General features: G+C 54.7%; 52 protein-coding genes and 1 pseudogene. 40 read left to right on the top strand and 13 right to left on the bottom strand.

Annotated elements, in window-relative coordinates; all coding sequences use genetic code 11:
* Nucleotides 1-51 precede the first annotated feature (51 nt).
* Nucleotides 52-528 (top strand): annotated as a pseudogene (locus EH55_RS02050) (IS256 family transposase); the annotation flags it as partial.
* 373 nt (nt 529-901) lie between these two features.
* Here the strand turns inward: EH55_RS02050 and EH55_RS14825 are convergent.
* From EH55_RS14825 to EH55_RS02065, 3 genes are all read right to left on the bottom strand, one after another.
* The gene (locus EH55_RS14825) at nt 902-1,288 is read right to left on the bottom strand and encodes a (deoxy)nucleoside triphosphate pyrophosphohydrolase (RefSeq protein WP_037974393.1); all 387 of its coding nucleotides are present in this window, start codon (nt 1,286-1,288) and stop codon (nt 902-904) included.
* Nucleotides 1,289-1,356: 68 nt separating this feature from the next.
* Nucleotides 1,357-2,172: a radical SAM protein gene (locus EH55_RS02060; protein ID WP_037974394.1), complete on the bottom strand. Its 816-nt coding sequence runs from the start codon at nt 2,170-2,172 to the stop codon at nt 1,357-1,359.
* 10 nt (nt 2,173-2,182) lie between these two features.
* Entirely contained in the window at nt 2,183-2,611 is a 429-nt protein-coding gene (locus EH55_RS02065; RefSeq protein ID WP_051682557.1) for an ATP-binding cassette domain-containing protein, read from the bottom strand.
* A 151-nt stretch (nt 2,612-2,762) separates the two neighbouring features.
* Between EH55_RS02065 and EH55_RS02070 the strand changes: the two genes are divergently transcribed.
* A complete protein-coding gene (locus tag EH55_RS02070) occupies nt 2,763-3,641 on the top strand; it encodes a DMT family transporter (protein WP_037974395.1) in 879 nt (292 codons plus the stop codon).
* Nucleotides 3,642-3,726: 85 nt separating this feature from the next.
* On the opposite strand, the gene EH55_RS02075 is transcribed toward EH55_RS02070, so the two are convergent.
* From EH55_RS02075 to modA, 3 genes are all read right to left on the bottom strand, one after another.
* Entirely contained in the window at nt 3,727-4,800 is a 1,074-nt protein-coding gene (locus tag EH55_RS02075; RefSeq protein ID WP_037974396.1) for a sulfate/molybdate ABC transporter ATP-binding protein, read from the bottom strand.
* 3 nt (nt 4,801-4,803) lie between these two features.
* Nucleotides 4,804-5,514: a molybdate ABC transporter permease subunit gene (gene modB / locus EH55_RS02080; protein WP_037974397.1), complete on the bottom strand. Its 711-nt coding sequence runs from the start codon at nt 5,512-5,514 to the stop codon at nt 4,804-4,806.
* Nucleotides 5,515-5,676: 162 nt separating this feature from the next.
* Entirely contained in the window at nt 5,677-6,447 is a 771-nt protein-coding gene (gene modA, locus EH55_RS02085; protein WP_037974398.1) for a molybdate ABC transporter substrate-binding protein, read from the bottom strand.
* 289 nt (nt 6,448-6,736) lie between these two features.
* Between modA and EH55_RS02090 the strand changes: the two genes are divergently transcribed.
* Complete coding sequence (locus tag EH55_RS02090) at nt 6,737-8,089, top strand: glutamine synthetase family protein (RefSeq protein WP_037974399.1); 1,353 nt, start codon at nt 6,737-6,739, stop codon at nt 8,087-8,089.
* Between the two features lie 81 nt (nt 8,090-8,170).
* Here the strand turns inward: EH55_RS02090 and EH55_RS02095 are convergent, their stop codons facing one another.
* Complete coding sequence (locus EH55_RS02095) at nt 8,171-9,118, bottom strand: M14 family metallopeptidase (protein ID WP_037974400.1); 948 nt, start codon at nt 9,116-9,118, stop codon at nt 8,171-8,173.
* A gap of 363 nt (nt 9,119-9,481) precedes the next feature.
* Nucleotides 9,482-10,456, bottom strand: coding sequence for an ornithine cyclodeaminase family protein (locus EH55_RS02100; protein ID WP_037974401.1), 975 nt, complete (start codon nt 10,454-10,456; stop codon nt 9,482-9,484).
* A gap of 308 nt (nt 10,457-10,764) precedes the next feature.
* Here EH55_RS02100 and EH55_RS02105 point away from each other — a divergent pair, with 308 nt between their 5' ends.
* The 15 genes from EH55_RS02105 to EH55_RS02175 all read left to right on the top strand — a co-directional run bounded on the left by EH55_RS02105 (nt 10,765) and on the right by EH55_RS02175 (nt 27,021).
* Nucleotides 10,765-11,868: a M24 family metallopeptidase gene (locus tag EH55_RS02105; protein WP_037974402.1), complete on the top strand. Its 1,104-nt coding sequence runs from the start codon at nt 10,765-10,767 to the stop codon at nt 11,866-11,868.
* Nucleotides 11,869-12,041: 173 nt separating this feature from the next.
* Nucleotides 12,042-12,677 carry a GntR family transcriptional regulator gene (locus tag EH55_RS13260; RefSeq protein WP_051682558.1) on the top strand — a complete coding sequence of 212 codons (636 nt, stop codon included), beginning with the start codon at nt 12,042-12,044 and terminating at the stop codon, nt 12,675-12,677.
* A gap of 201 nt (nt 12,678-12,878) precedes the next feature.
* Entirely contained in the window at nt 12,879-13,580 is a 702-nt protein-coding gene (locus EH55_RS02115; protein WP_037974403.1) for a DUF2848 family protein, read from the top strand.
* Between the two features lie 37 nt (nt 13,581-13,617).
* A complete protein-coding gene (locus tag EH55_RS02120) occupies nt 13,618-14,019 on the top strand; it encodes a cupin domain-containing protein (RefSeq protein ID WP_037974404.1) in 402 nt (133 codons plus the stop codon).
* 91 nt (nt 14,020-14,110) lie between these two features.
* Complete coding sequence (locus EH55_RS02125) at nt 14,111-15,331, top strand: 4Fe-4S dicluster-binding protein (RefSeq protein WP_037974405.1); 1,221 nt, start codon at nt 14,111-14,113, stop codon at nt 15,329-15,331.
* Between the two features lie 10 nt (nt 15,332-15,341).
* Nucleotides 15,342-16,127 (top strand): selenium-dependent molybdenum cofactor biosynthesis protein YqeB, encoded by a 786-nt coding sequence (gene yqeB / locus EH55_RS02130; RefSeq protein WP_037974406.1) that lies wholly within the window; start codon nt 15,342-15,344, stop codon nt 16,125-16,127.
* A gap of 34 nt (nt 16,128-16,161) precedes the next feature.
* Complete coding sequence (locus EH55_RS02135) at nt 16,162-16,641, top strand: (2Fe-2S)-binding protein (protein WP_037974407.1); 480 nt, start codon at nt 16,162-16,164, stop codon at nt 16,639-16,641.
* Nucleotides 16,641-18,977 carry a xanthine dehydrogenase family protein molybdopterin-binding subunit gene (locus EH55_RS02140; RefSeq protein WP_037974408.1) on the top strand — a complete coding sequence of 779 codons (2,337 nt, stop codon included), beginning with the start codon at nt 16,641-16,643 and terminating at the stop codon, nt 18,975-18,977. Before EH55_RS02135 ends, EH55_RS02140 begins: the two co-directional genes overlap by 1 nt.
* Before the next feature lie 16 nt (nt 18,978-18,993).
* On the top strand, nt 18,994-19,845 hold the full coding sequence (locus EH55_RS02145) for an FAD binding domain-containing protein (RefSeq protein ID WP_051682559.1): 852 nt from the start codon (nt 18,994-18,996) through the stop codon (nt 19,843-19,845).
* A 155-nt stretch (nt 19,846-20,000) separates the two neighbouring features.
* Nucleotides 20,001-21,233, top strand: coding sequence for a benzoate/H(+) symporter BenE family transporter (locus tag EH55_RS02150; RefSeq protein ID WP_037974409.1), 1,233 nt, complete (start codon nt 20,001-20,003; stop codon nt 21,231-21,233).
* Nucleotides 21,234-21,327: 94 nt separating this feature from the next.
* The gene (locus tag EH55_RS02155) at nt 21,328-22,107 is read left to right on the top strand and encodes a carbon-nitrogen family hydrolase (RefSeq protein WP_037974410.1); all 780 of its coding nucleotides are present in this window, start codon (nt 21,328-21,330) and stop codon (nt 22,105-22,107) included.
* Between the two features lie 485 nt (nt 22,108-22,592).
* Complete coding sequence (locus EH55_RS02160) at nt 22,593-23,810, top strand: MFS transporter (RefSeq protein WP_256261502.1); 1,218 nt, start codon at nt 22,593-22,595, stop codon at nt 23,808-23,810.
* 269 nt (nt 23,811-24,079) lie between these two features.
* On the top strand, nt 24,080-25,330 hold the full coding sequence (locus tag EH55_RS13265; protein ID WP_051682560.1) for an MFS transporter: 1,251 nt from the start codon (nt 24,080-24,082) through the stop codon (nt 25,328-25,330).
* A 247-nt stretch (nt 25,331-25,577) separates the two neighbouring features.
* Nucleotides 25,578-26,450, top strand: a complete 873-nt coding sequence (locus tag EH55_RS02170) for a fumarate hydratase (protein WP_037974412.1) — start codon at nt 25,578-25,580, stop codon at nt 26,448-26,450.
* Nucleotides 26,443-27,021 carry a FumA C-terminus/TtdB family hydratase beta subunit gene (locus EH55_RS02175; RefSeq protein WP_037974413.1) on the top strand — a complete coding sequence of 193 codons (579 nt, stop codon included), beginning with the start codon at nt 26,443-26,445 and terminating at the stop codon, nt 27,019-27,021. The genes EH55_RS02170 and EH55_RS02175 overlap by 8 nt, the downstream gene beginning before the upstream one ends.
* A gap of 112 nt (nt 27,022-27,133) precedes the next feature.
* On the opposite strand, the gene EH55_RS02180 is transcribed toward EH55_RS02175, so the two are convergent.
* Nucleotides 27,134-27,739, bottom strand: a complete 606-nt coding sequence (locus EH55_RS02180) for a helix-turn-helix domain-containing protein (protein WP_037974414.1) — start codon at nt 27,737-27,739, stop codon at nt 27,134-27,136.
* Between the two features lie 271 nt (nt 27,740-28,010).
* Between EH55_RS02180 and EH55_RS02185 the strand changes: the two genes are divergently transcribed.
* The 17 genes from EH55_RS02185 to EH55_RS02260 all read left to right on the top strand — a co-directional run bounded on the left by EH55_RS02185 (nt 28,011) and on the right by EH55_RS02260 (nt 48,270).
* Entirely contained in the window at nt 28,011-29,258 is a 1,248-nt protein-coding gene (locus EH55_RS02185) for an NAD/NADP-dependent octopine/nopaline dehydrogenase family protein (RefSeq protein ID WP_081839400.1), read from the top strand.
* A gap of 75 nt (nt 29,259-29,333) precedes the next feature.
* Nucleotides 29,334-31,724 carry a glycyl radical protein gene (locus EH55_RS02190; protein ID WP_037974415.1) on the top strand — a complete coding sequence of 797 codons (2,391 nt, stop codon included), beginning with the start codon at nt 29,334-29,336 and terminating at the stop codon, nt 31,722-31,724.
* Between the two features lie 73 nt (nt 31,725-31,797).
* A complete protein-coding gene (locus tag EH55_RS02195; RefSeq protein WP_037974577.1) occupies nt 31,798-32,592 on the top strand; it encodes a glycyl-radical enzyme activating protein in 795 nt (264 codons plus the stop codon).
* A 63-nt stretch (nt 32,593-32,655) separates the two neighbouring features.
* Entirely contained in the window at nt 32,656-33,570 is a 915-nt protein-coding gene (locus EH55_RS02200) for a sugar phosphate isomerase/epimerase family protein (protein ID WP_037974416.1), read from the top strand.
* 65 nt (nt 33,571-33,635) lie between these two features.
* Complete coding sequence (gene pruA, locus EH55_RS02205) at nt 33,636-35,261, top strand: L-glutamate gamma-semialdehyde dehydrogenase (RefSeq protein WP_037974417.1); 1,626 nt, start codon at nt 33,636-33,638, stop codon at nt 35,259-35,261.
* Between the two features lie 685 nt (nt 35,262-35,946).
* Nucleotides 35,947-37,569 carry a BCCT family transporter gene (locus EH55_RS02210; protein WP_051682561.1) on the top strand — a complete coding sequence of 541 codons (1,623 nt, stop codon included), beginning with the start codon at nt 35,947-35,949 and terminating at the stop codon, nt 37,567-37,569.
* 409 nt (nt 37,570-37,978) lie between these two features.
* The gene (locus EH55_RS14365) at nt 37,979-38,140 is read left to right on the top strand and encodes a hypothetical protein (RefSeq protein WP_160170717.1); all 162 of its coding nucleotides are present in this window, start codon (nt 37,979-37,981) and stop codon (nt 38,138-38,140) included.
* A complete protein-coding gene (dctP, locus tag EH55_RS02215; RefSeq protein ID WP_037974418.1) occupies nt 38,127-39,140 on the top strand; it encodes a TRAP transporter substrate-binding protein DctP in 1,014 nt (337 codons plus the stop codon). Before EH55_RS14365 ends, dctP begins: the two co-directional genes overlap by 14 nt.
* Nucleotides 39,141-39,220: 80 nt before the next feature.
* On the top strand, nt 39,221-39,754 hold the full coding sequence (locus EH55_RS02220) for a TRAP transporter small permease (RefSeq protein ID WP_070110046.1): 534 nt from the start codon (nt 39,221-39,223) through the stop codon (nt 39,752-39,754).
* Nucleotides 39,755-39,783: 29 nt separating this feature from the next.
* Nucleotides 39,784-41,088 (top strand): TRAP transporter large permease, encoded by a 1,305-nt coding sequence (locus EH55_RS02225; protein ID WP_037974420.1) that lies wholly within the window; start codon nt 39,784-39,786, stop codon nt 41,086-41,088.
* Nucleotides 41,089-41,245: 157 nt separating this feature from the next.
* The gene (locus EH55_RS02230) at nt 41,246-41,434 is read left to right on the top strand and encodes a fumarate hydratase C-terminal domain-containing protein (RefSeq protein ID WP_081839401.1); all 189 of its coding nucleotides are present in this window, start codon (nt 41,246-41,248) and stop codon (nt 41,432-41,434) included.
* Nucleotides 41,435-41,853: 419 nt separating this feature from the next.
* Nucleotides 41,854-42,807 (top strand): TAXI family TRAP transporter solute-binding subunit, encoded by a 954-nt coding sequence (locus tag EH55_RS02235; protein WP_037974422.1) that lies wholly within the window; start codon nt 41,854-41,856, stop codon nt 42,805-42,807.
* A gap of 386 nt (nt 42,808-43,193) precedes the next feature.
* Complete coding sequence (locus EH55_RS02240) at nt 43,194-44,141, top strand: TAXI family TRAP transporter solute-binding subunit (RefSeq protein WP_037974423.1); 948 nt, start codon at nt 43,194-43,196, stop codon at nt 44,139-44,141.
* 81 nt (nt 44,142-44,222) lie between these two features.
* The gene (locus EH55_RS02245; protein WP_037974424.1) at nt 44,223-46,196 is read left to right on the top strand and encodes a TRAP transporter permease; all 1,974 of its coding nucleotides are present in this window, start codon (nt 44,223-44,225) and stop codon (nt 46,194-46,196) included.
* Between the two features lie 254 nt (nt 46,197-46,450).
* On the top strand, nt 46,451-46,945 hold the full coding sequence (locus tag EH55_RS02250; RefSeq protein ID WP_037974425.1) for an AbrB family transcriptional regulator: 495 nt from the start codon (nt 46,451-46,453) through the stop codon (nt 46,943-46,945).
* 7 nt (nt 46,946-46,952) lie between these two features.
* Nucleotides 46,953-47,855, top strand: coding sequence for a lysophospholipid acyltransferase family protein (locus EH55_RS02255; protein ID WP_037974426.1), 903 nt, complete (start codon nt 46,953-46,955; stop codon nt 47,853-47,855).
* Complete coding sequence (locus tag EH55_RS02260; protein WP_037974427.1) at nt 47,839-48,270, top strand: RuvC family protein; 432 nt, start codon at nt 47,839-47,841, stop codon at nt 48,268-48,270. Before EH55_RS02255 ends, EH55_RS02260 begins: the two co-directional genes overlap by 17 nt.
* On the opposite strand, the gene EH55_RS02265 is transcribed toward EH55_RS02260, so the two are convergent.
* A complete protein-coding gene (locus EH55_RS02265) occupies nt 48,250-48,792 on the bottom strand; it encodes an SDR family oxidoreductase (protein ID WP_037974428.1) in 543 nt (180 codons plus the stop codon). The genes EH55_RS02260 and EH55_RS02265 overlap by 21 nt on opposite strands.
* Nucleotides 48,767-49,105: a YerC/YecD family TrpR-related protein gene (locus tag EH55_RS02270; protein WP_051682562.1), complete on the bottom strand. Its 339-nt coding sequence runs from the start codon at nt 49,103-49,105 to the stop codon at nt 48,767-48,769. The genes EH55_RS02265 and EH55_RS02270 overlap by 26 nt, the downstream gene beginning before the upstream one ends.
* A gap of 230 nt (nt 49,106-49,335) precedes the next feature.
* On the opposite strand from EH55_RS02270, the gene proS reads away from it, so the two are divergent.
* Together proS and EH55_RS02280 are read left to right on the top strand one after the other, a co-directional pair.
* Nucleotides 49,336-50,778 carry a proline--tRNA ligase gene (gene proS, locus EH55_RS02275; protein WP_037974429.1) on the top strand — a complete coding sequence of 481 codons (1,443 nt, stop codon included), beginning with the start codon at nt 49,336-49,338 and terminating at the stop codon, nt 50,776-50,778.
* A 181-nt stretch (nt 50,779-50,959) separates the two neighbouring features.
* Nucleotides 50,960-52,078: a DNA adenine methylase gene (locus EH55_RS02280; protein WP_037974430.1), complete on the top strand. Its 1,119-nt coding sequence runs from the start codon at nt 50,960-50,962 to the stop codon at nt 52,076-52,078.
* Between the two features lie 12 nt (nt 52,079-52,090).
* On the opposite strand, the gene mnmE is transcribed toward EH55_RS02280, so the two are convergent.
* Nucleotides 52,091-53,452 carry a tRNA uridine-5-carboxymethylaminomethyl(34) synthesis GTPase MnmE gene (mnmE, locus tag EH55_RS02285; RefSeq protein ID WP_037974431.1) on the bottom strand — a complete coding sequence of 454 codons (1,362 nt, stop codon included), beginning with the start codon at nt 53,450-53,452 and terminating at the stop codon, nt 52,091-52,093.
* 109 nt (nt 53,453-53,561) lie between these two features.
* Nucleotides 53,562-54,767, bottom strand: coding sequence for an aminotransferase-like domain-containing protein (locus EH55_RS02290; protein ID WP_037974432.1), 1,206 nt, complete (start codon nt 54,765-54,767; stop codon nt 53,562-53,564).
* Between the two features lie 271 nt (nt 54,768-55,038).
* On the opposite strand from EH55_RS02290, the gene EH55_RS02295 reads away from it, so the two are divergent.
* From EH55_RS02295 to EH55_RS02305, 3 genes are read left to right on the top strand one after another with little or no spacing between them, the layout of a single operon-like run.
* Complete coding sequence (locus tag EH55_RS02295) at nt 55,039-56,052, top strand: 3'-5' exoribonuclease YhaM family protein (RefSeq protein ID WP_037974433.1); 1,014 nt, start codon at nt 55,039-55,041, stop codon at nt 56,050-56,052.
* Nucleotides 56,053-56,055: 3 nt separating this feature from the next.
* Nucleotides 56,056-56,961, top strand: a complete 906-nt coding sequence (locus EH55_RS02300; protein ID WP_037974434.1) for an RluA family pseudouridine synthase — start codon at nt 56,056-56,058, stop codon at nt 56,959-56,961.
* Complete coding sequence (locus EH55_RS02305; protein ID WP_037974435.1) at nt 56,961-57,569, top strand: DUF1847 domain-containing protein; 609 nt, start codon at nt 56,961-56,963, stop codon at nt 57,567-57,569. The genes EH55_RS02300 and EH55_RS02305 overlap by 1 nt, the downstream gene beginning before the upstream one ends.
* The last annotated feature ends 102 nt before the right edge of the window (nt 57,570-57,671 follow it).

Consider the following 57,671-nt stretch of genomic DNA (forward strand, 5'->3'; position numbering starts at 1 on the left):
TCTCCGTCGACGGCTGACAGGCTTTGCAGATGAGATAAGCGCGTATATCCCAAGGCTGAAATCCAGCGCTGCATTGTCCATCAGATCCGTTACACGACAAAATTCGTCTCTTACAAGGACATTAAGGCTTTTATGAATGATTTGAAGGGTGTCTATCAGGCTCCTACACTGGAGCAGGCCGAGGAAGGGCTTGACAGACTTGAAGAGAAGTGGGGCTCGAAATACCCGTCTTCGGTAGCGAGCTGGCGGAACAACTGGCCTCAGTTATCCGCTTATTTCAAGTATCCCTATGAGCTGCGCCGGATGATCTATACGACAAACCAGATCGAGAACTACAACCGGCAGCTCAGGAAAGTGACAAAAACACGTACGATCTTCCCCTCAGACGACGCCCTTCTCAAGCTCCTTTATCTTGCGACGATGGACATCACTGAAAAGTGGACCGGCAGGGACAGGGACTGGAGTAAAATTCTGTCACAGCTGTGCATTTACTTTGAGGAACGCATAGAACCCGGAGATCTGGAATAGCCCTAAACGCCTATAAGAAAAGTCCGGGCTGCAGTCCATTGACAGCCCGGATAGCGTATGTCATTATGGTGATACTGAAGCAGTAACGGTAACCCTTTGATGTCTTACATCGATCCAGGGGCAAGGGGTTTACACAGAATAAGTTACACTACCTAGAAATCTTCCTCTAAGGAATGGAAACCACTCTATATTTTCGTGGGTGCATATATTGCGCTCGTTAGAAATCTTCCTCTAAGGAATGGAAACATTTCTTGGGCGGATAGTAATTCAGGCTGAACCCGGTTAGAAATCTTCCTCTAAGGAATGGAAACTCGAGTCTCCGAAGGCGAGGTACGTCCCCGAGCCCAGTTAGAAATCTTCCTCTAAGACCCGTTCAGTTCTTTGCAGCGCGTATCTTATCGAGAAATTCCCTGTCGGCCGGGCAGAATTCGTACTGAGGAATCTCTTCGGCCGTTATCCAGCGTATATCGCTGTGTTCGAGCTTTTGCGGCGTTCCCTCGGCTATCGCCGCGCTGAAGAGAGTCAGATGCACGGCTGTATCGGGGTATGCGTATTCTGCTTCGGCAAAGACGCTCCCGAGCAAGAGCGCGACGCCGAGTTCCTCACGGCATTCGCGGATAAGGGCCTCTTCCTTACTCTCGCCGGGCTCTACCTTGCCTCCGGCGAATTCCCACAGCCTTCCGCGCGCCTTGTGCGCGGGCCTCCGGCAGATCATGAATTTATCTCCGCTGCGAATCAGCGCGGCTACGACTTCGATCATAAAAATCCCTCCGCTTTTCCGCATGGCGGCGAAAGCGCCGCCATGCGTCGGTAATCATAGCACAGCGCTTACGCTGAGGCGTGCCTGCCTCCGAAAAATACACTGCTCCTGATTCCTTCCTGCGCGCATTTTCTCTTTATCTCCAAGCGCAGCACTTCCCAGAAATCTTTTTGACGGCGCAGATATATTTCTTCGTATAGCTCTTTCAGCTCAGGGTGAAGCGAGTTCACGAAGGATAAGATTTTTTCCGCGTTGCCGCGGCGCAGTTTCAGTGCGTCGAAGGTGATGTGCGAGGTTAAGGGCTTCACGGCGTTTATTATCGTGGCGCAGTCCGTTATCGCGGGGAAGAGAGGTGCACACATGACGTTCGTCTCTATCCCCGCACTTTGCAGAGCCGCCATCGCCGCTAGCTTCTTCTGAGGGCTCGACGCGTACGGCTCCGCCCTCTTCCTGAATTCGTCGTCAAGCGAGCTGAAGGAGAATGTCACGCAGGCGCTGGGAAATTCTTTGAGAATATCTATGTCGCGGACAACGAGCGCCGATTTGGTGATTATCGATATGGAAGGCTGGGCCGGAAGCAGCGCGCGGAGGATGCCACGGGTCGTGAGGGAGTGTTCTTCGTAAGGGTTGTAGGCGTCGGTCATCGAACTGAGCAGTATGCTTTTGCGGAATAGTTTCGCAAGGTCGAAGGGCGCGGAGGGGAGCTTCACGTCAAGGTACGACCCCCATGGCTCGGCGCGCCCGCGATGCGCGCGCATTATCTCGGCCGCGTAGCAGTAGACACAGCCGTGCGGGCAGCCGATATACGGGTTTATCACGAAATCGGAGCCCAGCTTCGTTGGGGAGAGCAGACTCTTTACCTTGACGCGCGCTACCGTTACCATTTTTCCCCTCCTAATCCATCAGCGAAGTGCGGCTTTTGATTCCCTTCCCCTTGTCTACGTCTGCGATCTTTACCTCCACGCCGAAGAGGTAGCACAAATACGCTTCGGTGATCGCCGAAGCGGGAAGGGCCCACACATACACATGCACGCCTTTCAGCGGCGCGGCTGTGTTTCTCGCGAGGAAGGCGTGTTCCGGCGCGTGTGTAGCCATTATAATGCTTATCCCTTTTTCTTCGGCGAGAATTTTTATCGTTCTCAGCATTTTGATTTGGTTGCCGAGATCAAGGTGCGACGTCGGCTTATTTAGCAGCAGCTCCGTCTCCTGTACTATCGCGGAGGCGAAGGGCGCCGTCTGCCGCTCGCCGCAAAAGCTCTTATAGAATTCCCGAACGGTCTTTTTGCCCCCTATTCCCAAATTGGCGGGCTTGTGTTTCGGCATCGCGACGTCGGCAACTCAAGATGAAACGCTTGAAGTGGCTTTTACGCAGATTGCTCGAATATGATAATATTGGTAAACGAAAAATTCCGCGGCGTCGTGCGTGGGAGCGGGTGAGAGAATGGCTTTGAGCGGGAATATGAGGAGGGGCGGGGTGCTATCCCTCTGTGCCGCTTTTTGCTGGGGGATCATCAGCCCCGCGGCGAAGATCGTCTCCGCCGCTGAGATAGACCTGATGACGCTGATGATATTCCGCTCTTTATTTGCGCTTGCGGCGTCGGGGCTCTGCCTTTTTATCAGCGGACAGCGGGCGCGCCTGCACGTCGGCCGCGAAACGGCGCGCTTCTATTTCATATGCGGCGCTTTCTCCGTCGCCTTGGCGGGAGGAGGCTATCTGAAATCCCTCGCCTATCTCACAGTCGCCCAGGCCATCGTCATACACTACACCTTCCCGTTGGCGACTCTAGCCGGCTCTATGTGGGTCACTCGCGAGAAGCCGACTCCGCTGCAGGTGGCGGCCGGCTTCATCATTGTCGCCGGCGTCGTCACGGGGATGGGTGGAAGCGCCGCGTCGTTTACCTCCATACCGGCCGCCGGATTTATATGGGCCGCTCTCGCCGTAATAGGCATATCGGGGCAGGCCCTTGTCGCGCGGCGTTTCTCGATATCTCACGAGACTGACGAACTCGCGATGCTATTTTATTCGAATCTTTTCGGCTCCGCGCTGCTGATAGCGTACAAAACGCTCTTCGCCGGCTGGCGAGACGCGGCGCTCGTCACGCCGCGCCTCTTTGCTCTGATGAGCCTGGTGGCCTTTACCGGCAGCTTTCTCTCCTACGGCTTCTTCTACGCGGCGCTTAAATATATACCCGCCGCGGTCGTCAGCCTCTTCTGCACGTTTGAGATAGTCGTCGCGGTCGGGCTCACCGCTCTCTTCGTCGGGCAGGCCCCGTCGCCGCACGAGGCGGCCGGCTGCGCTCTGATACTGATAGCCATCTTCTGTGCGTCGGTAGCGCCTAAAGAAAAAAGATAATGATAACGTTTTTTGGCAAGGTCGTCAGAGCACATGTTCCGCGCGGCGCTTAAGCGGGCTCGAAAAGGGAGCCCCGTGCCCGCTTCTACGCGAGCAGAGGCATCACGTCGCCCTCCGCCACCTTCAGATATATCGTCTCTCCTTCGTGATAGCGGGCGGCGGTTTCCTTCGACGTTTCAACCCTTACCATGGAGAAATTGCTTTCCGAGTCAGCGCCACGCGGGCGCACGTTGATCACGCCGGAGAATACGTCGTCTTTAACTTCGAGTATCTCGGCTTCGATGGTGTTTTTGTCGCGTTCGCTTTCCGGCACCGGAATCAGATAATGCGCGCGCACGCCGACGTAGCGGATTTCTTTAGTCACCCCGCGCGCGCAGCTGAATTCCATATTCCAGTCCTTCGCGTGTATCGTATGCGCCCCCGAGGCTTCGGCGCGTGAGAAGTTCTTGCAGCCGGAAAGAATTGCGGCCGCCAGCGTCGGTGGGGCGCCGAAAAATTCAGCCACATCCTTAACTGGCTCGGAAACGCCTTGGTTTATCACGCAGACGCGGTCACATAGCCTGTAGACTTCGTCCCTGTTGTGCGATACGTAGAGGGTCGTGCCTCTGTATTGGCGTAGAACGCGCGCCAGCTTCTGTTCGAGCTGCCAGTGTAGGAAGCTGTCGAGCGCCGAGAGAGGCTCGTCGAGCATTATTACGGTCGGGTCGCTCGCCATGATGCGCGCCAGCGCGACGCGTTGCTGCTGCCCGCCGGAGAGCTGCGAGGGGTAGTGGTCTTCGAGCCCGGAAATGAAAAACCTCTCCGCTATCTCTTTGTAGCGCTCCTCTTTGTTCTCCCTGCGTCCCGCGCCGTGTTCGAATACCGTCATTATGTTCTGGCGCGTCGTCATATTCGGGAAGAGCGCGTAATTTTGAAATAGCAGCCCGACGTGGCGCCGCTGCGGCTTGAGATTTATTTTAGCGGCCGAATCGTAGAAGGTCACGCCGTTGACTATTATGCGCCCCTCGTCCGGCGTCACGATGCCGGCGATGCATTTCAGCGTCATGCTCTTGCCGCAGCCGGAGCCGCCGAGCAGCGCGAGCACCTCTCCGCCGGCTTCGAAGCTTACGTCGAGAGAAAAGCTCCCGAGTTTTTTCCTGAATTCCACTATCGCCGACATGGGCTACCTCCGCTCGAACTCTTCGGATAGAGTGTGGCTGACGGCTTTGCCCTTCGGCTGGCGATAGCTGTTTTCGAGCATGTTGACGGCTACTAAGACGACGAATGATATAACGAGGTTCACAAAGACCCATTTGGACGCCGCGGCGTCGTTACCCTCGCGCCACAGCTGATAGACCGTCGTCGAAATCGTAGCGGTGCGCCCGGGGATGTAGCCCGTCACCATCGTCGTGGCGCCGTACTCGCCGATCGCGCGCGCGAAGGCGAGCACAGTCGCCGCTAAGATGCCGTCTTTGCAATTCGGCACCATCACGCGCCAAAAGATGTATGTATTCGAAAGGCCCAGCGTCTGAGCGCTGTAGGTCAGGTTGTGGTCGAAGGCGTCAAAGGCCCCGCGCACCGTGCGGTACATCAGAGGGAAGGTGACGACGCCTGTCGCGAATATCGCCGAGTACCACGTCATCGTCAGCTTAAAACCGAAAAAATCCAGAACGACGGAGCCTACCGGGCCGAGAGGCCCTATCGTCTTTAAGAGGAAGAAGCCTACGACCGTCGGAGGCAGGACCATCGGCAGCGTGAGCACGCAGTCTAGCACGCCCTTTATGAACTTAGGCAGCTTGGAAATGTAGTAGGCGGCGCAGATGCCGCTGAAAAACGTTATAAATGTGGAAATACCCGCTATGCGAAGCGAGTTATACAGTGGAAACCAGTCCAAAAGTATCACTCTCCGTTATCATACGCGGCGGCCTGCGCTCTGCCGCGCTGGCAAACAGCGCCCGATCTTTTTTGAATGTCAAGTCCTTTTACTGATTAAAAAGGGCCGATCGTGTCGGCCCTTTACACGAGGAGAGAGAAGAAATAATATTTGCCTGGAATATTACTTCTTCGGAATCGAAAATCCTGTCTTTGTAAATACTGCCGAGCAAGGGTCGCTCTTGAGGTATTTCACGAACGCTTCGGCCTCGGCCTTATGCTTCGTATCCTTCATGATGGCCGCCGGGTAGATGATCGGCCTGTGCGTGCCCTTCGGCGCGAAGGAGATCACTTCGACGGCGTCCGAGGTGGCGGCGTCCGTGCTGTAGACCACGCCGCAGTTGACCGCCGCCGCAGCCGTCTGAGCGAGGACTTCCTTGACGTTGCTGGCGTAGGTGATCTTGTTTTCTTTCTTGAGCTTCTCCCAGATGCCCATGTTCTTGAATATCTCTTCCGAATACTGTCCGACGGGGACGTCGGAGTTGCCGAGCGCGATCAGCTTGACCTTGTCGCTCGCCACGTCGCCGAAGCTGCGGATATTCGTCGGGTTCTGGCCCTTCGGGACGATAAGGACGACCCTGTTCGAAACGATGTCGAAGCGCGTATCGGGCATTACGAACTTGTCGTTGATCGCGTTCATCTGCTTCTGTCCGGCGGAGATAAAGATGTCGCACTCGGCTCCCTGCTCGATCTGCGTCTTGAGCGTGCCGCTTGAGTCGAAATTGTAGACTATTTTGACGTTCGGGTCGACTTTCTCATACATCTCGGCGATCTGGTTCATCGATTCCGTCATCGATGCCGCCGCAAAGACATAGAGCTCAGTAGCGGCAAACGCAGGGAGCGCGATCAGGAGTGCCGCGCAAAGCAGCGCCAAAAGCGAAAGTTTCTTCTTCATATAGAACCTCTCCTTCAAGAATTTTTGCAAACCGCGGCGCGGCCGCAATAACGCAATGAAAATTATATAACGAGCTGCGATTTATTGCAATGCACTTGCGTTGCTGAAATTAAAAAACTTAAGGCTCCGAATAAATTTATGAGACGGCGTATGACGCACGGACCGGCCGGCGTTTTTGCGCCGATTTCTCAACGTTCGTGCCGGCATCGCGAAAAAATGCGGGCTCGATTTGACTTAGATACTTTACGAAGGTACAATGTCACCGAAATTTTATTTTGGGGGTATGTTAATGCAGCTGGAGCGCTATAACGGCCACATAGAAGAGGCCGATTACCTCAATCTCCTTATGGTGGATATCGCCGGCGACATCAGGAGCGTCGCCCTGCCCAAGGGCTACGTGTCGGAGAAGATATTGAAGGACGGCATCGGCTTCGACGCTTCGAATTACGGCTACGCGAAGGTCAGCGACTCTGATATGGTCGCGGTCCCCGATATGTCCACCGCGTTTTTCGAGATTCGCGGCGATTACAAGATGCTCCACGTCCTCTGCGACGTGGTATCGGCCGACCGCGAAACCTTTGATCAGTACCCGCGCAACGTTATAAAGAAAGCGCGCGATTTCCTCCGCGAGGAGGGCATCGCGGACACGGCGAAGCTCCTCGTCGAGCTTGAGTATTACGTCTTCGAAGAGGCGGAATACAAGAGCGGCGTGGAGGGCGCGTTCTACCGAGTTAAATCCTCCGAGGGCCTCGGCGAAGAGTTTGCAAGCAGCCCGAGGGTCTCCCTGCGGGGCGCCTATCACAGGATGCCGCCGGAGGACAGCTACATGGATTTCCGCAACGAAACGGTAAAGCTGATGGACGTCATCGGCATACCGGTGAAGTACCACCATCACGAAGTCGCTCTCTCGCAGCTCGAGATAGAGCTCGACTTCATGGACATGGCACAGGCCGCCGACATGGTCTCCCTCGCGAAATGGATAATCCGCCAGGTCGCCGCGGAGTGGGGCTTGCGCGTAACTTTCATGCCGAAGCCCCTCTATAAGATGCCCGGCAACGGCATGCACGTCCATCAGTTCCTTGAGAAAGGCGGCAGCTCGATTTTCCCCGGCGATGTGCTTTTCAACCTCTCCAACGAAGGGCTTTCCTACATAGCCGGGATGCTGTCGCACAGCCTGACTGGAAGTCTGCTCGCCTTCGCATGCCCGAGCACCAACAGCTACCGCCGCCTCGTGCACGGCTACGAGGCCCCGGTCTCAGCGACATTCGCGAAGGGCTCGCGCGCGGCCGCGGTGCGCATCCCCGGCTACGTCAAAAAGGATGAGACGCGCGTCGAATACCGAACCGGCGACGCGTCGTGCAACCTTTACTTCTTCCTCGCCGCGATGGTGCTCGCCGGAGCCGACGGTATACTAAGAGGGCTGAACCCGGTCGCGCTCGGCTATCAGAGCCGGGAGGCGAGGGAGGATCTGACCTTCCCGCTGAACCTCAACGCCGTGCTCGACGGCCTTGAGAAGGACGCGGATTACCTCGCTCCGGCCTTCCCCGACAAGCTGATAGAGCTTTGGATAAAGGCGAAGCGCGCCGAGGCGGAATACGTTTACAACGCGCCGACGCCGCAGGAATACGAGCTCTATTTTTAGAGAAACGAAAAATTTATGTATAAAAGCATTATAAAGGAGGGGCGCTCGGCCCCTCCTTGAATTTTGCGCCTGAATTTGCGATTATTTCCCGAAGCTCACGCCGATCGCCGCGACGAAGCCCTTTTCCCGGAGCGACGAGCTTTCCGTCATATAGAGCACCTTTCCCGTTACCGGCGCGATGAATTTTTCGATCACCGTGCCGAAATAGTCGGTGAGCAACCCGATCATCTGGCCGCGCTTCACCATGTCGCCGACGCGCACTCTTCTGTAATATATGCCGCGCTTAGACGCGCGCACCTTTTCCATGTTCTCGAATATCTGCGGTCTGCCGACCGGCTGCTGATTCCCGCGCAGCGAGCCGAGACGGCGCATCACGTTTTTGACTCCGTCTATGTGTATCCTCACGGCCTCAGCCGACGCGGCGTTCAACCCGCCAGTCTGGAAGAGGACCGACGGGATGCCGATGTTCTCGTAAACGCTCGAGTAGCAACAGCCCTTGTCGGACCAGCGCCCCTCCGTCTCCGTGATCATGATGTTCGGCATTCCGAAGTAATAGGCCATCTCGTGGGAACGGTCGTTGAGCTCGCCGCGCCTGCCCCTGTGATACGCCGCAAAGGGGACCGAGCGTTCCTGCGCGCCGCTGCCGTGCAGGTCTATATGGTAATCGGCGCCCTTTATCTCGTCGAATATCTTCGCGGCGAGGACGTCGTTGTAATTTCCTTTGATCTGGCCGGGGAAGCAGCGGTTGAGATTATTCTCGTCCGCGAATACCGGAGTGAAAGCGCCCGTTTCGAAGGCCGCCGTGTTGCACATCGTGATTATTTTGATGCTCCCCTTTACGTCGGCCGGCGTAAGCTCGTGCAGCAGCTTTATCGCGGCAAGCTCGCTGCAGAACTCCCCGGCGTGGATGCCGGCCGTTATGACGGCTTCGGGCCCCGGCTCGTCGCCTATTATCAAGCCGACCGGAAGTTCGATCGTTTGCCCGCCGTCCGTTGGAAATTGCAGAATTTCAGTTTTTTTCCCACCCATTTTGTCTCTCTACCTCGTGTAATTTATTTATGTTGCAGCCGTGTTTGTAAGCTTTAAAACAGCTAAAAATGTTGCCATTATTATGGTATTTTGCCGGATGCCGCTTATAAATTATCCAAAAAATTTCCCCAGCTTCGGCGCCCGCCGAAGAAACAACTGAGATTGCAGCGTAAGCAGCCTATCGAAGCCACGCTTAAACCATTGGTAGTATTATACAACAACTTTCAGATTTTAGTTAAAAAAAGCGTATAAATACGCCGGTAAAGCTCTTGATTCCTCCTCTCACGCCGACGCTTTTAATTTGTATTCGAACCGTCCCCATTCTTTTCGCAGCGAGGACTATTATTGATTATTTGTTTGATCTCATCCGTTTTTCACAGAATCATACGCCGCCGCGGCTATGGCTATATCGAGCACGCAGGAGCCGACGCTCTCATATATCGTTATCTCCGAATCGTCCCTGCGCGCCGCAAGCGACCCCGTGAGGGCCTCTCCGACGGAGCCCGCGACCTTCTCCTTTGAGATAAGCCCTTTATTGAAGGGAATCAGAATGTCGCCGGCCGCTTCCCACAGCCCGTCGACGTGCTCAGTGATGATCCTGGCGGCTTTAATTACGGTTTCGTCTTCTATCTCCTGCATAAAGGGCGTGAAGGAGCCGATCGCGTTGATATGGGCGCCGGGCTTGAGCGACGAGGTGCGGAATACCGGCTTCCGCGACGTCGTGCATGTACAGACGATGTCGGAGCCGGAGACGCATTCCTCCGCGTCGGTGCATACGATGATCTTATACGGCCCGTTCCGTTCCTTTTTTATTTTTTCGGCGAAGGCTTCGGCGCGCCCGCGGCTTACGTCGAAAAGGCGCAGCTCGCTCAGCCCGCGCACCTCCTGAATCGCCAGCACCTGTGTGAAGGCCTGTATCCCGCTTCCGATCACGCCGAGCCTGCGCGCGTCTTTCCGCGCCATCAGCTCCGTCGCTATGCCGGCGCTGCCTCCGGTCTTCACCGCCGTCAGCCAGTTGGCCTCTATTATCGCGAGCGGCTCGCCCGTCTCCGCCGAGTAAAGGCTTATCTGCGAGAGGACGCTCGGCAGCCCCTTGGATGCGTTGCCGGGAAAGACCGACGAAAACTTGGCGCCGAAGATCGGCATATTCGTACAGACGGCGGCGAGCCACTGCCCGCAGTTTTCTTCGCCGCGCACCGGGGCCACGATGCGTCCGGCCGCGTACATTTCGCCCTTTGCACAGGCCCTGTAGGCTTCTCTAAATATCGGCAGGGCCATCTTCATATTTACTACTTTTTTGACCTCTTCCTCAGTGATGATGAGAAAATCCTTTATCATGACAAACGCCCCCCTTTGATATAGTTTTGTTTTTTTAACATAGCGTAAGATAGTTTTGCAACCGATGCGATTAAGATAAATCATGCGGGGCTTTTAGTCAAATATCAGCCAAACGCTTTAAGATGATTTTTTGCCGGAAGGCCGCGCGTAGCGGCCTGTATTTTCCGGCGCTCGAAAAAGGTGATAAAGCGCAAAAAAGTTGTATCGATTCGTACCGTTGATGTATCATATGCGCGTAAGGAATCAAAGTCAAAATGCGGCGCGTCTCAGCCGCGTCTCATATCCAAGCATTTTTAGGAGGAATGGCGATGATCAAAAAAGAACGTCTGGCGCGCCTTGCCGAAGAGCTGAAAAATAGGGGGCTCGACGCGCTTTACATCGGGCCGTCGGCGGACCTTGAATATATCGGCGAGTTCCGCTCTTTCCCGGATGAGCGCGTGCGCGGGCTGATGGTCGGCAGCGACGGAAGATGCTTCGCGCTGACGCCGCTGCTTTACAGAGAGGAAATGATGGACGCTTTCGGCGACCTGCCCTTTTACTCTATGTGGGACGATCACGAAGGTTTCGCCGGCGCTTTTAAGCGCGGATGCGAACATCTCGGCGTGAGTGGCGGCAAGGTGGCGTTCAACGACGGAGTGCGCGCGGTCGACCTCTTCGCCATGCTCGAAGCCGTAGACATTCAGCCGGCGAACGGGCAGGATCTGCTCGCAAACATGCGCTCGCGCAAGGACGGCGAAGAGCTCGACAGACTGCGCCGGGCAGGCGCGATAATAGACGGCGTCGTCGAAAAGCTCTATACGTTTATAAAGCCCGGAATGAAAGAGCGCGACGTCATAAGGGCGATCCCAGATTTTATCGAAGAGCTAGGCGGGGAGGGGGAGTCCTTCGCGCCTATAGTCGCGAGCGGCCCCAACGGCTCGATGCCGCACTACGGCGGCGACCGGCGCGTGATAGAGGAGCACGACTCCGTGATACTCGACCTCGGCTGCCGCTACAAGTCGTACTGCTCCGACACTACGAGGACCTTCTTCGTCGGCGAGCCGACGCGGGAAATGCGCGAAGTATACGAGATAGTGCGCCGCGCGCAGGCCGCCGGCGAGGCCGCGGTAAAGCCCGGCGTCACGGCGGAGGAGGTCGACCGCGCGGCGAGGAGGGTGATCGTCGACGCCGGTTATGGGAAATATTTCTTCAACCGCGTAGGGCACGGCGTGGGCATAGCGGTGCACGAGACGCCGTTCATCATCGAAGGGAATAAAAAGCCGCTCGAGCCCGGCAACGTATTCAGCGTCGAGCCCGGCATATACATCCCCGGCAAATTCGGCGTGCGTATCGAAAACCTCGTCGCCGTCAAACCGGACGGTACGGCCGAAGCGCTGAACAAAACGACGAGAGAGATGAGAATCATAAAATAAGCGTAACGCAAGCAGTGTGAAATGAATACCGCCAGGCTCATTTAGCGCCGGGCGGCATTTTTGTACTGCGCTATATATTTTTGTACTTTAAAAGATAAAAAATTATAGCTTTTTGTTAAAATGGATACTAAAAAGTGTGAAAGTATGTTATCCTGTCTTCTGAGGTGAATTTTATGGGAGAAAAGTCATCGCTGTCGGCGCAGGTATATGAAAGCATAAAAGAGGGGATAATATCGCTGAAATATCCGCCGGGATCGGTGCTTAAAGAGCGCGAGCTCTCCGAAAGCCTCGGCGTCAGCCGCACGCCTGTCCGCGAAGCGATACAGCGCCTTTCCCAGGAGTCATGGCTCGTACCGGGAGAGGGCAAAAGAATGCAGGTGCGCCCCGTCACTACGGCCGACATACATGAGATCATCCAGATCCGCAACCTTGTGGAATTCGCCGCGGTAGACGAGCTGATCATGCACGGAGAGCCGCGCGTCGTAGCAGGGCAGCTTGATTCCATATTAAACGAAATGAAGGGCGCGAAGGAAGAGTTCACACTTGTGACGCTCGACCTCAAATTCCATCACCTGCTGGTCGAAAGCATGAATAACGAAAGGCTTTTGAGATTCTGGGGCACCGTGCAGGACGAAGTTAAGAGAATGGGGCTGTTGAGGCTCAGAGGAAACGACCGCTGGCACGAGGTGATAAACGAGCACGGGCGTATGGTGGAGACCCTTTGGGACAAAGATCTGCAAAATACCAGGCTCGCGCTGAGGGAACATTTGGAACGCAGCTATGCCAATCTGATAAGCGAATCGGAATAACGGCGGGATAATAAAAAGAATAATTTAAGCATTGCATTCTAATTGAAAAAAGAGAATCGAAAAAAGATTCTCTTTTTTGTTTTTATAAGCCCGAGTATCCTCTTGACAAAATTGCATTCAAAATAGATAATTTGCATGCCAAGAAGTTAAGAGTATGCAATGTTATTGCGATTAAAGCTAAGTTAGAGAGGAGCAAGCAGTGTGAAATTTACTGTTTTAGAGAAAAACGGAAAAGAGAAAGTCATAGACTTTATTCCGAAGCATATCATCAATGCGGGCTACACAGGACGCGACCAGACGGCTGTGCAGGCCCACATCGACGAACTGAAGGAAAAGGGCATTCCCGCGCCCGACAAGACGCCTGTCTATTTCGTCAAATTCGGCGACAGGCTGACTCAAGAGGAAAAGTTCGAGGTACTTGATGAAACGGATCATTCCGGAGAGGCTGAATTCGCGCTCTTCTTCGACGGGGATGAGATATACGTAGGCGTCGGCAGCGACCACACCGACCGCAAGCTCGAAGAGGTAAACATTCCTAAAGCGAAGCAGATGTACCCCAACACAGTGAGCAGAAAGCTCTGGAAGCTGAGCGACGTCGTCGACCATTGGGACGATATAACGCTCCGCAGCTGGATAAAGGTAAACGGGAAGAAGACTCTCTTCCAGGAAGCAAAGCTGACGGCCATGCTGGATGCGGCGGATCTTATCAAAAGGACGAAAGAACTTCTTCGCAGCCCCGAGGAAACTGACGGGCTCGTTCTCTACTCCGGGACCGTCGCATCCCTTTTCAGCGCGGACTACAGCCCGTATTTCGAGACGGAACTCGAAGATCCGGTCCTCGGAAGGAAGCTTGGCGAATCCTACGAAATGACCTGCGTCTCGTCTTGGTATAAAGGCGATTGACTTTTACACAAATAAATCATAAGGAGGAGCTTCTATCATGGCAAAACAGGAATACGAAATTCGCGACGTCGATCTCAACGGCGAGTGGCGCCTTGTCGAAGGCGGCTACAACGGAACGATGGAGAAAATCCTCTCCTACGACCCGGAGACCGGAAACTACACAAGGCTCCTTAAGTTCCCTCCACGTACGGAGATGCCCGAAGTGCTGACGCACGACTTCTGCGAGGAGATCTACGTCGTCGACGGATACCTTACCGACACGAAAAAGAATCTCACGATGGCCAAAGGTTACTATGGCTCGCGCCTTCCCGGCATGGAGCACGGCCCCTACAGCATTCCTCTCGGCTGCATGACGATGGAGTTCCGCTATCAGGACCCCAACAAGCCTATCAGCAAGGACTGCTCGCTGCTCAAAAACAAGCTCGGCGCACCCAGATAAAACCTTCGCGGGTTTTATCGCCCCGAGGCGTTTATATGACGAGTAAGCGCCTCTATTTAAGGATTTTTCTTTATTTTTGGAGGATGAACATATGAAACCGAATCTTGCCGTGGAATACTGCGGCGTCAAATTCAAAAACCCGATGCTCATAGCTTCCGCTTCTCCCAGCAAAAACGCCGAATACATGCGCAGATGCGCCGAGTCGGGGGCCGGCGGGGTCATCGCAAAGACGTACAGCCCGGAGCCGCTCGCGCAGCAGTATGTCTCGCCCCGTTTCACGGTCCTCAACAAAAAAGGCTGGCCGCACAGCTATTCGAACTATTCCTGCGAATTCCTCGCGACCTATGACACGGAAGGATGGATGCGCGAGATGAAAATCGCGAAGAAGGAGTGCGACGAAAGAAACTGCACTCTCGTAGGCAGCATCTCCGGCAATTCCAGGGAAAGCTGGGCCGACTTAGCGAAGCGCATGGAGGGGATCGGGCTTCCGATGCTCGAGCTCAACTTCGGCTGCCCGCACCCGAAGGACCTCGGCTACAAGAGCGGGCAGGAACTCGGCAACTCCCCCGACGCGGCGGCGGAAGTCACGAATATCGTATGCAATGCGGTAAAAATCCCCGTATTCGTCAAGCTGACGAGTGAAGCGGTCAATATCGTCGACGTTGCCGGACGCTGCAAGGAGGCCGGAGCTTCGGGCTTCACCGTGGTAAACCGCTTCTCGGCCCTCGACGTCGATATCGAGACGGGACGCCCTATACTGCACGGAGGCTACGCCGGAGTCGGCGGCCCCTGGATGCGCCCGATCACGCTGAAGTGGATAGCGAAGATCACCTCTGCCCACGGTATGCCTATCTCGGCGACGAACGGCATATTCGGCTGGGAAGACGTCATCAAGTGCATCATGTGCGGCGCGACGACGGTCCAGACCTGCACCGCCATTATGTACGGCAAAAAACAGTTCGCCGAAGTCAAAAACTTCCTCGGCGGAGTCGAAAAGTATCTCGTCGATTACAACATAGACGACATCAACAAACTCCGCGGGGTAACGCTGCCGCAGATCGTCACATGGGACAAGGTAGACCGCGAGCACAAGGCGATAAGCAAAGTCGACAGGGAGAAGTGCGTCGGCTGCGGAATGTGCCCGAGCTGGTGTTTCTACGACGCGATAACGCTCATAGAGGACGGCGGAAAGAAAAAGTCCTTCATCGATCCGAAAAAGTGCGACGGCTGCGGCCTCTGCGCCGCGCTCTGCCCAAAGGACGCGATAAAGATGGAATGTGACGTGCCCATTTATATGGGAGATTTTAATTAGAAGATAGATTATGTTGATTAACGGCAGACTGTCCATAGTTCGCGGCGGCGGCGACATCGCGACGGGAATAATCTACAGGCTGTGGAAGTGCGGCTTCAAGGTGCTTGCGCTTGAGATCAGCAAGCCTCTTGTGGTTAGGCGTACCGTATCGGTGGCCTCTGCCGTCTTCAGTGGAAAATGTACAGTCGACGGAATGCCGGCGGCGCTTGTTTCTTCTCCGGAAGATGTTTTTTTAAGCAGCGGCGTCTCGGTTATTGTCGATCCGGAAGGAAAATCTATCGCTAAACTGCATCCACATGTGGTGGTGGACGCGATAATGGCGAAAAAAAACACGGGAACAACAATTGATATGGCGCCACTGGTCATAGGCGTAGGTCCGGGATTCACAGCAAACGTTGACGTTCATTATGTTGTCGAAACCAAAAGAGGGCATACCCTAGGCAGGGTGATTTCCGAAGGAGCGGCGATCCCAAACACAGGAATCCCGGGAACTGAAGGCGGCTATACTACTGAACGCTTGTTAAGGGCTCCGGCTGACGGATACCTGGCCCCTTGCAGAGAGATCGGCGATCACGTTGAGCCCGGAGCGCTGATCGGTACAGTCGACGGCGTCGAAGTCCGCGCTCATATCCGCGGGATGCTCAGAGGGTTGATACATCCTTCTGTCTATGTTACTAAGGGCATGAAGATAGGGGATGTGGACCCGCGCGATATACGCGAGCACTGTTTTACGATCTCAGATAAAGCGTTCGCCGTTGCAGGCGGTGTGCTGGAAGGCGTTTTAAGAGGAAGTTGAATATACTCCGATTGGCAGGAGGTTTGTAGATATAATGGAAGCGCGAGAACTCAATTTTACTGTGAACGGCAAACCCCAGAAAATCGAAATACGCACAAATTGGACTCTTGCTCAAGTCCTGCGTGATAAACTCGGGCTTTTGGGGACAAAAATCGGATGCGGTGAAGGCGAATGCGGAGCTTGTACCGTGTTTATGAATGGCAAGACCGTTACTTCGTGTTTGGTCCTCGCCGTACAGGCGGAAGGTTCCGAAATCATAACTATTGAAGGATTGTCAGACGGTAAAACGCTGCACCCTGTACAGCAGGCATTCGTGGATGTGGGCGCCATTCAGTGCGGCTATTGTACGCCGGGCATGGTAATGTCAACTGTCGCTTTGCTGCAGAGACACCCTGACCCGACTGATGAGCAGATTCGCTACGGCCTGACGGGGAATCTTTGCCGCTGCACTGGTTATCAGAAGATATTCGAAGCGGTAAAGCTCGCCTCAAAAAGAATCAGGGGGGCTGCATGATGTCGGATGTTCATTTTGAAAAAGGCAATTTTACGGTAGTAGGTACAAAACAACCTTACGTCGATGCTTTTGACAAAGTCACTGGCCGCACAACTTATATAACGGATTTTTCTCTTCCTGGGATGCTTCATGGAAAAGCTCTACGTAGCCCGTATCCTCATGCGCGTATTCTTTCGATAGATACCTCAGCGGCTGAAAAAGTGCCTGGAATAAAATGTGTGATTACCGGCAAAAACATACGGCAAAATAAATGGGGACCTGTAACGAAAGACGAATATCTGCTCGCCGTCGACAAAGTAAATTTTGTTGGAGACGAGGTCGCGGCTGTGGCCGGCATTGATGAGGAAGCGTGTGAGGAAGCCCTTTCAAAGATCAAAGTGGAATATGAGCCTTTGCCGGCCATACTCACGATGCACGACGCGATGAAAGAAGGCGCTCCGGTCATACATGAAGCTTTCCCGCGCAATGTCAATCATCATTTCGATATTCCACGCGGCGATATAGAATCTGTTTTTAAAAACGCATATCTCGTACATGAAGGCGAATATGAGACACAGCTCGAATATCAGGCATATATAGAGCCTATGGGTGGTGTGTCGACATGGGACAGCAAGGGCAATCTGACAATTTATGCCGGAATACAGACGCCGACGTGGTCAAGAAATGACTATGCCGTTGCTCTTGATATGCCGGTTGAAAAAATAAGGATAGTGCAGCAGTATTTCGGAGGAGGGTTCGGAGCTAAACTTTCTCAGCAGGTTCACCCGCTGGGGGCGCTTATCGCCAAGTACGCCGGGCAGCCGGTAAGGTTTGTCTTAGACAGGTCAGAAGATTTTCAGTGCGGCTTGCCGAGGGTCCCGATGTATTTCAGAATCAAAACTGCCTGGGATAAAAATGGTAAATATCTTGGCAAATATACATACATACTTGCGGACAACGGCGCATACGCGTCTTACGGGGCTCCTATTGCGCTGACGGCAATGTATCGTATAGACATCATGTATCAAGTTCCGGTGCTGCGCTCTGTGTGCGATTTGGTTTATACAAATAAGGTCCCCACGGGCTGCTTCAGAGGTTTTGGAAATACTCAGATGCACCTTGCGCACGAATCCCACATTGATGAAGTTGCTGAGATGCTCGGAATCAGTGCGCAGGAATTACGCTATCGCAATCTTGCTGTTCCGGGCTATAAAAACCCGCATGGTTGGAAGACCAACAGCTGCGAAATCAGACAGTGCATTGAAAAAGCAGTTAAAAAGTCTGATTACGACAACAAACGCAAGGAGCTTGCCGAAGAGAACGAGAAGAATGATTCTATAAAAAGAGGCATCGGACTTGCCGGGGCCGTCCATGTTTCCGGTAATAGGTCGTTCATCAAGCCTTTCGAAGGCGCTGGCATAATCCTAAGAATGAATGAGCAGGGCCGTGTGTATGTCTACAGCAACGAACCTGATATGGGACAGGGAATAAGGACTACGCTTAGCATTTGCGTCGCCGATGGCTTAAAGCTCGACTTTGATCGCATATGCGTTCCAGATCCTGATACGAACGTAGTTCCCTTTGGCCTGGGCTGCTTTGCCAGCAGAGGAACATATATGGCGACTGGCGCTTTGCATGTGGCCATAGAGGATATGAAGGGCAAGCTGCTTAACCTCGCTTCGGATCTGCTGTCACTTCCCAAGGAAGAGCTTGAGTTAGAAAATGGTTCCGTAGTATCGAAAAATGACAAATCAAAAAGAGCGACATATGCAGAGCTTGCATGGAAACACGTGTGTGACTTCCCCGGACAGCACATACTCGGAATCGGACATTTCACACCCGCCGGGGTCGAATACCCCGACGCGACAAAATACAACAATATTTCCGGCGGATATGCCTTTGGCTGTGACGTTGCCGAGGTGGAAGTCAATACTAATACAGGGGAAATAAAGGTCTCGAATATCTGGGCGGTCCACGATGTCGGTCAGCCTATAAATCGCTTGGCCTTAGAAGGGCAACTTCAGGGAGGTATAGCTCAGGGGTACGGATGGGCCGTAATGGAGCATTTGAAATACAATCCTGATGGAAAGGCGGCAAATGCTTGCTTCCTCGATTATCAAATCCCTACTGCTGCCGATATACCTAATATAGATGTTGACTTTGCCGACAGCTTTGAGTGGACGACGGGATTTGGAGCTAAATCGATAGGCGAGTGTGCAACAAATCCTGCTGCGCCTGCGATACTCAACGCCATATACAATGCCATAGGAATAAGATTTCACAACCTTCCAATAACCGCAGAAAAAGTTTTTAGCGCGTTACGTGAAAAAGAAAAAGCGTCAAAGACGGTGGAATAGGGGGGAGGCCCGGATCATGTTTAATATATCTTACATTGCTCCCGATAAGCAGGTGGATGCGCTCAATTATCTCTATGAACATAAATGCGCACGCGTATTGGCTGGGGGAACTGACCTTATCGCCAAATGGAAAAAGATCGGTCACCCTGATATGGAGCTGCTTGATATCCGCAATATAGAAGGCTTCAAAGAGATCTCAGCGTTTGAAGGATGGCTCTTTATAGGTACGGCTGTGACTATGGATATGGTGCAGTACAGCGACGTTATTCGCGAGAAGTATCCTATACTTGCGGAAGCTGCCGGAATGGTGGGCTCAGTACAGGTGAGGAACATGGCGACGATAGGCGGAAACAGCTGCAATGCAGCGCCGTCGGCAGATACCGTCTTGCCGTTGATTGTTTACGATGCCGAAGCCGTCATCGTTTCGAAAAATGCTGAAAGACGCCGTCCATTGAAAAAATTCTTTTTAGGTCCGGGCAAGACTATCCTGCAGCAGGGCGAACTGCTCAAAGGATTTATTCTTCCTCTGCCAGCGCCCGCGACATATGCCTCGTTTGTCAAGCACAGCCGCCGTGCGGGGATGGATCTAGCGACGGTCGGCACAGCGGTAAAGCTCAGCTTCGAAAAGGGCGTGATCGGCGATATTAAGATCGCTCTGGGCGCTGTAGGACCTGTACCTATCTTTATCGAAGCTCTTGAACAATTTATCGGCTTGAAGCTTGACGGCGATGCGGTCGAACGCTTGGCGCGTATTTCAGAAGAGCAGGCAAGACCGATAACTGACGTCAGAGGAAGCAAGGAATACAGAAAAGATATGGTCTACGAAGAGGTAAGATCCTCTCTGTTGAAAATTGCTGCTGCAATGTAACAAGTAATACAATGCGGATTTGAATCGTCACTATCGAATCTTTCAGTACGCAGGCGTAGAAAAGCCGGCTTTTTGCCCTGCGCGCTGTTGGAGTAGTGCCTTAAACATGCTGTGCAACGCATTTCAAAAACTGAAGATAAAGGGGAGCTGCAAATATGGCAATATTTGAAAAAGGCCCTGGGTTCGCTGAAGGGTTGCGTTCTTTTTGGGGCGACCAGAACTTTGCAAACGTAAGCAACGGAATAATCGACGGACTGGTATTTGGAATTATAGCTATTCCGCTTATACAGAAGGCCTGTTCCGTTGCGAACCTGCCGCCTGAGGTCGTCGAAAGCTGGCTTGTCACAGTCTATGTCGGCGGAGGCATCATAAGCTGCATAATGGCGCTTTATTACAAACTTCCCATAGTCGGCGCATGGTCTATCCCTGGCGCTATGGCCCTTGCGCAGGTACTCGGCAATTTCACTCTACCTGAAATTGTAGGAGGATTTCTGGTCGCCGGCCTCTTTGACCTGATTTTGGGGCTTACTGGCACAGTCAGACTGCTGGTTAGGAAGATACCGGGCGCCGTAATGATGGCGATGGTTGCGGGCACTCTGTTCGGGTGGGGTTCAAAATGCGTGACGTCATTTAAGACCGCTCCTGTAATATGCGCATGCGGCGTAATCGGATTTGTGGTCTGTAAAAAATTCCTCAAAAAGATTCCCGCTGTCATGGGCACACTGATAGCAGTTTTCATAGCTTCTATAGCAATGGGTAAACTTACAGCGGTACCGCTTGATTTCTCAATCGCCAAACCGATGTTCGTCATGCCGGCGTTCAACTTTAAGGCGGCCCTTTCTATAGGAATCCCGCTTGGCCTTTTGGTCGTCTGCGCCGAGAATATGCAGGCGATAGGTGTTCAGGTTGCGATCGGCAAAAAACCTCCAGTCACGGCAATGACAGTTGTGAGCGGCATCGGCGGGATAGTGGCGCCATTCTTCTGCGGGCATAACTGCAACATCGCCGGTCCGATGACTGCGTGGGCCGGCAGCGACGACTGCGGGGACGTCGATAAGCGCTATGTGGCGGCGGTTTGGTGCGGCGTCGCTTTCGCGCTTACTGGGATCTTTGCGAAATTCACGATGGGGCTGCTCGCGATGATACCGGCCGAAGCGCTCAACATGGTCGTCAGCCTGACGCTTATCGGCATGATAATCGGCGCTCTCGGAGATTCTTTCGGCTCCGGGAAATTTAAGTTTGGCAGCTTTGCCTCATTCATCACGGCGGCGAGCGGCGTAACATTCTTCGGCATCGGTTCGGCGTTCTGGGCTCTCTTTGCCGGTACGATCATCACGCTTCTCCTTGAGAAGGGTGATTACGACGCGATGGTCTCGCCGCTTGATTAACACAGATTAGGTATAATTCTCATATGGCGTGGCGCAGCTCGGCCGCATCGCTGCGCCACGCCAGATTAATTCATGGACAAGGAGTGGATGTATTTTGAAAGTTTCATCTATTCAGCTGGAAATCAAAAACTCGCGCAGCAAAGACGGGACCATTGACTACGTTCTCTCATTGATGGACAGGTGTGCCGGAGACGATCTGATCATTCTGCCTGAACTTTGGAACGTCGGCTTCTTCGGCTACGACGAATATAAGTCGTCGAGCGAGCCGATAAACGGCAAGACCGCTTCGGCGATATCGAAAAAGGCGAAGGAGCTCGGCGCGTACGTTTATTCGGGGAGCTTCGTGGAAAACAAAGACGGCAAATATTACAACGCCAGCGTCCTCTTCGACCGCGAGGGGCGCGACATCCTCGAATACAGAAAAATGCATCTCTTCTCGTACAACTGTAAGGAGCCTGAGATACTCACACCGGGCGAAGAGATTTCCGTAGCGTCCACCGAATTCGGACGCTTCGGGCTTGCGACCTGCTACGACCTGCGCTTCCCGGAGCTTTTCAGAAAGATGGCTGTCGAAAAGGGCGCCGAATTTTTCCTCGTGACGTCCGCTTGGCCCTTCCCGAGGGTCGAGGCCTGGAACGCGCTGAACCAGGTGCGCGCGCTTGAGAATACCTGCTATTTGATCTCCTGCAACGCGGTCGGTGTCGACCGCGGCGTCCGCCTCGCCGGCCACAGCCAGATCGTGGACCCGTGGGGCTACGTGTTGGCCGCGTCAGGCTACGAAGAGACGATCGTCAGAGCCGAGATACCGGCGGGCAGCGTTGCGAGAATACGAAAAGAGTTCCCCGTCCTGAAGGACAGGCGCCTGACGGTTTAAGGTTGCAAAGGAAGAGATATCGCACAGCAGAGAAAATATGTTGCCGAAGAAGATGAAGAGATAATCAAGTACCTAGGCGAAAACGGTATGACCGTCTATAGGATGAACGCTAAGGAGTCTGGCGAGTTTGAAAAAGCGTTGCATCCTGTATACGAAGCTTTCAGCGATATGTCGCCGGGATGCAAGAGAACTATTGACACGGTGCTTAACGCCAAAAAGGCGCCGAGTTATTAAAATTGAAAGGCGTGATTCTCCCCGCCGCGGCGCTGACAACATGATATGAAATACTTTCCCACCGTGCTGGCATCTGAGATATCCTTTGAAACGTCGCCCCGGGTGGGAAAATTTGTATCTTTACATGCCAGTCACAGAAACGTAGAATATTAGAATAGAATACTAAACTAAAATGAAAGGGCCGCAGTTTCCACTTTGGCTGCGGTATTTTCTCTATCGTTGAGGAGGAGCCAATGGAAAAACGGGGTGGTATGGTCGTATATATATCATATGCGCTGTTGATTTCAGCATATTTTTTATGTTGCCTGATAGGGACGTCCGGTGTGGTGGTTCTTCCGGTCCTTTCTTCCGCTATGGGGCTCTCCCCTGCCATAGTGGGACTTGTTTCCGGGATGTACTTTTACGGTTATACGATAACTCAGCCGTTTTGCGGAAAGATGTGCGACAGCAAGGGGCCGCTTTTCATGGAAAGCTGCGGCATCATAATCTTCGCTTTCGGGCTTGCGCTCTTTGCCGCGGCCGATAATGTTCTCATGCTCTGCACCGCGCGCTTTTTACTCGGAGTGGGGGCCGGCCCGACATTTTGCAGTCTGATGGTTTTCCAGGCGAAGGCTTTGCCCCGGCATCTGTTTTCGAAGTTTATGGGGTTGACGATAATGCTTGGGAATTTAGGCGGAGTAGTGTCAGTCGCCCCTCTTGGCTTCGCGATAGATAAGCTTGGCTACAGGAACGTGCATTATCTACTGGGCGCGGTTTCGTCCGTGTTGTTTGTACTGCTGCTTTCAATGCTTCGCAGGCTCCCGTTCGAAAAAGACGAAACCGCCGCTTCAGGTAAAGACGACGTTTTACGCGGGTTTGGCATCATGCTCGGAAGCCGGCAGCTTACGGTTATTGTTTTCGTATGGCTGATCGTGATGGTTCTACAAATGAACTTGATTGGGCTCTGGGGGGTCGAATGGCTGAGAAAAACATGCCTGTTGTCCGAGAATCTCGCAAGGGCTTGTATGTCTATGGGAGGCATCGGAGTCCTTGCCGGAGCTCTTGCGGTGGGAATCGCCGGCAATCTTTTTTCTAAATCGATCATCTTTTTAAGGGGCTTTTACATGCTGCTGATCGCAAGCCTCGCACTGTTGATTCTTAGCGTGAGCCGTTCATGCCAGTGGCAGCTTCTTGCCGGTATCACCTTTATCATCGGCATGACGCTCGGTATTATAAACGTTTTGTGCAATGTTTTCCTCTATAAGATAGTGGGGGCGGGCGTTGTAGGTACCGTAACGGGGGCGTGTAACCTCGTCCTCTTTTTAAGCGTTTTGCTGAGTCAATGGTTCTCAGGTGCATTTATTCAGAAGTGGGACGCGGCGGCATTTTTATCGGATTTTTCGTCCATATCGGCGTTTTTTGTCCTTATTGTGCTGCTTGCCTCTGCCGTGTTGTTCCTGTTCCTTTGCACGGATTACAAGGACGTTTAGTATCAAAGCCGCGAGGCCGCGAGGGAGAAAATGTAAAAGTGGCGGCGCGCGGTTTTGTTTACCGTGTTTGCCGCCGTTTATATTGCTATGGCGGACGATAAATGTCAAGGCGCGCGTTTGCTCAAGTACCGTATTTATGGTTAGCGTATGCTCTGCATGTAATTTTGTCGGCTTGCATATTTATTTTCGATAATTTCGCGGCATTTCCCTTCCTGTGATATGTGATATATAATCCTCAATTATCAAACGAAACGTTGGGGGCGGTGGTTTTGGAGGGGAAGAACAGTTTTCTTTCGCCGGTTTTCGTGCGGCTCTTTCTGCCGTTCGGGCTGGGGTATTTTTTATCCGTTTTTCTCGGCTGCGCGAACGCGGTGATGTCGCCGCTGCTCGTTTCGGAGTTTTCGCTCTCTCCCGCGGATCTCGGCTTTATGAGTTCCGTTTATCTGATTTTTTTCGGTGTCGCGCAGTTTCCGATCGGGGTTTTTCTTGACCGTTTCGGCGCGCGGCTGACGCTCGCTCCGTTTTTGATATTTGCGGTCGCCGGCGCCGCGCTTTTCGGCGCGGCCCGCGGCTTTGGCGCGCTCGTCCTTTCACGCGCGCTCGTCGGCGTCGGCCTTGCCGGCAGCCTTATGGCGGCTTTCAAGGCTTTTGCCGCCTGGCTTCCGGCCGAAAAGCTGCCGGTCGCTTACAGCGCGCTCTCTCTTATGGGCGGGCTCGGCGGGATGTTCGCGACGCGCCCCGTCGCGATGGCTTTCGACGCGATCGGCTGGCGCGCCGTTTTCTTTGTGCTTGCCGCCGCGACGCTCGCATACGCGGCGGCGGTATGGTTCGTGGCTCCGAAGGATGAGCCTGGCGGCTCGGCGGAGAAAGTGCCTCTGCTGCGTCTGCTTTCGCAGATGTTCGCCTTTTTAGGAGAGAGGCGTTTCCTCTGCGTCGCGGCTCCGGCGACGGCGGGGCAGGGCGTCTTTTTCGCGTATCTCTATTTGTGGATCGGGCCGTGGATGTACGACGTGGCGGGCTTCGGCGAAGCGTCGGCCGGAGCCTGCATGATGGCGGCCTTCGGCGGCGCGGCCGCGGGCTTCTTCCTGAACGGCGTGCTTGCCGAGTGGTTTGAGGATAGGGGTTGGCTCTCCTGGGAGCAGTTTTATCTGCTTTCAGGTGCGTTCGTAGCCGTTTTTCTCGCCGTGATAGCCGCCGTAAACGGCGCCGCGGCCGCGCCCCTCTGGTGTATCGTGATGTTTTTCGCGGCGATGGCGATGATATCTTTCCCGATAACGCGCCGGATGTATTCTGGCGGCGAGGTCGGGCGCGCTCTGTCGCTTTTGAATTTCATCATATTCCTCTTTTCGTTCCTTATTCAGTGGCTCGTCGGGATCGCTCTTGATTTTTATCCCGTAGCCGGCGGGCATTTCTCGCCGGAAGGGCACAGGGTGTGCGTCCTTGCGGTCGCCCTCTTCAATCTTGCCTGCTGCGCTTACTTCGCCCTCGGAATGAAGCTCGGCTGGCTGCGCCGAGGCTGATCTGCCAAGGTGCGAAGGGGAAATTTTTATACAGATTTTTCATTTGCATAGCAAGAATGTATATTTACAGCCGGCAATTCTTTGCGAGGGGCGCAGTGAAGGATGAAATTTTGCTTTCGCCGCTCTTTTTGTGAAAAAAGAAAGAGTATCGGCGTTCGCCGGTGAAAAGGTGTCGGGCGCGCCTTTAACATTTCACGCGCTCTCTGTTATCATTACGCTATGAAGTCATCCGCTTTGGAGGCGCGAAATGAAGATATATAAAATCACAGCCGAGGAAATAGCCGAAAAGGTGCGCGATCTGGCCCTTGCCGCGAACATGTATCTGCCCGAGGACGTTAAGTCTTCGCTTGCCGCCGCGCGCGCCGCGGAAAAAATGCCGCAGGCGCGCGCCGTTTACGAGGAAATAATCAAAAATGCGGAGCTCGCCGCGGAAAAATATATGCCGATATGCCAGGACTGCGGGATGGCGGTCATCTTCGCGGAGTTCGGGCAGGATCTGTTCGTAGAGGGAGGCGGCGCCTCCGACGCGCTGAACGAAGGCGTCCGCAGGGCCTACGCGGACGGCTATCTGCGCAAATCCGTCGTCTCGGACCCGCTCTTCGCGCGCAAAAACAGCGGAGACAACACGCCGGCAGTGATACACTGGCGCATAGAGCCCGGACATTCTCTGAAAATCACGGTCGCGCCCAAGGGTATGGGCAGCGAGAACATGAGCCGCATATTCATGCTGAAGCCGGCGGACGGCGTGGAGGGCGTCGTGAACGCCGCTGTCGAAACGGTGCGCGCCGCGGGCTCGAACCCCTGCCCTCCGGTCGTGATAGGCGTAGGGATAGGCGGCAATTTCGAGACCGCTCCGCTCGCCGCGAAGGAAGCTCTGCTCGTCCCCTGCGGCAAGCGCAATCCCGTCGGCTTTTACGCGGAGATGGAGGAGCGCATCCTGAACGAGGCGAACAGGCTCGGAATAGGCCCGGCCGGCATAGGCGGAAGCGTGACGGCGCTCGACGCCCACATCGTAGCGCGCCCGACTCATATCGCCGGGATGCCGGTCGCCGTCAATCTCTGCTGCCACGCGCTGAGGCACGCTTCCGGGCGCATCGAGGGGAGGCCCTGCAATGAGTGAGAGTAAATTCGTAACGCTGCCGCTCGACGATGAAGGCGCGAAGGCGCTTCACGCCGGCGATATAGTGAGGCTCTCCGGAAAGATTCTCGTCGGGCGCGACGCGGCGCACAAGAGGATAGCCGACGCGATAAACGCGGGAGGAGAGCCGCCGTTTTCGATAGACAATGAAATCATCTATTATGCGGGGCCCGCCCCGACGCCGCCCGGCGCCGTGATAGGCCCGATAGGGCCGACGACGAGCGGGCGCATGGATCCCTACACGCCGCTTCTCCTCTCCAAAGGACTGCGCGGGATGATAGGCAAGGGCAAACGCGCGCCGGAGGTGCTCGCCGCGATAAGGGAGCATAACGCGGTATACTTCGGCGCGACCGGCGGCACCGCGGTGTTGCTCGCCGCCTGCGTCAAAAGCGCGGAGCGCGTCGCATACGAAGATCTCGGTCCCGAAGCCGTGCTGCGCCTGGAGGTGGAGGAGATGCCGCTCATAGTCCTCGCCGACTGCCACGGCGGCGACCTGTACGAAATCGGCCCCGCGGAGGCGAGAAGTCATCGAACAACGTTGAAAAATTGCTGAAAGCCGTGCGTCCGCCGGGTGATGTTTATATCCGAGCCATAAATAAGACTAACGTCAATAAACTTCAGGCACTGTGCACGGAAATAGTTTTTCCTGTTTTAACGGCCCCGTCTTAATGCTGAGTGGGATCGTCCTCGGAGAAGCATGGCGGGGAGATGTAGCTCCACAAGCTCCGGCAGGGTTTGTCTCCGTGGCATTTGAGAGCGTGTTTTTCTCCCGCGTATACGTAATAGGAGTCGCCGGGCCTGAGCAGATTCTGGGTCGTTTTGCCGTACTTGTCTAACGTCACGAGAATCATTTCGCCCTCTAATATGAATGCCAGCTCGTCAGTCGTATGCGGCTGAGCCACCCTGGCGAAGTTCTTGCTGTTGTTGTCAGGCCATAGCGTGACTATGAGTCCCTTTAATTTCTTCAAATGCCCGTTTGTAACGAGTTCATACTTGATTATGCCTTCCTTATTCAGGATGACTTTGCGCTCGTCCCTGCGGACGAGAAGTTTGTCTTTGCCGAAGTCCATGCGGAGGAATTCGATGATGTCCATGTCGAAGGCAGAGCATATTTTTGCTACCGCGTCTATCGTGATGCTGCCCTGATTGCGTTCGATCTTGCTGAGGTATGATATGGAAAACCCGGTGGCCTCGGCGACGTCTGCCAGAGTCATGTTTTTCTGCTTTCGCAACAGCTTTATTCCGCTTCCTATCATTTCGACCTTGTTCATCATTTTATCCCCTTTCTTAATATCACTTTTTTTCAAATTATGCTGGTCAAAGGTAAAACGGTCAAGTGTGCATCTGTCGATTTGTGCGACATTTCGCGTCAAGAAACCGTAATTTCTATAACGAGAAAATAACTCTTCTTGTTTGGATAAAAGAGGTCTTTTGGCTTGAAAGGCTAAAAATGGCAGATATAATCACCATTAGAAGAAGCTGCTTTCACTTAACGTACGCAAGATTTTAGATATGGAAGAGTAAATTTAGGGGGAATGTAAAATGGCTGCAAAGAGTATGGAGTATCTGAAGAATATGCCGATCGCGGTCCTTGGCGGCGGAGCCGTTGGCAAAACCTGCGCCGCCGATATGAAACTTGCCGGCAGGGAAGTTCGTCTGTTCGACATGATGCCGTTCGCGGAAAGCACCCTTGCCAACGTAGAGAAGACCGGCATCCTGCTTGACGGCGTTCAGCACAACCTGTACTGCTTCGAGCGTTCAGGGCGCGCGCATTTCGACATGGTTACGAGCAATATGGGGCAAGCCATGAAGGGGGCGGGGCTCATCGTCATAGCCGCGCCTGCGTTTGCGCACGAACCGTTCTTCAAGGCACTTATCCCTCTCCTTGAGGATGGGCAGGTCATCCACATATTCACCGACAACTACGCTACGCTCCTCCTCCGCAAAATGATGAGGGAGATGAACTGCACGAAGAAGGTCGTCGTTGGCGGCTGGTCGTCGGCTCCTTATGGAACGAGGCTTGAATCCATTGGCGCGTTCGTCTTCCCGCATGTAGGGGTCAAGTACCGCGCAATTACGCTCCGCGGCGCGGCTCTGCCGATGACCGACAACGACGCCTTCATGGAATCCGCGGCGTACCTGCCCTGCCTTGACGCAGTCAACCAGGGCGACGGAGTCGTAGCCGGTAATACGGTGCTTGACACAGGTTTCGCGAACATCAACCCCGTCATCCACGTTCCAGCCACAATCCTCGGCGTCTCCACGATGGAAAATTGGGGGAAGATATTCGGCGACTTCGACAAAACCGGCTATTCAATGTACAAGCATGCCCTCTGCCCGTCGATCTGCGAAGTCCAATATCAGTTCTACGAAGAAGAGAAGGCTATCGCTAAGGCGATCGGCGTAGGCACGCCGTCCTACTCCTACGAATCCTTCTTCTCGCGGCGCAGCATTTTGACTCAGGAATACATGGGGCTTAACAAGGAAGGCAAGGACAACGTGCTCTTCCCGCTCGACCAGCCCTCCAACGAAGGCAACACGGGCCCAAACAGCATCAACCACCGCTACCTCACGGAGGACGTCCCCGTCGGCTGCAAGATTTACCACGATCTTGGCGTTCAGTACGGGGTCCCGACTCCGATTATTGATTCGATGATCGTTCTTGCAGGCGCGATGCACAAGAAGAGCTTCTTCGCAACCAGCAAGTATAACCTCGCCTACCTCGGCATCGACGACATGCCGAAGGAGGAGCTGCTCGACTACCTAAACAACGGGGTCTACAAGCGCTAATAAGTTTCAGTGAACATCGCCGCCGGTGCGGCCGAAAGGCGCGCTGGTCAATACAGAAAGAAAGGGAGTGTCGTTATGGCTAATTATATGGACCGTATAGAGGCGCTTCGCGCACAGTATTTGGCGACACGCGTGGAGATGGATGTCTACAATGCCAAGTATCTCACCGAAGGATTTAAGGAGTATGAAGGGCAACCCTGGATACTGCGGAAGGCCAACGGCTTCCGCAATCAATGCCGCAAAAAGGACATTTACATCCTTGATCATGAGCTTCTGGTCGGAGGCTCTGGCTTCAAGCCCCGCTGCGGTATACTCTGCGCCGACAGCTCGTGCTCCATCATAGATAAGGAGCTCGACACCATCAGCACTAGAAAGTTCGATCCGTTCTTCCTCAGCGAAGAGGGGAAGAAAGTCTTTAAAGAAGAAGTCTCAGAGTACTGGAAGAACAAGTGCCTCCTCGACAGGTGGCGCGCCATGGCTCCGGAGGATATGGAGACGCTGCGCAACAATGGGATGATTTTTATCGACCGCAAGGCCGTCCGCGGTTACGGCGAAACCACGCCGGGCTGGCAGCGTCTGCTGAAGCTGGGAATCTCCGGTATTCGCAAGGAAGCTGAAGAGGCCCTTGCCAAGCTCGACGACTCGCACGTCGGAGACCTTGAGAAGATGTTCTTCTACAAAGCGGAGATAATGGCCTGCGAAGGTATTATTGAGTTGGCCCACCGTCACGCGGACCTTGCCGAGAAAATGGCCGCAGAGTGCGACGATCCTCTCCGCAGGGCCGAGCTCCTCAAGATAGCGCAGGTCTGCCGCAGAGTCCCCGAGTTCCCGGCGGAGACCTATTACGAAGCTCTCCAGAGCATACTCTCCTATGAGTACGCAATCTACATGGAGCAGAACGCTTCCTCCTACAACCTCGGCCGCATCGACCAATACCTTTATCCATACTACAAGGCGGATATCGAAGCCGGCAGGCTCACCAAGGACGAGGCTCAGGAGCTTCTCGACTGCATGTGGATCAAGATCGCGGAGCTCAGCCTGTTCCAAGACGCAGTAACCGCAGAGTACGCGGCCGGCTACTGCATAACCGTACAAGTCACGCCGGGCGGCATCGACCAATACGGCAACGACGCGGTCAATGAGCTCTCTTATATGGTCATCCAGGCTACGATGGACGTGCGCTTCAAGGAACCTAACATGTCCATCCGCTATAACATCTCGAAGAACCCGGATTCTTTCCTCCGCAAGGCCGCGGAAGCCATTCGTCTCGGACTCAGTATGCCTGCGGTCTACCATGACGACGCCGGTATCCGTATGCTCCTCAACAAGGGCGTGCCTCTGAGCGAAGCTTGGGACTGGAACCCCTGCGGCTGCGTAGAAACGAACCTCAGCGGCCGTATGAAGCAGTACACCGACATGGCCGACCTCAGCATGGGCGGGGTCGTCGAAATGGCGATGAACGACGGCGTGAGCCGCACCACGGGCAAGCGCGTTTCCATCTCTACGGGCGATCCAGCGGACTTCAAGACGTTTGAAGATTTCTTCAACGCTGTCAAGAAACACATCAGCTACTTCGTGGATGTAATCGTATCCGGCAACCAGCTCCTCGATTACCTCAGCATGAACTATCGCCCGGTCCCCGCCCTTTCACTTACCTATGGCGACTGTATGGCGAAGGGCATGGACTATAGCTTAGGCGGCGCTAAGTACAACTGCGGCGGAGGGGTTATAACCGTCGGGCAAGCTGACGTCGTCAACTCGCTCGCGGCTGTCAAGTACCTCGTATACGACGAGAAGAAGATTTCCATGACCGACCTCTGCAAAGCGCTCGCCGCCGACTTCGAAGGTTATGAGGACGTACGGAAAATGTGTCTCGAAGCTCCGAAGTACGGAAACGACGACGAACGCGCGGACTTCGTGGTAGGCGAAGTATTCACCTACGTCATAGACCAGTTTGAAAAGTACGATACAAAGTTCGGCAAGATGACCACAGGAATGCTCCCTGTTTCCGGCAATACGCCCATAGGCAAATGGGTCGGAGCTCTTCCTTCCGGACGCAAGGCCGGCACCCCGCTCACCGACGGTATAGGAGCCACAGGCGGCACGGATGTCAACGGACCGACGGCGCTTCTCAAATCTGTGAGCCGTATTCCGCATGCCCGCTATACTCAGGGCACCCAGCTCAACATGAAAATGGATCCCGCCATGGTGGCCGGAGAAAAAGGGCTCGTTCAGATGATGAACCTGCTAAAGACGCTCTGTACCCTCGACATTTATCACGTTCAGTTCAACATCGTCGACCGCGCCACGCTTATAGATGCGCAACAGCATCCCGATAAGCACAGGGACCTTCTGGTACGCGTGGCCGGCTACAGCGCCTTCTTTGTCGAACTCGGCAAAGAGGTCCAGGACGAAATAATCGGCCGTACGGAGATAAGCGACTGGGGCGGAGGCTGCGGCTGCTGAATCACATTTCATCCTCGGCGTACCCGGACGCCGGGGAATATTCAAAACGAAGGGACGGACGCTGTTGACGACGATGAACGAAACTAATGAGAAAGAGCTTCTGGGTATGGTCCTGCGCATCGAGCGCAGCTCTATTTACGACGGCGAAGGGTTTCGCACGGTAGTCTTCCTCAAGGGTTGTCCATTGCGTTGCCAATGGTGCTCTACTCCTGAAAGCCAGTCCTTCCAAATCGAAACCACGGCTGAAAGCGTCTACGGCAAACAGATGACGGTAGAACAGGTCATGATCGAGGTTCGGAAGGACAGCGCTTTCTTCTTCCATTCCGGCGGCGGAATGACGATTTCGGGCGGAGAGTTGCTCGCCCAGCCGGATTTCAGCAGAGCTTTGCTCCGCATGAGCTGGAACGAATGCATCGACACCGCGATAGAGACCTCCTTCTTCTCGACCTGGGAGATAGTAAGCTCCATTCTTCCCTATGTGAACACCGCCTTCGTTGACCTCAAAATATTTGACGACGAGATGCACAGGAAATACTGCGGCGGCGGCAACAAACAGATACTTGAAAATCTGCTCCGCACGAACGAAATTAAAAAATCCGACAGCGAGCCGCCGTTCAGGCTCGTGGTCCGCACCCCGATAATCCCGGGAATCAACGATAGGGCGGAAGAGCTCGAACAGATAGGGCGCTTCTGTTCAGAGCTCAGGTACCTTGATCATGTTCAGCTTCTTCCGTACCACAGGCTCGGCACGGACACCTACAGAAAACTCGGCAGACGCTACGCTTTCCCGGATCTTGAATCCCCGTCCGCCGAACGCATGGCGGAATGCCGGGCGTACGTACAAAAATATATCCCGCAAGTTACTTAGCCGTCGTTATTTTAGCGACGGCTGTTTAAAACGGAAATAAAAACACAAAGGAGCGTACAAACGATGAAATACTCAGAACGTCCCATCAAGCTTGGAATGCACACCTACACTCTCCATCTAAGCGGCCTGGGCGAGAGCTGGGGTTTTGCGGGCGCCTATGCGTTCGAGAAATACATAGACCTCATGCAGCTCATGGACCTTTCTGTCGAATGGGGGCTCGATGGACTGCACGTCACGAACGTCGACCTTGAATCGCTCGCCCCATCACGCCTAATGGAGGTCAAAGCCGCGGCGGAGGCTCACGACCTCTACCTCGAATACAACGTCTCCTTCAACGCTCCCAGCGACCCGCGCGTAAATTCCACAGTCAGGGATGCGCTGCTCAACGGAAAGGCCATCGGAGCGGAACTCGTAAAGTTCAGCCTTGACATCGAGCGCCCCCACCCGGTCTACGGAAGCTGTATGCACCCGGTAGTGATGCGCCAGCTTGCGGCCCGTTACGACGAGTTCAAGGCCAACCTGTCGCTCATGGACGAACTCGGACTCCAGATCGCGATAGAGAACCACTGCGACACCTACGCCGACGAAGTCATCTGGCTCATCAAACAACTCAACCATCCGAAAGTCGGAGCCTGCCTCGACACAATCAATTCGTTCGTAGTGATGGAAGGGCCGGAGGCCTGCGTGGAAAAGATGGCTCCGTACGCGACCTGCTGCCACTTCTGCGATAACAAAATAGTAGTCGACCCGGACGGTACTCACTCTATCGGAGTTGCCATCGGACAGGGCGACATCGACTGCGTGAGGGTCATGAACCTGCTTAGGGAGAAAGCCCCTCTTGACCGCATCACGTTCGAAGTCGAATACGAAATAGGCCGTGATTCGCTCGAGGTGGCGCGGGAGAAGGAGATTCAGGCCTGTAAGGACAGTATCGCGTACCTCCGCAACGTACTCAAACTCGGAGTTCGCGGAAGATAATCGTCTGGAATGCTGTAACTCAGCTTTTAGAGATAAATCAACGTATATTTGGGAGGAGCGTTGTTATGAATTCGAATTTCCACGTCTTATCGCCTGACAATGTTCCGGCATGCCCGATGGCGCCAGGCATGCCGGAACGTGAAGCTCTCAAAAAGGAGCTCGAGCGTCAGAGCCAAACCCCCGTCGTTATCCCAGCGATCATCAACGGCAAAGAATTCTTCACAGATGACAGGTACACGCTCGCAGCCCCGCACAAGCACTCGCTGAAGCTTGCTGAATGTTGCCGCTGCGACGAAAAGCTCATCAAAATGTCCATCGAGGCCGCAATTGCGGCGAAGAAGGACTGGGAGGCCCTGCCGAAGGAGCACCGTTTTGCGATATTTGAAAAAGCGGCGGAGCTCATCGAAAAGAAATACCGTTACGTCATCACCGCCGCTGTGATGCTCGGACAGAGCAAGACCGCGTGGGAGGCCGAGTGCGACTCGCCTGATGAAGTCTGCGACCTCATGCGCTACGGGATCCACTTTGCGGACGAGCTTTACAGCATGCAGCCTAAGTGCACGTCGGGCGTGTTCAACAGAGTAATATACCGCCCGCTCGAAGGCTTCGTATGCGCGGTAACGCCGTTCAACTTTGCCTCCATCAACTCCAACCTTCCCTCAGCACCGGCCATCATGGGCAACGTAGTTGTATGGAAGCCGGCGACGAATGCCATCCTTGGCGCCTACTACATAATGAAAGCGTTCGTCGAAGCCGGGGTCCCGGCCGGAGTCATCAACTTCGTCCCGTGCCGCGGCTCGGACGTCAGCAAATATATCCTCACCGATCCACGCCTCGCCGGCTTCCACTTCACGGGCTCGACCGAAGTGTTCAAGAGCGCCTGGAAGCTTATCGGAGAAAACATAGACAGATATCGCAGCTATCCGCGCCTGGTCGGGGAGACCGGTGGAAAGGACTACATCTTCGCGACGGAGTCTGCAAACGTAAACGCGCTGGTCACGGCCATGATCAGAGGTGCTTACGACTATTCGGGGCAGAAATGCTCCGCCACGTCGCGCTGCTACATCCCCGCCAAAATCTGGCCGCAGGTCAAGAAAAAGCTGCTGGAAGACATTGCGACAATCAAAGTAGGAGATATAGCGGACTTCACCAATTTCACAGGGGCCGTCATCGACAAGGCCGCCTTCGATGAAGTCGCGAAGTATATAGACGAGGCGAAAGACTCGCCGGACGCCGAGGTCCTCTGCGGCGGCTACGACGGAAGCGAGGGTTGGTTCGTCTATCCGACGCTCATACGAGCGAAATCTCCGAACTACGTCACCATGCTTAAGGAGCTCTTCGGGCCCGTTATGACAGTCTACGTCTACGGAGAGGACGAATACGATGCAATGGTCGACCACTGTGCCAACTCCTCTCTCTACGCACTTACGGGTGCGCTCTTCTGCAACGACCGCAAGCAGATTACGGACCTTGAGGAACGCCTGCGCCACTCGGCGGGCAACTTCTGCATCAACGACAGACCGTCCGGAGCTCTCTGCGGGCAGCAGCCATTCGGCGGGGCCCGCGGCTCGGGAACGAACGACAAAGCAGGAAGCATCTTCAATATGATTCGCTGGGTCAGCACCCAGACAGTGAAAGATACTTTCTGCCCGGACGAGGATTACCGTTATCCGTATATGGAAGAAGAGTAGGCCGCAGTTTGCCCAAAAGATTTATGGCTGTTCAGCGTGATTTGTTTTTCCCTAAAACGAACTTCCGTCATATGGCGGAAGTTCGTTTTATGAGAACAGAGTTTTCCGAACTGCGGCGATGGTCGGGAAGTCAATAACGGAGCGCGCCCCTTCGCAGAAAACATCGTCCGTTCAAGGAGATGTATCAGTCTCAGGAGCTGGATGAAATCTCTTTTTCAATGTTCTCCGCAGGCCTCAGGAGACTAAGGCGAACGTGCGGGCAAAATTATAAATATGTCGCTTAAAAACGCAGGGGATGCGCGTGTGAATCAGATTCTCCCAAGCGACGCCTATGCCCCTTTATTAAAATGAGGCATTACGCAATTTTTCAAGTAGAAAAGATATCTGCTCATTTGTGAAAAATGTCGTCGCTAACTTGATATATCAGCGCCCATGAAATATAGTGGGATCAGTCAGATCAGAACTGACAAGCGCTGAATTTAGCCGAATACATGTTTTTATATCGAAAAAATAGTTTAAAGGCCGATCGTATGTGCAAAACATACTATAGCTGTGCTTTGTTTATTTATCGATAAGTACGGCGGGCAGTCGTGGACGCCTATACGTTTAAGGAGAGGGGGTTTGCAGTAAGCTTTCGAACGGCGGCGGGGCTTTACTTTTATGATGAAAGAAGGGGAATTGCCTAATGAAAGAACAGAAATCCAAACTCAAGCTACAAGTTATGTCGGTAACTACAATTTTATTCATTGTAATGCTCGGGCTGGTCTTGTATGACAAGGAACGTTTCTATTACGTCCTGAACAACCTCGTAATGAACTTCCTGATGACGAACGTGGGCTGGGCCGTCAGCTTAGTCATGCTATTCTGCGTGTTCATATGTGTGTTTATCATAGTCACGCCTCTTGGAAATATCAAGCTCGGCGGGCCGAACGCACAGCCTAAATTCAGCTATATGCAGTGGTTCGGTATTTCGCTCTGTACAGGCATCGGAGCCGGAGTCGTCTTCTGGGGAGCGGCGGAGCCTCTTCTCTTCGCTATGGAGCCAGCGCCGAGCACCGGCTTTGCCGCAGGAAGCAACGAAGCCGTTCTCTGGAGCATGTTGCACTGCTTCCTGCAGTGGGGCTTCACTCCTTACGCCAGCTGCGTCGTTATGGGGGTTATATTGAGCTACGCCATACTTAACATGAACGCCCCGTTCAAAGCCAGCTCCTGCCTAGTCCCGATGTTTGGCAGGGAAGTGGTAAACAGCCGCTGGTGCGACGCGTTCGACGCCATCTCCGCCTTTGCGCTCACTGGAGCGGTTGCCGGAGGTCTCGGTTACGGGGCCATGCAGCTCTCCGCCGGAGTCAAGGCTTTTGCCGGCATTCAGCCGAATATGACGATCTACGCATGCGTCATAATCTTCATGTTTCTGTGCTACAACGCTTCGGCTTTAAGCGGTCTGCGCCGCGGCATCACCTGGCTGTCGAACAACAATACGCAGCTGTTCTTCCTTATGCTGCTCTTCGTGCTTATCTTTGGCCCTACGGGCTACATCTTCAACCTCTTCACTGAAAGTCTCGGCGAGTATATGAACTCGTTCTTCTCGGCCAGCCTTTTCACCGCCCCGTACCCCGACAGTGGTCTGTGGCCGCAGAACTGGGACATGTATTGGTGGGTCGACTGGATGGCCTACGCCCCTCTGCTCGGCCTATTCATGGTGCGCGTTGCCTACGGCCGTACGCTGCGCGAGTTCGTCCTCATCGAATGGTTGTTCCCCGCCCTGTTCGGTATAGTGTGGTTCTCGGTCTTCGGCGGGACGATCCTGCATGCTCAGCTATTCGACCATGTGGATTTCTACAGCCTTTACAAATCTGACGGCGCGGAAGCGCTGACGCTGTCGATGTTCAATGTTCTACCTCTGACGAAAATGGGGAAGATCATAATGCTCGCCGTCATCACTATATCGCTAGTCACGCAGTGCGACTCCATGACGGTCACTCTTGCTTCCATGAGCTGGGAGGGCAGCGATGCAAAATCCGAAGCTCCTGTTTTCCTCAAGCTCTTCTGGGGTATCCTCTTCGCGGTCATAGCGCTGATCTTCACGGTGCTCGGAGGCATTAACGGAGTCAAGACGATCAAGTCGTTCTGCGGAATACCTCTCACGTTCCTTTGCCTGTTCACGATGATCGGTTTCCTACGCTATATGACGAAGCGCCCGCGCGAGGTCAATAGAGACTTCGTCTACGAAGCGGAGGTTGCTACAGCTCCGGACAACGGCGAGCCCGTGGCTCCCAAGAGCCGGTTCCTCGGCAGGTTTGGCTGGTAGAACGCGTTGATTTCAGAAAAGCTCGGTCCAACAGGCAGAAGAGCGATATACGGGAGGCCGGATATCCGGCCTCCTATTTTTTGTGCGAAGCAATTCGCAGCGAGGGCATAATTTGATTCCTAACTGAAAACGATTTTTATCGTAATCAATATACGTAAAGCTCCGTGGAAAGTCTACGTGTCCGTAGAATCCACGATTGGAAAAAATTTTTTCAGTATTGGAAAAAACGGCCTTAAGCCTTGCAGTTCGGCGGCTTTATATATATATTTTAAGTAAGACGAAAATCGAGCGCGTCAGAAAACAGTATTTCATGCATCAAATAGTTCTGAATTTAAATATGGCTTATTAATTTAATAGGCTAAGCTTTGCTTTGTTCGAAATCCACCATAGGATATGCCGAGGGGAGGTAGTGAAAAGCAAAACGGACGACGGCAGCAGGGCTTCAGGTGCCGCACGGCAGTGCAGAGTCGGGATCGGCAAAGAGTATCCGATTAAAGCGCCTTCGGTTTTAGTTCTTATTTTTTTAGCAATAAAAAAAATAGAAAGAGGTGTAATTCATGAAAAAGTGTAACGTATTCTTTATGGTAATCGCAATCTGTCTCGCAGCTGTCTTCGCCCTCAACGGCGCGGCTGAAGCTACGACCTACAGGCTCGCCTCCCACTATCAGGCCGGCTATTTCGTCAACAACGGCTTCCGCCGCATGGCCGAGCGCATCAAAAAGGACACTAACGGAAAGGTCGACATCCAACTTTACGAATCCGGCCAGCTTGGAGGTTACGAGCAGGTCTTTCAGGAAGTAATGCGCGGGACCATCGACATGCAGGCAAACTTCGCCACCTCGCGTTTCAACAAAAAGTTTGAAATCGGTTTCACCCCTGGACTCGCCAGCGGCTACGACCAGATCGAAAAGCTCCTCAACAGGAATTCCCCGTTCTGTAAGTTCATGGAGTCCGCTTATAAGGAATGCGACGGAGTCGTTTACATAGGTTCATTCCTGGACACCATCGCCGGCTGCTCTATAGCCAAGGGCACGAACATCAAAAATCCGTTCGATACGAGCAACAAGAACTGCCAGCTCCGCGTTGTCTCAATCAACTCGGCCAGGAAGTATTATTCAGCGCTGGGGTATCAGCTCGTCACTATCCCCTACGCCGAAGTCTTCACCTCCATGCAGACGGGCATCCTCGGCGGCGACAGCGGCTCGGGCCCCGAGGGAGTCTACCTTACGTTCAAGGACGTAGTCGGTTCCTATATTGAATATCAGAACCTGTTCTTCACGCTTGACTTCGTAATCAGCAAGAATGTCTGGGACACGTTCGACGATAAGACAAAGAAAATCATCTACAATGCATTCGACGCTGAAGCAATCAATGTCGCGAAGGACTCAAGAACCAGCTATAAGGAGTACATCGACCTTATGAAGAAGGCCAACATAAAGATCGTCACCCCGAACAAAGAGCAGCTTGCGTTCATGGATGGCGTGGCGCGCAAAGAAGCCTGGCCGGTCTGCGAGAAATACACTGGAAAGAAAATATTCGAAGACATATCCGAGTACCTCAGCAAAAAGTAGCAAGTTCACAGTTGTCGGTCAGGCGGAGCGTAGGCTCCGCCTGACCGTGGCTCTAAAGCTTATTGAGAGGATGAGAGCATGTGAAAAACGTTATTGATAAACTGACGGAGAGCCATTTCTGGAATATTTTGCAGCGAATAGAAAAGTTTTTTTTGATAATATCCTCATTGACAGTCGTTATCACTCTTTGTCTGGTAGTCTTTGGACGTCACGTTTTGCATTACGGCTTTTTAGGCTACACTGAGATACTGGTTTTGGCTGCCTTCTGGATGTATTTCATCGGAGCGTCCTATGGATCCTACGAAGAATCTCATATCACTGCGGACATACTGAGCCAGTTTGTCGGCGAAAAAGCGCAACTGAAGCTGGCGATTTTCTCTAAATGCGTTCAGGCCGTCGTTGGCCTCCCGCTTATCTATCTTTCGTTCGAAATGCTCCAGTACGACATAAAAACGCAGCAGGCCACAGTGGACCTTGAAATACCTATGCTCTGGTCTCAGGCCCCGATATTTATCGGTTTTACGCTGATGACGTTTTACGCGTTGGTCTATATCGTACGAGACGTCTACAAGCTTAAGCATTTTGCAGAGATGAAAGAAGCGGAAACAGAGTAACAGAGAATATTTAGGAAGGAGGTCTCGGAATGCTCTTAATTGGAATGGCAATGGCCATAGTAGTATTCATGATAATAGCGAGCGTGCCGATAATATTCTCGTTCATGACAGCCACCCTTTTCCTTGTATTTAAGCTTAATTATGACCCGAGCTTCCTAATGACGTACGGCTACGATGTAACGAGCGCCATAGTGCTGCTCTGTGTGCCGCTTTATGTCTGCGTAGGGAGTATTATGGAGAAAAGCGAGATAGGGCGTTCCCTCATAGATTTCGTAAACGTCTTCGTCGGAAGAATCAAGGGGGGACTCGGAATAGTCGGAGTCGTTTCCTCCGCGGTTTTCGGTTCAATCTCTGGGAGCTCCACCGCCACGCTTACCTGCATCGGCGGTATAATCCTGCCCAGAATGTATGAAAAAGGTTATCCGCGTGGACACGCGGCCGCTCTTCTCACAAACGCCTGTCCTCTGGGACTTCTTATTCCGCCAAGTTCTTCGATGATTATTTACGCATGGGTGTCCAGACAGTCCATCCTTGCCTGCTTCCTAGCCACCGTAATCCCGGGAATAATCCTCGCTGCCTGCCTTTCGATAAGCAACGTATTGATGCTTAGAGGCGCGACGGGAATGGATGTTGAGGATAAAATCACTACAAAAGAACTGTTCCACCGTATGCGCGTCGAAGGCGTCGAAGCTCTGCCCGCGCTGTGCATGCCGGTCATCATACTCGGCGGTACTTACAGCGGCGTGTTCACGCCTACTGAATCAGCGGCCATCGCGGTCCTCTATGCAATCCCGGTCGGCTTCTGGATATACAAGAAACTTACGCTCAAAAAGTTATGGGTTACGTTCATCGAAGCCGGCACAACAACCGGAGTAGTAATGGTAATGGTCTTCTGCATGATGACCTTGAGCCGTATACTCGTCATGATGAACCTGCCGGAGCTCATCATAGCCTTCCTGTCCGGCATATCAAACAACCCAAAGGTAATACTGCTCTTCATCAACATAATGCTTCTGGGCCTTGGAATGATTATGGACGATACGAGCGCGATGCTTCTTACGGTCCCCATACTTATCCCTATAGTAACTAAATTCGGAATCAGCCCCATTCACCTTGCGGCTATCGTAGGAGTCAACCTTGGGCTCGGCATCATCACGCCTCCGTGCGCGCCGATGCTTTACCTGGGCGCCCGCGTCGGAAAAGTTCCGATGCTGGAGATGCTCGTGCCTACGCTGAAATTTATAATATTCGCTTGGTTTCCGACGCTGATTTTTGTAACGTACTTTCCTGAGCTTTCCCTCTGGCTCCCGAGGATGATCCTGGGCAACATCTGATTCGCGGGGGGCTTCGTCCGTGCCGTTGACTAAACAAAAATGTTGGCGGCACGAATTTTTTATAAACCTTGACCGTTCGTCAAGGACATAAAGATACCCCTTCACCCGGAACCGTGAAGTATTATAAGGAAATAGGAGCCGTGAAACAGGCACCGCGGTGTTGCTCGCCGCCTGCGTCAAAAGCGCGGAGCGTGTCGCATACGAAGATCTCGGTCCCGAAGCCGTGCTGCGCCTGGAGGTGGAGGAGATGCCGCTCATAGTCCTCGCCGACTGCCACGGCGGCGACCTGTACGAAATCGGCCCCGCGGAGGCGAGAAGTCATCGAACAACGTTGAAAAATTGCTGAAAGCCGTGCGTCCGCCGAGAAAAAGATGTATCCGCGGGCTTTTTATTTTTGTGAATTTGCACATTGACTTAAAACAACGCCAGGCTATAATCAACGGCGTTGCTTAATTGATTTTCAAGGGGGTGTCCGCGTGTTTCCTGCAGGTCTCTGACGGGCCGTAGATCCTTTGGCGCACGGCGTGTGCCGGAATGACTGCGGCTGCGAACGCGGGGAAACGTGCGGTACTATGCCTCCCTTTTCCCTTTTGTAGTTTAATATTCTAATATCGTTTAGGCCGCTTCTTTATTTCGTTCTGCCGAATAAAAAAAATGGATCTTGCGGATGCCGCTGTGCCTGCGCAAAAATAATCATATTCTTTTTCAAGGGTTTTTGCTGCTATCTGGATTTTAATTTTGAGCGAATATCAGGAGGAGAATTTTATGAACGGAACGGTAAAAAATATTTTTTCAGCATGCGTCGCTTTTGCGATGGTCGTCGCGGCACTTCAGGCTGACGCGGCGCAGTTTGTGAACATCGGGACGGGACCGACCGGCGGGACGTATTATCCGGTAGGCGCGGGCATCGCAAAGATTTGGAACGAAAGCATTCCCGGGATGAGGGCAAGCGCTCAGGCGAGCGGCGGCACACGCAACAACATTCAGCTGATGCAGAGCGGAGAAGCCCAGGCCATCTTCGCCGACGGGCTGCACTACGATGCTTATAACGGGCTTGACAGCTACAAGGGGGCACCGAAGAAATTCATGCGCGCGATGGCCCCCCTTTACCCTGAGGCCGTGCACATCGTCGCGCGCAAGGATGCCGGCATAAAGACTCTTATGGACCTTAACGGAAAAAGAATCTCTGTAGGAGCGGTCGGCGGCAGCGTTGAGTTTACGGCCGACAGCCTTTTTAAGAACTCTGGCATCGACGTGTCGGGTATAAAGAAGGAATATCTTGGACACAGCGAATCCGTAGCCGCGCTTCAGGACAAGCAAATAGACGCGGCGATCACGGTGGGCGCTATCGGCATATCGAGCGTCGTCGAGCCGATGACGCTTGGGATTGTCGAACTCATAGACATTCCCGACGACGTCGTTAAAAAGATGATAAAAGCGACGCCGTACTTCGCACCTCTTACGATACCCGCCGGAAGCTACAGGGGACAAACGCGAGACGTCAGAACTTTCAGCAGTCCGAACATCCTTGCCGTAGATGAGAAGCTGGATGAGGAGACCGTGTACAGAATGACGAAAGCGCTTTTCGAGCACAAGAAAGAACTTGTCACGATAAGCGCGAGAATGTCGATGATGGACCCGAAGTTCGTCAAGGACATAAAGATACCTCTCCACGCGGGTGCTGCGAGGTATTATAAGGAGATAGGCGCCGCGAAATAGACGCGTGACGGCGAGGGACAAAAACCGACGATAAAAAGAGCGTGCATTTTAGCCGCACGCTCTTTTACTATGTTACCTGTACAGAATATATCATATATAAAGAGAACATTATACTATAAAGGTTTGAATTTATAACCGTCAATGTCAATAAAAAAGAGATTGATTTTTCGGCCATCGTTGATATTTTTAAACTAATTTGTCTGTTATAATAGAATGAAACAGCGCAGAAACATAAAGTTTGCGCGAAAAAAGCAGCGATTCCGTGCAAACCTTTTGTGAAAAGCTGAAAAAAGGGAGGGATTCCAAGTTTTATCAGAGGACGGGTTTTACTGGCGAAGCTGCTGCTTTACAAGAATTTAACAAGGATAAGGGAGATGCTTTATTTAATGAAGAGGTTTGTCAAGTTTGCATTCGTAACGGCTGTAATTTTTTCGTTCGCGGCGGCTGCGTCCGCGGCGACATTTATCAACATCGGCACAGGCTCGACCGGCGGAACTTATTATCCCGTCGGCGCTGCGATGGCCAAGGTCTGGAACAGCAGCATCCCCGGCATGAAGGCGAACGCTCAGTCGACCGGCGGCACGGCGCAGAACCTTACGCTGCTCGCGAAGGGCGATGCTGAAGTCGGCTTCGCGGACGGACTTTACTATTTCGCCTATGAAGGTAAGGGACAGTTTGACGGAAAGCCGATGAAAAACATCCGCGGGCTAGTTCCCCTTTACGCCGAGCCTATACATTTCCTCGTTGCCAAGGGAAGCGGCATCAAATCGCTGAAAGACCTTAAGGGCAAGCGCGTCTCCGTCGGAGCCGTCGGAAGTGGAACGGAAGTCACTGTCCGCACGCTTCTTAAAGTAAACGGCATCGACCCCGACAAGGATATCAAGGCCGAGAACCTCGGGCTCTCCGACACCGCCACCGCCTTTGCCGATAAAAATATAGATGCAGGACTCACGGTCGGCGCTCTCGGCATTGCCGGTGTAGTTGAGATCACGACGATCGGAACGGCCGAGCTCATCGACTTCGAACCGGATGCGATCAAGAATCTCTGCAAAGAGCTCCCGTACTATCTGCCCTTCGATATTCCCGCGAATACCTATAAAGGCCAGACGAAGCCCGTCAAGGCGATGGCGAGCTGGAACATCCTCGTCGTAAAGGACGATCTCGACAAGGATCTGGCCTACAATATGACGAAAGCCCTCTTTGAGAAGAAGAAAGACATTCTCAACGTCTCAACGAGGCTCGCGTCAATGGCGCCTGAAAACCTGAAATACATCCAGGTCCCGCTTCACCCCGGCGCGGAGAAGTACTACAAGGAGATCGGCGCCGTAAAGTAGCAATACCTGGAGTTTCTGAAACAAAAAGCGGCGCGTTTTGACCCGCGCCGCTCTTTTCTGTTTTTATCTGGAGGAAAAAATATGGACGAAAAAGAATCAAAGAACGAATCTCTGCTTGATAAAGTCAGCATGGACGAGGCTCAAGTAAGCAGTCTTGTCGAAAAGTACGACGCTGAGAGCCGCTACCGCAGGCTGACCGGATGGCAGGGCATCTTTATCTCGCTCTGGCTGGCGGCGATGTCGCTCTTCCACCTCTACACGGCGGGCATCGCGACGCTGCCTATAACGATACAGCGCGCCGTGCACCTTACGTTCGCGGTAGTCGCGGTCTACATCCTCTTCCCGGCTTCGCAGCGGGCGAACAAGCGCTCGACGCCGTGGTACGACTGGATACTTGCGATCGCGGCCGGCTGCGTCACCGGATATATAATTTTCTTCTTCAACGAGATAGCCCGCCGTGGCGCGGAGCCGAAGGAGTATGAAATTTATCTCGGCATCGCCGCGATCATCCTCGTCCTTGAGGCGGGACGCCGTGTCGTGGGGAACGTTCTCCCCTGCATGAGCGTTCTCTTCCTGCTCTACTGCTACTTCGGAAATTATGTGCCTGGCATATTCCAGATTCGCGGTTATCCTATCAGCCGTATCATCCAGCATATGTACCTGACGCCGGAGGGCATCTTCGGGCTCGCGCTCGGAGTTTCGGCGACCTTCGTCATAGTGTTCATAATATTCGGCGCGTACCTTTCGCAGAGCGGCGGAGCGAAGTTCTTCAACGAGCTCGCGCTTGCGCTCGCGGGCAACAAACCGGGCGGCCCCGCCAAGGTCGCGGTCGTCGCCTCCGGACTTCTCGGCACGATCAACGGCTCCTCGGTCGCGAACGTCGCTACGACTGGGACCTTTACGATTCCCCTTATGAAGAAGGTTGGCTATCCGCCCTACTACGCCGGAGCGGTAGAGGCCTGCGCCTCTACGGGCGGTCAGCTGATGCCCCCTATCATGGGCGCCGGCGCATTCATAATGAGCGAATTCCTGAATATACCCTATCTTTCGATTGCGGCGGCGGCGATAATCCCGGCGATGATCTATTACACCGCGATATTCACGAACGTCCACATCCGCGCCCGCAAGCAGAGGCTGAGCGGAATCCCGAAGGAAGAGCTGCCGAGCGTCAAGGGCGTAATGAAATCTGACGGACACCTTATTATTCCGGTCATCGTCATCATCGTTACGCTGCTTATGAAGTACACGCCCCTCCGAGCCGGCTTCATCGGCGTCGTGTCCGTCATACTCGTGAGCTCGCTCAAAAAGAATACGAGAATGTCGCTGAAGGACAACTTCAACGCGCTCGTCGAAGGCGCGCGCGGCGGCCTCGGGGTCGCGCTGGCGTGCGCGCTCGTGGGCTTCATAGTAGGCACGTCGTCGCTGACGTCGCTCGGCCTCACGATCTCGAACAACATAATCGACATCTCCGGCGGAAAGCTGCTGCTGACGCTCGTCATGGCGATGGTCGCGTGCCTCGTGCTCGGCATGGGTCTTCCGACGACGGCGAACTACATCGTCTGCAGCACGATAATCGCGCCGGCGCTCGTCGGCATGAACGTAATACCGATAGCGGCGCATCTGTTCGTCTTCTACTTCGGCATCATGGCTGACCTGACGCCGCCAGTCTGCCTCGCGGCCTTTACCGGGGCCGGCATAGCGGGCGCGAGTCCGGCGAAGACTGGCGTTACGGCGACGCGGATCGCTCTTGCGTCGTACCTGCTGCCGTACTGCTTCGTCTATAATCCGATGCTGCTGTTGCAGCACGTAGAGCCCGTGGAGCTCGCGGTGCTTGTGGTATCCGCGCTTCTCGGCGTAGTTGCGCTCGCAGGTTCGTTCGAGGGCTGGTTCTACCGCGACATGAAGCCCTATGAGAGGATAGCCTTCGGTGTGCTCGCGCTCGCTTCTATCCACCACAACTTCACGGTCAGCGTCGTTTCGATAATCGGGATAGTGGTAGTGATTATTTATCTCAAAAAGACGACGAAGAAAACCGATGCCGCGGCGGCGGCGTAGAAGCAAATCAGCGTATTTGCCCTAAAACGTAGGCGGCGCCCTCCCATTCTATTTTCGGGAGGGCGTTGCCGGTTATTTATGATCTGTGATAAAGCGTATATTGGCGAGCAAATGTTGATAATGACTTATTACAGAGTAGTTAAGTAAAGACTGGCAACGCCTCCAAGGCTATTCCTGCGTTGTGCGAAATCCGCTCTCTTGTCGAAAGGGCCGGTCTTTTATTGTATAATCTACCAGCGGGAGGTGCGGCCAGAATGTCGTCGCAGTTTTACACTATACTCGCGGTCGTTGCGGGAAGCGCCGCAGGCTACAAAATGAATTTTCCCGCGGGGGCGATGGTCGGAGGGCTTCTTGCAGGGCTCGCGGTCAAGGCGGTGCTCACTCTCGGCCTTGAACCTAAGCTCGACTGGCTTTCTTTTCTTTCTCAGACGCTCGTCGCGATCGTGCTGGTGCGCGGCAGCGATTTCTCTTCTCTGAGGGATCTGCCGAAATATCTTCCGGCCGCTTTTGCCTACAGTATGATGTTGCTTGTCTTTACGCTCGGCATGGCGTGGCTTTTCTCGCATCTCTGCAAAATGGATTTCCTGACCTCGTTATTTGCTACGACGCCCGGCGGACTGACGGGCATCGCGGTCGTAGCGGTCGATATCGGCGCGGATCCTGCTATTTCGGTGCTTTTTAACATCTGCCGCATCGTCACAGTGCTCATCGCGGTGCCCATACTCGCTAATCTGATCGTTAAGCATTGAGGATATTATGCATAAGGGACAGCCTCTCATCTGGCATTCGCTCAGCGCCTTCAAGACGATCGTCCGCGCGCTGCCGCACGAAAAAGCGGTGGCCTTGGGCGGCGCGCTCGGCGCTTTAGTCGCGAAGCTGACGCCGAAAAAATTCCGCGAAGCCTGCGCACGCTGCGAAAAAGTTCTCGGCGTCTCTCAGGAGCGCGCGGAGGAGATAGTTAGAGGCGCGTACCGCCACTTCGGCAGCGCGGCGGCGGAGTTCGCGCGCATGCCCCTTGTGGCTGGCAATATCGATTCTCTCGTGTCTTGCAGCGGGCTCAAATACGTGCGCTACGCGGTGGAGTCGAAGCGCGGCGCTATACTTGCGACGGCCCACATTGGCAACTGGGAGTACGGCGCGGCGTGGCTCGCGCATCAGGGGCTGCCGGTGAACGCGCTCGGCGCGGACCAGCGCGACGATAGGATCACAGAGCTGATAAGGGAGCTGCGTCAGGCCGGCGGGACTAAGGCGCTTGGCAAAGCCGAGGACCTTAAGGCGATGATAGGCGCGCTGAAGAGGGGCGAGGTCATAGCTGTACCGATAGACCAGGACGCAAAGGAGTTCGGCGTCGTTTCGCCGTTCCTTGGCTTTCCCGCTAGCACGCCGACGGGTCCCGAGAAGCTCGCCGCGCGCCTCGGCTGCGACGTGATACCCAGCTTCTGCATAAGGCGCCCTGACGGAGTGACGTTCGAAATGAAATTTTATCCGCCGATGAAGGGCAAAAACGGCGCGCCCTTCGGCAGAGAAACGCAGAGCGACGCCGACGACCTCAACGCGGTGATCTCCAGGGAGATAGCGCTTCATCCGGAGCAGTGGATGTGGATGTATCCGCGCTGGGAGTCCGTGGAGCGTGGTATCTTCGATGATCGCGGGAATTGACCCTGGGCGCTGGAAGACGGGCGTCGCCTTCGCCGAAGGCGGCGGCGAATTGCTCTTTTCCGCGATAGTGCCCTCTGAGAAAGCGGAGGTCCTCGTCTCGGCGTTCAAAAGCGGCGAGTGGGGCGCGCTCGATCGGTGGGGGCTTGAGGGCGAAATCAAAAATATCGCGGGACTTACCGCGGAAAAAATTTATGTCGGCGGCGGCACGTCGTCGAAAGAGTTCACGAAGAACTTTCCTCTTGAATATATAACAGTGGACGAATACGGGACGACGCTCGCCGCGCGGAAAATATACTGGCGGCTGCACAGGCCGCGCGGTATCATGAAGCTCATACCGACGTCGCTGCGCACGCCGCCGAGAAACGTAGACGACCTCGCCGCCTACGCGATAATATTAAAGGCCTGCGCCGATTAATCTGACGTTCACGCCGCAGCCGACGAGCTCTTCGCCGAGGCTTTCGGCGGCGGCCCGCGTCGCGGCGCGGTAAATGCGCGAGATGCAGTTTTCCTCTTCGTGCGGCAGCGCTATGATTATTTCCGCATCCCCGCGCCCGAGCATATATGGCAGCGCGCAGCCGCAGAGCGCGAAAAGCGCGTTTATCGCCGCGGTATGCTCCGTCAGTTCGTCATATGAAAGGTCGAGCAGCAGACGCCCGTGAGCCGAAAGCCCGGGCGCGAAGACGAGCCTGTCTATGCCGCCCAAAGCTTCTGCACAGGCGACGACGGCGGGCGCGATCGCTTCGAGCGTAAAAGCGACGGCGACGCATTTCCCCACGCAGCTGAAAGCGCCGCCGGGCGCGCCCTCAAGCGCGCCGCTTCCTTCTTCCCTTTCCGTGAAAAAGATATCCCCGCCCTCCAGCAGGGGCAAGAGCCTGGAAATGTCCCGCGGGGCGAAGGGCAGGAATATTTTTTTATTTCTTCTTCTTTGCTGCTGCATTATCCGGCGCCGGCAGTGCCTCTTCTTTATCCTTCAGCTTGCGCAGCACGTCGCGGTAGCCGTCGGAGCCGTATTCGACGAATTTTTTGACTCTGCTGATCGTCGCCGTGCTCGCGCCGGTCGCCTGTACGATCTGCGGGTAGGAAAGACCCTTTAGCAGCAGGTTGGCGACCTGGAGCCTCTGCGAGAACGCCTTGATCTCGGAAAATGTGGCCACGTCTTCGAGAAAACGATATGCCTCGTCCCTGTCGGTTATCGCGACTATAGAGTCGCATAGCTGATCGGTAAACTCATCTTTCCATTTGTTCGACATGATTTCCCCTCCTACGATAATTTAAGACTTTATCCTTAGACTATATTAAAATAATATCCTAATTTTTAAAAAAGTCAAGTCAGTTTAACATGATGTCTGTGGATCATGAAAGATACGGAAAAGGCGAATTGAAATAGAAAGGAGCGCTTCGCAGCATAAAACGTTCAAAGAGTGGTACAATACAACGCAACTGTTAATTGCGGAAGAGAAAATTTGACGGAGGAATATAAATGGCAAAGAACATCACCCCCAAAGAAAAAGATTACTCGCAGTGGTACCTCGACGTCATACGCGCCGCGGAGATGGCCGACTACGCGCCTGTGCGCGGCTGCATGGTGATGCGCCCGACGGGCTACGCGATATGGGAAATGGTGCAGAAATATTTTGACGACGCGTTCAAGGAGACGGGGCACGTCAACGCGGCCTTTCCGCTCCTTATCCCACAGTCCTTCCTTTCGAAGGAGGCCGAGCACGTCGAAGGCTTTGCGCCGGAATGCGCGGTCGTGACTCACGCGGGCGGCGAGGAGCTCGAAGAGCCGCTGATCATCCGGCCGACCTCCGAGACCGTGATCGGCCACATGTACAGTAAATGGGTGCAGTCGTGGCGCGACCTGCCCATCCTCATCAACCAATGGTGCAACGTGATGCGCTGGGAGAAGCGCCCGCGCCTCTTCCTCCGTACGTCGGAATTCCTCTGGCAGGAGGGGCATACTGCGCACGCGACGAAGGAAGAGGCCGTCGAAGAGACGCTCCGCATGCTCGAGGTCTACCGCCAGGTGATGACCGACGATTTAGCGCTGCCCGTAATTAAGGGCGAAAAGAGCGAGGGCGAGCGCTTCCCCGGCGCCGACAACACCTACACCTGCGAAACGATGATGAGCGATAAAAAAGCGCTTCAGGCCGGCACGAGCCACTTCCTAGGGCAGAACTTCGCGAAGGCCTTCGATATACAGTTCCAGGACAAGGACGGCTCGATGCAGTACGCCTACACGACGAGCTGGGGCGTATCGACGCGTCTCATCGGCGCGATCATCATGACGCACTCCGACAACGACGGTCTCGTGTTGCCGCCGCGCATCGCGCCGCAGAAGGCGGTCATCGTTCCGATCTCTACGAGCGGCGAGAAGCTTGAAAAAGAGATAATGCCGAAAGCTGCGGAGCTCAAAGCGTCGCTCTGCGCGTCGCTCGGCGGGCGCTTCACAACTATCGACACGAATTTCCATATGAGGCCGGGCGACAGATTCTTCTCGCATCTGCAGAAGGGCGTGCCTCTGCGCCTCGAGCTCGGAGAAAAGGAATTCGCCGCGGAAAGGCTCCGTGCTGTGCGCCGCGACACTGGCGGAAGGATAGATATAGCGTGGAGCGACGCGGCGACGGCGGTCCCGGCGCTGCTCGACGAGATACAGAAAAATCTCTGCGGCCGCGCGCTCGAATTCCGCAGGGCCAATACGCATAGGGCCGAAAGCTTTGAAGAGTTCAAGGAAATCCTCGAAAAAGAGGGCGGCTTCGTAGAGGCCTTCTTCGGCGGTTCGAAAGAGGAGGAGAGGGCGATAAAGGAAGTGACGGGCGCCACGCCGAGATGCTATCCTTTCGAGAACGAAGGCGAGCGCGGCAAATGCTTCTACACCGGCAGAGAGGGCGCGAGAAAGGCGATATTCGCTAAGGCGTATTAATAAATAGGGGAATAGAATCGATCAGGGCGGCGGGCGCGCGAAGGGTTTTAAGTGCGTACGCCGCTTTTATCCCGCGCCTTTTCGCGTTCGATAAACGTCGAAACGGCCCAGAACACAGCGCTGCGAGGCATGTGAATTTTACAGCGGCGCGTCGGCAGATGGGCGTTGTGGGAGAGGTTTTATGAAACCTTTGATAAAGTGGCCGGGCGGGAAGTCCGGCGAGATCGAAAAAGTAAAAGATTACGTTCCGAAGTTCGAAAGGTATTTCGAACCTTTTTTCGGCGGAGGCGCGATGTTCTTTTTTCTCGAGCCGCCGCGCGCGGCCGTGAACGACGCCTCTCCGCTGCTGATGGAGTATTACGGGTTGGTCAAGGCGCGCGACGCGCTGCTTCGCGAGCTGCTGCTGGGCTACGACGAAGGCTTTGTCTCGCTCTACCGCATCTGCTCAGAGCGCTATGCGGATATATACGCGCTGTACGATGAATTTTCGTCGCGGCGGTTGGACGGCGAAGCGCTGAATGCCGGGCTGCTCGCCTTCGCCTCCACCCTTTCCGAAATGCTGGCAAAGGGCGCGGCGGCAGGGCTCGTCCTCGACGAAGAAATTTTCGCGGGCTCGCTCGCGGCGTCGGCGGCCGACAAAATCAAAAGGACGGCGACGAACGACGCGAAAAAAACTTTCCCCGCCGAGGATTTGAAGGAGAATCTTCTGACCGGCTTCATGAGCGGTTTTTACCGCTACTTCCGCGGCGTCTGCAACGGGATGAAGCTCGGGAAGACACCCGTCCCGTCGGCGCAGTACAGGGCCGCGAATTTTTACTTTATCCGCGAATACTGCTACGGTTCGATGTTCCGCTACAACTCCGGCGGGGAATTCAACATCCCGTACGGCGGGATCTCGTACAACGCGAAGAATTTCAGAGCCAAGATAGATAATATGTTCAGTGAAAGGACAGCCGACGTCTTAGCCGGCGCCGATATATCGTGCTGTGATTTCGAAGATTTCCTCGACGACGCGGAGCCGTCGAAGAATGATTTCATATTCCTAGACCCTCCCTACGACACGGATTTTTCGGATTACAGCGGCAGAAAATTCGGGCGCGGCGACCAGCGGAGGCTCGCGTCGCTGCTGAAAGAGGCGCGCGCCAAAATAATGCTCGTCATCAAGAGGACCGATTTTATTCTGGATCTCTATAAAGAAGGCTTTTATATATCGTCGTTTGGCAGCCGCTACAGATATAACGTCAGGAGCAGAAACGAACGCAGCGCCGAACACCTCGTGATAACGAACTTCCCGCTTTGACCGGGCGCCGCCCTATTTTCCGACGCAGAAGGCGCTGAAGATTTTATCGAGCAGCTCCTCCCCGGCGTCGAGCCCGAGCAGAGAAGCGAGCTGGGCCGCTCCCTCTGAAACGCAGGAGAGCGCGGCGTCCTCTCCCGCCGCCGACTTAAGCGCTTCCGCCGCCGCGTCCACCGCCTCTTTCGCGCGCGCAAGGCATTCGAGCTGCCTTGCGCTGACGGAGTAGCTCTGAGATACGTCGCAGCCCGCCGCGGCCGTCTGCAATATGAGTTCCTTCAATTCGGCTATGCCGCCGCCCTCTTTTGCCGAGACGCAAAGCACCGCCGAGCCGGGAAAGTGCGCCTCCGCCTCCTCCTTCGTGATTCTCTGCGGCAGGTCGCTCTTGTTTATGACTATTATCTGAGGCTTGTCGGTCCGCGGCAAAACGGCCGCGCCCTCTTCTTCCGCGCCGTCGAGCACGCGCAGGACGATGTCTGCCTCTTCCATCGACCTCAGCGAGCGGCCGACCCCTATCGCCTCGACTTCGTCTTCCGTGTCGCGTATGCCGGCCGTGTCGATTATCCGCACCGGCAGGCCGCCGCATATGAATGTCTCTTCTATGCTGTCGCGCGTCGTGCCCGGGACGGCCGTCACGATTGCCCGCTCACGTGCGAGCAGCGCGTTCAGCAGAGAAGACTTGCCGACGTTCGGTGCGCCGATTATCGCCGCGCGAAGGCCGTCGCGCAGCAGCATCCCGCAGCGGCAGCGCGAGCAGAGCTCCGCGCACTCGCGAGAGAGCTCTTCAAGCCTCGCGGCGCTTTCCTCCTTCGCGAGGAAGCCCTCCCCCTCCTCGGGGAAGTCCAGATCGACTTCGAGCGCGGCGTAGAGCTCGGTCAACCGCGCCGTCAGCTTTTTTATCTCCGCGGTGAACTCTCCCTGCAGCGCGCGCGCAGACGCGGAAAGGGCCTCGTCGCTTTGCGCCTTTATTATGCCGGCGACGGCCTCCGCCTGCGCTAAGTCTATGCGGCCGTTTACGAAAGCGCGGCGGGTGAATTCGCCGGGCAGCGCGAGGCGCGCGCCGTTCCTGCACAGCTCCGCGACGCAGCGCTGCGCCGCGGCCAAGCCGCCGTGGCAGTGCAGCTCGGCAGCCTCCTCGCCGGTGTAGCTCTTCCCGCGTTCGAAGCGCACCGCCAGGACTTCGTCGAAGGGCTCGCCGTTCGGCGCGCGCAGCGTGCCGAGCGCCATATAGCGCGCCGGCTCCTCCGAGAGTTTTTTATGCGTTTTCGAAGTGTAAATTTTGTCCGCCGCCGCGACGCAGCCCTCGCCTGAGAGCCGGACGATCGCTATGCCCCCGTATCCCCACGCGGTGGCCGCCGCCGTGATTATCTCTTCAGACATTTGTCCCGCCTCCCGCTCCATATGAAAGTCTAACATCCGGCGTCGGCGCTGTAAATAAAAAAGGCCGGAGCTTTCGCCTCCGGCCGAATAGCGCGCAGAAATCGCAGCTTTACAGCTCTTTGATCGCCGCCGCGAGCCTCTTCGCGCCCTCGTCGATTTCGTCCGGCTGACAGAAGGTGAAGCAGGTGCGCATGTAGTCGGCGCCCTTGCCGGCTTCCGGATAGAAGGAGGGGCCGGTTACGAAGGCGACGCCCTTTTCTATCGCCTTCATGAAGAGTTTCGTTGAGTCTACGCCGGGCACCTGGAGCCAGAAGAAGAAGCCGCCGTCCGGCGTGTGATAGATCGTATTCGACGGCAGGTATTTCTTGAAGGCCTTGTCCATCGCGTCGCGCTTCTTCGCGTAGTGGGCGACGATCTTCGGCAGGAAGCCGTCTAAGTGCCCGAGGCGGCAGTACTCGTAGACGAGGGCCTGGGCCACAACGCTCGTGCAGAGGTTCGTGCCCTGCTTGATCATGACCATCTTCTGGATGATCTCGGGCGCGCCGACTATCCACGCGACGCGCGTACCGGGGGCGAGTATCTTAGAGAAGGAGCAGGCGTAGACGACGCGGCCGCCCTTGTCCATCGAGAATATCGTCGGCTTCTGCTCGCCGCTGTAGCGGAGATGTCCGTAAGGGTCGTCCTCGAAGACGATGAGGTCGTATTTTCCCGCGATCTCCAGCAGTTTCGCGCGGCGCTCCGTCGAGAGCGTGGCGCCCGACGGGTTCTGAAAGTTGACTATCGTGTAGATGAATTTGATTTTATGTCCGTTCCTGCGTCCCTCTTCGATTATTCCGGGCAGCTGGTCGACGCAGAGGCCGTCTTTGTCGCAGGGGACGGAGAGGAATCTTGCGCCGCGGTTGCGCATTGCGTGCAGCGCGCCCGGGTAGGTCGGCCCCTCGACGACGATCGTGTCGCCGTCGTTGAGCAGAACGGAGCAGAGAAGGTCCATGCCCTCCTGCGAGCCGGTGGTGATGAGCATTTCGTCCAGCTTCGTCTCGCGTCCCATGCGCGCGGCCATCCACTTCGAGATGTACTGCTTGAGCGGGTCGTAACCTTGGGTGGCGCCGTACTGCAGCACGTCCCTGCCTTCGCGCTTCAGAATCTGAGCCGCCTCGGAGAATTCGGCGACGGGAAACACCGCGGGATCCGGGTTCCCGCCGGCGAAGGAGATGACGCCGGGCGTTTTTGTGTACTTGAGAAGCGCGCGGATCGGCGACGGCTTCACATTCAGCGCTATATCCGAAAATCTTGCGTCCCAATTTACTGTGCTCATTAAAATCCCTCCAGATGAATTGCTTTAACCGTATTATACACGCTCCGCAAAAAAATATATGTACGGACCGCTGATGTTTTAATTGTCCGCAGCGCGTTAGCCCCTGTTCAAAACGCCGGAAGGTCGAAGCGCCTGTTATTCGAAAAATTTTTTTGCAAAGTCGCTGTGCGCCGCCGCGCGTCCTTCGCGCGGCAAAAATTTTTACGGCAACGTTGAAAAGATGATATTATAATCCCATATGAAAACTGTACCGACGGAAGGAAGTTTTTGCATGGCGGAGAACATCGTTATAAACAGCCAGGAGATAAGAAAGTTGCCGGCGGGAAGCGCCTACAAAGCGTTTTTTGTGATGAGCGCGGTCTCGCAGAAGAGCGATAAAAACGGGAAGCCCTATTACGACGTGAGCGTCGCGGATTCCTTCGGGAGCCTCGAAGCGAAGGTGTGGTCGGACGCGCAGTGGCTCGATAAATCCCAGGCGGCTCCGGCGAGCGACGACGACCATCTGCCGCCCGAAAAAATTTCCGCCCTCGTGGGGAAGACGATCGGCGTCAACGGGAAGGTCTCTGACTTCCGTGGGCAGCTTCAGTACAGCTTCGGCAAAATCACGCTGCTCAATCAAGAAAAATTTCCGCCTTCGGGCTATCTGCCTCACTCGCCGATTTCCATAGATGAGCTGTCGGAGCGCTTCAATGTGCTTGCGTCCGGCTGCGGCGGCGAGGCCGGCGAATTCGTCAGAAAAGTGTTCGCCGGCGAATTCCTGCATAAATTCCGCGACTGGCCGGCCGCGGTGAGCCACCACCACGCTTACGCGAACGGCTTGCTCGAACACACCCTTTCAGTCGCCGCATGCGCCAAGTCGATGGCGGAGCGGATGAGGGATTCCGGCTACGACGTCGACGTCGACATCGTCGTCGCCGGAGCGCTGCTTCACGATATAGGCAAGCTCGACTCTTACAGCATGACGACCGTGCCGAACATGACCGTCGAAGGCGCTCTGCTCGACCACGTCGCGCAAGGCTACGCGAGATTCTGCGAGCTTGCGGAGAAACACGGCCTCGGCGAAAAGACGAGGGTGCATCTCGGACATATCATACTCTCGCACCACGGCCTGCGCGAATACGGCTCGCCGGTCGTTCCCGCGACGCCGGAGGCCCTTATCGTCTCCTCGGCCGACGAGCTCGACTTCAAAATTTTCTGCTGGAACGATTCGGTGAAAAATCTGACCGACGAGCAGCCGATCTCTCCGTGGAACAGCTCGGCGCAGCGCCGCTTCTGGAAAAAATAATAAATGGGAGCGGAATTTAAGATTTCGGCCGACAACGATGGCCGCCGCGTCGACCGCCTGCTGCGCACCAAGTGGCGGGAGGTCCCGCTCGGTGTGATCATGAGGGCGATACGCACCGGCGACGTGCGGCTCGACGGCAGAAAAACGAGGCCCGACGCGCGCCTAGCAGAGGGGCAGACCCTTTACGTGCCGTGGGAGAGGCGCGAGGAGGCGTCGGCCGAAAAGCTGCGAAAAGCGCAAAAAAAATTCCCGCCGCTCGACACCCTCTATAAAGACGATTTCCTCTGGATAGTCAATAAACCGGCCGGCCTGCTCGTGCAGCCCGACGAGAAGGGGGGGGACTCCCTCGTCTCGCGCGCCTTGGCGGAGCTCGGCTGGGAGCGCTCCGACTACCGCCCCGCCGCGCTCCAGCGCCTCGACCGGAACACCAGCGGCGCCGTGATCATCGCGCTCGCAGGCGCCGCGCAGCGCCGCCTGGCGGAGCTGATAAGGAAGCGGAAAATAAAAAAGGTATACCACGCCGTCGTCGAAGGTCTGACCGAAGAGCTGGGGCGCATCGACGTTCCGTTGAAAAAGGACGCCGCGGCGAATCGCGTGAGCCCGGACAAAGAGGGGCAAGAGGCGATCACCCTTTATAGACGTCTTGCGGAGTACGAGACGAAGAGCCTCGTCGAGCTGTTGCTGGTCACGGGACGGCCTCATCAGGCGCGCGTACACCTGGCGTCGATCGGGCACCCCGTCGTCGGCGACTCGAAATACGGAAGCGGACGCGGCGCGCGGCGCCCTCTGCTTCACGCCAGAGAGTTGATTTTCCCCGACGACGCCGACCTGCCCGAGAAGCTTCGCGGGCTGAGCGTGCTCGCGCCGCTGCCTGAGGACATGAAAGAGTACGAGAGGGAGGAAAAATAATGAGATGCGATCTATGCGCCAAAAAGCCGTGCCGCGAAGGCAACGCTTGTTCGTCGTGCGACGCGGCGGCGCTCTACGCCGACGCCGAGGACCGTCGCATGATGCGCGCGGCTTCTGAGGTCGAGGCGGAATACTACGGAGAAGTCAACCGGATAGAGGAGATAATCCTTTTCTCGCAGAAAATGGGCTATAAAAAGCTTGGGCTGTCCTTCTGCTCCGGCCTGGCCGAAGAAGCGTCGAAGATAGCCCATATCCTGGAAAATTATTTTGAGATCGAATCCGTGAACTGCAAAGTCTGTGGCGTCCCCAAGAGCGAGATGGGTGCGATGGAAAGCGATAAAGTCGGGAAAATTTCCTGCAACCCGATAGAGCAGGCGGAGATGCTAAACAAAGCCGGTACGGAGCTGAATCTTCTGCTCGGCCTCTGCGTGGGGCACGACGCGATTTTCATAAAGCACTCGCAAGCGCCCGTCGTCCCGCTCGCCGCTAAGGACCGCGTGCTCGCGCACAATCCGCTCGGCGCGGTCTACTGCTCGGCGATATACAAGAGGATGCTGAAGGAGGCCGAAGAAGCCCGCGCCGAGAAGGAGGGCGCCCAGGAAAAATAAAAGCGCCCGCCGGACGCGGCAAAAAATTTTCAGCGCGCCCGCCATTTATCTTTTGAGCGTATAGCTGATACGGATCCAAATTGCTTGACAAAAGCCGGCGTT

Origin of the sequence: Synergistes jonesii (assembly GCF_000712295.1) — a bacterium.
Classification (GTDB): Bacteria; Synergistota; Synergistia; order Synergistales; family Synergistaceae; genus Synergistes; species Synergistes jonesii.

Bases quoted from the DNA above. Each gene is read 5' to 3' on its own strand.
- EH55_RS02305 (WP_037974435.1), top strand. From the start codon at position 56,961: ATGAGATGCGATCTATGCGCCAAAAAGCCGTGCCGCGAAGGCAACGCT.
- EH55_RS14825 (WP_037974393.1), bottom strand. From the start codon at position 1,288: ATGATCGAAGTCGTAGCCGCGCTGATTCGCAGCGGAGATAAATTCATG.
- EH55_RS02140 (WP_037974408.1), top strand. From the start codon at position 16,641: ATGTCGGATGTTCATTTTGAAAAAGGCAATTTTACGGTAGTAGGTACA.
- EH55_RS02255 (WP_037974426.1), top strand. From the start codon at position 46,953: ATGCATAAGGGACAGCCTCTCATCTGGCATTCGCTCAGCGCCTTCAAG.
- EH55_RS02265 (WP_037974428.1), bottom strand. From the start codon at position 48,792: ATGCAGCAGCAAAGAAGAAGAAATAAAAAAATATTCCTGCCCTTCGCC.
- EH55_RS02150 (WP_037974409.1), top strand. From the start codon at position 20,001: ATGGCAATATTTGAAAAAGGCCCTGGGTTCGCTGAAGGGTTGCGTTCT.
- EH55_RS02180 (WP_037974414.1), bottom strand. From the start codon at position 27,739: ATGAACAAGGTCGAAATGATAGGAAGCGGAATAAAGCTGTTGCGAAAG.
- EH55_RS02260 (WP_037974427.1), top strand. From the start codon at position 47,839: ATGATCGCGGGAATTGACCCTGGGCGCTGGAAGACGGGCGTCGCCTTC.
- EH55_RS02280 (WP_037974430.1), top strand. From the start codon at position 50,960: ATGAAACCTTTGATAAAGTGGCCGGGCGGGAAGTCCGGCGAGATCGAA.
- EH55_RS02120 (WP_037974404.1), top strand. From the start codon at position 13,618: ATGGCAAAACAGGAATACGAAATTCGCGACGTCGATCTCAACGGCGAG.
- EH55_RS02245 (WP_037974424.1), top strand. From the start codon at position 44,223: ATGGACGAAAAAGAATCAAAGAACGAATCTCTGCTTGATAAAGTCAGC.
- EH55_RS02090 (WP_037974399.1), top strand. From the start codon at position 6,737: ATGCAGCTGGAGCGCTATAACGGCCACATAGAAGAGGCCGATTACCTC.
- EH55_RS02060 (WP_037974394.1), bottom strand. From the start codon at position 2,172: ATGGTAACGGTAGCGCGCGTCAAGGTAAAGAGTCTGCTCTCCCCAACG.
- dctP (WP_037974418.1), top strand. From the start codon at position 38,127: ATGAAAAAGTGTAACGTATTCTTTATGGTAATCGCAATCTGTCTCGCA.
- EH55_RS02190 (WP_037974415.1), top strand. From the start codon at position 29,334: ATGGCTAATTATATGGACCGTATAGAGGCGCTTCGCGCACAGTATTTG.
- EH55_RS02290 (WP_037974432.1), bottom strand. From the start codon at position 54,767: ATGAGCACAGTAAATTGGGACGCAAGATTTTCGGATATAGCGCTGAAT.
- EH55_RS02125 (WP_037974405.1), top strand. From the start codon at position 14,111: ATGAAACCGAATCTTGCCGTGGAATACTGCGGCGTCAAATTCAAAAAC.
- EH55_RS02095 (WP_037974400.1), bottom strand. From the start codon at position 9,118: ATGGGTGGGAAAAAAACTGAAATTCTGCAATTTCCAACGGACGGCGGG.
- EH55_RS02075 (WP_037974396.1), bottom strand. From the start codon at position 4,800: ATGTCGGCGATAGTGGAATTCAGGAAAAAACTCGGGAGCTTTTCTCTC.
- EH55_RS02210 (WP_051682561.1), top strand. From the start codon at position 35,947: ATGAAAGAACAGAAATCCAAACTCAAGCTACAAGTTATGTCGGTAACT.
- EH55_RS02100 (WP_037974401.1), bottom strand. From the start codon at position 10,456: ATGATAAAGGATTTTCTCATCATCACTGAGGAAGAGGTCAAAAAAGTA.
- EH55_RS02235 (WP_037974422.1), top strand. From the start codon at position 41,854: ATGAACGGAACGGTAAAAAATATTTTTTCAGCATGCGTCGCTTTTGCG.
- proS (WP_037974429.1), top strand. From the start codon at position 49,336: ATGGCAAAGAACATCACCCCCAAAGAAAAAGATTACTCGCAGTGGTAC.
- pruA (WP_037974417.1), top strand. From the start codon at position 33,636: ATGAATTCGAATTTCCACGTCTTATCGCCTGACAATGTTCCGGCATGC.
- EH55_RS02300 (WP_037974434.1), top strand. From the start codon at position 56,056: ATGGGAGCGGAATTTAAGATTTCGGCCGACAACGATGGCCGCCGCGTC.
- EH55_RS13260 (WP_051682558.1), top strand. From the start codon at position 12,042: ATGGGAGAAAAGTCATCGCTGTCGGCGCAGGTATATGAAAGCATAAAA.
- EH55_RS02295 (WP_037974433.1), top strand. From the start codon at position 55,039: ATGGCGGAGAACATCGTTATAAACAGCCAGGAGATAAGAAAGTTGCCG.
- EH55_RS02270 (WP_051682562.1), bottom strand. From the start codon at position 49,105: ATGTCGAACAAATGGAAAGATGAGTTTACCGATCAGCTATGCGACTCT.
- EH55_RS02145 (WP_051682559.1), top strand. From the start codon at position 18,994: ATGTTTAATATATCTTACATTGCTCCCGATAAGCAGGTGGATGCGCTC.
- EH55_RS02195 (WP_037974577.1), top strand. From the start codon at position 31,798: ATGAACGAAACTAATGAGAAAGAGCTTCTGGGTATGGTCCTGCGCATC.
- EH55_RS02175 (WP_037974413.1), top strand. From the start codon at position 26,443: ATGAGTGAGAGTAAATTCGTAACGCTGCCGCTCGACGATGAAGGCGCG.
- EH55_RS02170 (WP_037974412.1), top strand. From the start codon at position 25,578: ATGAAGATATATAAAATCACAGCCGAGGAAATAGCCGAAAAGGTGCGC.
- EH55_RS02240 (WP_037974423.1), top strand. From the start codon at position 43,194: ATGAAGAGGTTTGTCAAGTTTGCATTCGTAACGGCTGTAATTTTTTCG.
- yqeB (WP_037974406.1), top strand. From the start codon at position 15,342: ATGTTGATTAACGGCAGACTGTCCATAGTTCGCGGCGGCGGCGACATC.
- modA (WP_037974398.1), bottom strand. From the start codon at position 6,447: ATGAAGAAGAAACTTTCGCTTTTGGCGCTGCTTTGCGCGGCACTCCTG.
- EH55_RS02135 (WP_037974407.1), top strand. From the start codon at position 16,162: ATGGAAGCGCGAGAACTCAATTTTACTGTGAACGGCAAACCCCAGAAA.
- EH55_RS02185 (WP_081839400.1), top strand. From the start codon at position 28,011: ATGGCTGCAAAGAGTATGGAGTATCTGAAGAATATGCCGATCGCGGTC.
- EH55_RS02200 (WP_037974416.1), top strand. From the start codon at position 32,656: ATGAAATACTCAGAACGTCCCATCAAGCTTGGAATGCACACCTACACT.
- EH55_RS02160 (WP_256261502.1), top strand. From the start codon at position 22,593: ATGGTCGTATATATATCATATGCGCTGTTGATTTCAGCATATTTTTTA.
- EH55_RS02225 (WP_037974420.1), top strand. From the start codon at position 39,784: ATGCTCTTAATTGGAATGGCAATGGCCATAGTAGTATTCATGATAATA.
- mnmE (WP_037974431.1), bottom strand. From the start codon at position 53,452: ATGTCTGAAGAGATAATCACGGCGGCGGCCACCGCGTGGGGATACGGG.
- EH55_RS02105 (WP_037974402.1), top strand. From the start codon at position 10,765: ATGATCAAAAAAGAACGTCTGGCGCGCCTTGCCGAAGAGCTGAAAAAT.
- EH55_RS02065 (WP_051682557.1), bottom strand. From the start codon at position 2,611: ATGCCGAAACACAAGCCCGCCAATTTGGGAATAGGGGGCAAAAAGACC.
- EH55_RS02250 (WP_037974425.1), top strand. From the start codon at position 46,451: ATGTCGTCGCAGTTTTACACTATACTCGCGGTCGTTGCGGGAAGCGCC.